Annotated in this window: 52 protein-coding genes and 1 pseudogene (2 of these 53 only partly in view); 29 read left to right on the top strand and 24 right to left on the bottom strand. The window is 62.0% G+C overall.

Features of this window, described 5'->3' with window-relative positions; genetic code table 11:
• Positions 1-56, top strand: partial view of a hypothetical protein gene (locus tag LJE98_RS06310; protein WP_229574264.1) — the 3' end only. The gene continues 823 nt to the left of window position 1, outside the view; 56 of the gene's 879 nt are visible here — the last part of the coding sequence; its start codon lies beyond the left edge, outside the window; its stop codon occupies positions 54-56.
• A 5-nt stretch (positions 57-61) separates the two neighbouring features.
• Here LJE98_RS06310 and xdhB read toward each other — a convergent pair whose 3' ends face one another.
• Genes xdhB through LJE98_RS06295 form a run of 3 tightly spaced genes read right to left on the bottom strand, consistent with a single transcriptional unit; the run spans position 62 to position 4,671 of the window.
• The gene (xdhB, locus tag LJE98_RS06305) at positions 62-2,398 is read right to left on the bottom strand and encodes a xanthine dehydrogenase molybdopterin binding subunit (RefSeq protein ID WP_229574262.1); all 2,337 of its coding nucleotides are present in this window, start codon (positions 2,396-2,398) and stop codon (positions 62-64) included.
• 2 nt (positions 2,399-2,400) lie between these two features.
• Positions 2,401-3,870: a xanthine dehydrogenase small subunit gene (gene xdhA, locus LJE98_RS06300; RefSeq protein ID WP_229574261.1), complete on the bottom strand. Its 1,470-nt coding sequence runs from the start codon at positions 3,868-3,870 to the stop codon at positions 2,401-2,403.
• Positions 3,871-3,897: 27 nt separating this feature from the next.
• Entirely contained in the window at positions 3,898-4,671 is a 774-nt protein-coding gene (locus LJE98_RS06295; RefSeq protein WP_229574260.1) for a 3-hydroxybutyrate dehydrogenase, read from the bottom strand.
• Between the two features lie 233 nt (positions 4,672-4,904).
• Between LJE98_RS06295 and LJE98_RS06290 the strand changes: the two genes are divergently transcribed.
• Together LJE98_RS06290 and map are read left to right on the top strand one after the other, a co-directional pair.
• A complete protein-coding gene (locus LJE98_RS06290) occupies positions 4,905-5,951 on the top strand; it encodes an LLM class flavin-dependent oxidoreductase (RefSeq protein ID WP_229574259.1) in 1,047 nt (348 codons plus the stop codon).
• A gap of 39 nt (positions 5,952-5,990) precedes the next feature.
• Positions 5,991-6,743: a type I methionyl aminopeptidase gene (gene map / locus LJE98_RS06285; RefSeq protein WP_229574258.1), complete on the top strand. Its 753-nt coding sequence runs from the start codon at positions 5,991-5,993 to the stop codon at positions 6,741-6,743.
• Positions 6,744-6,773: 30 nt separating this feature from the next.
• Here the strand turns inward: map and LJE98_RS06280 are convergent, their stop codons facing one another.
• Positions 6,774-7,010 carry a hypothetical protein gene (locus tag LJE98_RS06280; protein ID WP_229574257.1) on the bottom strand — a complete coding sequence of 79 codons (237 nt, stop codon included), beginning with the start codon at positions 7,008-7,010 and terminating at the stop codon, positions 6,774-6,776.
• 213 nt (positions 7,011-7,223) lie between these two features.
• Here LJE98_RS06280 and sbmA point away from each other — a divergent pair, with 213 nt between their 5' ends.
• Positions 7,224-8,504: a peptide antibiotic transporter SbmA gene (sbmA, locus tag LJE98_RS06275; protein ID WP_229574256.1), complete on the top strand. Its 1,281-nt coding sequence runs from the start codon at positions 7,224-7,226 to the stop codon at positions 8,502-8,504.
• A 203-nt stretch (positions 8,505-8,707) separates the two neighbouring features.
• Here sbmA and LJE98_RS06270 read toward each other — a convergent pair whose 3' ends face one another.
• Positions 8,708-9,724, bottom strand: coding sequence for a polysaccharide deacetylase (locus LJE98_RS06270; RefSeq protein ID WP_229574255.1), 1,017 nt, complete (start codon positions 9,722-9,724; stop codon positions 8,708-8,710).
• Between the two features lie 130 nt (positions 9,725-9,854).
• Between LJE98_RS06270 and LJE98_RS06265 the strand changes: the two genes are divergently transcribed.
• The 3 genes from LJE98_RS06265 to der all read left to right on the top strand — a co-directional run bounded on the left by LJE98_RS06265 (position 9,855) and on the right by der (position 12,681).
• Complete coding sequence (locus tag LJE98_RS06265; protein WP_229574254.1) at positions 9,855-10,433, top strand: NnrU family protein; 579 nt, start codon at positions 9,855-9,857, stop codon at positions 10,431-10,433.
• Between the two features lie 109 nt (positions 10,434-10,542).
• Complete coding sequence (locus tag LJE98_RS06260; RefSeq protein WP_229574253.1) at positions 10,543-11,214, top strand: tetratricopeptide repeat protein; 672 nt, start codon at positions 10,543-10,545, stop codon at positions 11,212-11,214.
• A gap of 39 nt (positions 11,215-11,253) precedes the next feature.
• Positions 11,254-12,681: a ribosome biogenesis GTPase Der gene (gene der / locus LJE98_RS06255; protein ID WP_229574252.1), complete on the top strand. Its 1,428-nt coding sequence runs from the start codon at positions 11,254-11,256 to the stop codon at positions 12,679-12,681.
• Between the two features lie 9 nt (positions 12,682-12,690).
• On the opposite strand, the gene LJE98_RS06250 is transcribed toward der, so the two are convergent.
• Complete coding sequence (locus LJE98_RS06250) at positions 12,691-13,785, bottom strand: glycosyltransferase family 4 protein (RefSeq protein ID WP_229574251.1); 1,095 nt, start codon at positions 13,783-13,785, stop codon at positions 12,691-12,693.
• Positions 13,786-13,975: 190 nt separating this feature from the next.
• On the opposite strand from LJE98_RS06250, the gene LJE98_RS06245 reads away from it, so the two are divergent.
• Together LJE98_RS06245 and aac(6') are read left to right on the top strand one after the other, a co-directional pair.
• A complete protein-coding gene (locus LJE98_RS06245; RefSeq protein WP_229574249.1) occupies positions 13,976-15,637 on the top strand; it encodes an alpha-glucosidase family protein in 1,662 nt (553 codons plus the stop codon).
• A gap of 11 nt (positions 15,638-15,648) precedes the next feature.
• Positions 15,649-16,086, top strand: coding sequence for an aminoglycoside 6'-N-acetyltransferase (aac(6'), locus tag LJE98_RS06240; RefSeq protein ID WP_420710119.1), 438 nt, complete (start codon positions 15,649-15,651; stop codon positions 16,084-16,086).
• A 4-nt stretch (positions 16,087-16,090) separates the two neighbouring features.
• On the opposite strand, the gene LJE98_RS06235 is transcribed toward aac(6'), so the two are convergent.
• Together LJE98_RS06235 and ade are read right to left on the bottom strand one after the other, a co-directional pair.
• Entirely contained in the window at positions 16,091-16,879 is a 789-nt protein-coding gene (locus LJE98_RS06235; protein ID WP_229574246.1) for a potassium channel family protein, read from the bottom strand.
• A gap of 194 nt (positions 16,880-17,073) precedes the next feature.
• A complete protein-coding gene (ade, locus tag LJE98_RS06225; RefSeq protein WP_229574244.1) occupies positions 17,074-18,768 on the bottom strand; it encodes an adenine deaminase in 1,695 nt (564 codons plus the stop codon).
• A 394-nt stretch (positions 18,769-19,162) separates the two neighbouring features.
• On the opposite strand from ade, the pseudogene LJE98_RS06220 reads away from it, so the two are divergent.
• Positions 19,163-19,789 (top strand): annotated as a pseudogene (locus tag LJE98_RS06220) (glutathione S-transferase family protein).
• Positions 19,790-19,815: 26 nt separating this feature from the next.
• On the opposite strand, the gene LJE98_RS06215 reads toward LJE98_RS06220, so the two are convergent.
• The 3 genes from LJE98_RS06215 to LJE98_RS06205 all read right to left on the bottom strand — a co-directional run bounded on the left by LJE98_RS06215 (position 19,816) and on the right by LJE98_RS06205 (position 21,809).
• The gene (locus LJE98_RS06215; RefSeq protein ID WP_229574243.1) at positions 19,816-20,685 is read right to left on the bottom strand and encodes an aldose 1-epimerase family protein; all 870 of its coding nucleotides are present in this window, start codon (positions 20,683-20,685) and stop codon (positions 19,816-19,818) included.
• Between the two features lie 166 nt (positions 20,686-20,851).
• Positions 20,852-21,217: a hypothetical protein gene (locus tag LJE98_RS06210; RefSeq protein WP_229574241.1), complete on the bottom strand. Its 366-nt coding sequence runs from the start codon at positions 21,215-21,217 to the stop codon at positions 20,852-20,854.
• Between the two features lie 190 nt (positions 21,218-21,407).
• Entirely contained in the window at positions 21,408-21,809 is a 402-nt protein-coding gene (locus LJE98_RS06205; RefSeq protein WP_229574239.1) for a rhodanese-like domain-containing protein, read from the bottom strand.
• 152 nt (positions 21,810-21,961) lie between these two features.
• Between LJE98_RS06205 and LJE98_RS06200 the strand changes: the two genes are divergently transcribed.
• Genes LJE98_RS06200 through LJE98_RS06190 form a run of 3 tightly spaced genes read left to right on the top strand, consistent with a single transcriptional unit; the run spans position 21,962 to position 22,964 of the window.
• Positions 21,962-22,285, top strand: a complete 324-nt coding sequence (locus tag LJE98_RS06200; protein WP_229574237.1) for an ArsR/SmtB family transcription factor — start codon at positions 21,962-21,964, stop codon at positions 22,283-22,285.
• The gene (locus tag LJE98_RS06195) at positions 22,282-22,692 is read left to right on the top strand and encodes an SRPBCC family protein (protein ID WP_229574236.1); all 411 of its coding nucleotides are present in this window, start codon (positions 22,282-22,284) and stop codon (positions 22,690-22,692) included. Before LJE98_RS06200 ends, LJE98_RS06195 begins: the two co-directional genes overlap by 4 nt.
• Positions 22,693-22,739: 47 nt before the next feature.
• Positions 22,740-22,964, top strand: coding sequence for a hypothetical protein (locus LJE98_RS06190; protein WP_229574235.1), 225 nt, complete (start codon positions 22,740-22,742; stop codon positions 22,962-22,964).
• A gap of 217 nt (positions 22,965-23,181) precedes the next feature.
• Here LJE98_RS06190 and LJE98_RS06185 read toward each other — a convergent pair whose 3' ends face one another.
• From LJE98_RS06185 to LJE98_RS06150, 8 genes are all read right to left on the bottom strand, one after another.
• Positions 23,182-24,288, bottom strand: a complete 1,107-nt coding sequence (locus LJE98_RS06185; RefSeq protein WP_229574234.1) for a branched-chain amino acid ABC transporter substrate-binding protein — start codon at positions 24,286-24,288, stop codon at positions 23,182-23,184.
• 178 nt (positions 24,289-24,466) lie between these two features.
• Positions 24,467-24,739: a hypothetical protein gene (locus LJE98_RS06180; protein WP_229574233.1), complete on the bottom strand. Its 273-nt coding sequence runs from the start codon at positions 24,737-24,739 to the stop codon at positions 24,467-24,469.
• Positions 24,740-24,996: 257 nt separating this feature from the next.
• Positions 24,997-26,325 (bottom strand): aspartate aminotransferase family protein, encoded by a 1,329-nt coding sequence (locus LJE98_RS06175; protein ID WP_229574232.1) that lies wholly within the window; start codon positions 26,323-26,325, stop codon positions 24,997-24,999.
• Between the two features lie 342 nt (positions 26,326-26,667).
• Entirely contained in the window at positions 26,668-26,985 is a 318-nt protein-coding gene (locus tag LJE98_RS06170) for an ArsR/SmtB family transcription factor (RefSeq protein ID WP_229574231.1), read from the bottom strand.
• A gap of 116 nt (positions 26,986-27,101) precedes the next feature.
• Entirely contained in the window at positions 27,102-27,848 is a 747-nt protein-coding gene (locus tag LJE98_RS06165; protein WP_229574230.1) for a HugZ family protein, read from the bottom strand.
• Positions 27,849-27,894: 46 nt separating this feature from the next.
• Positions 27,895-28,938 (bottom strand): choline ABC transporter ATP-binding protein, encoded by a 1,044-nt coding sequence (choV, locus tag LJE98_RS06160; RefSeq protein ID WP_229574229.1) that lies wholly within the window; start codon positions 28,936-28,938, stop codon positions 27,895-27,897.
• The gene (gene choW / locus LJE98_RS06155) at positions 28,935-29,804 is read right to left on the bottom strand and encodes a choline ABC transporter permease subunit (protein ID WP_229574227.1); all 870 of its coding nucleotides are present in this window, start codon (positions 29,802-29,804) and stop codon (positions 28,935-28,937) included. The genes choV and choW overlap by 4 nt, the downstream gene beginning before the upstream one ends.
• Positions 29,805-29,898: 94 nt before the next feature.
• Positions 29,899-30,789, bottom strand: a complete 891-nt coding sequence (locus tag LJE98_RS06150; protein WP_229574936.1) for a choline ABC transporter substrate-binding protein — start codon at positions 30,787-30,789, stop codon at positions 29,899-29,901.
• A gap of 318 nt (positions 30,790-31,107) precedes the next feature.
• Here LJE98_RS06150 and LJE98_RS06145 point away from each other — a divergent pair, with 318 nt between their 5' ends.
• The 8 genes from LJE98_RS06145 to LJE98_RS06110 all read left to right on the top strand — a co-directional run bounded on the left by LJE98_RS06145 (position 31,108) and on the right by LJE98_RS06110 (position 39,046).
• The gene (locus LJE98_RS06145; RefSeq protein WP_229574225.1) at positions 31,108-31,494 is read left to right on the top strand and encodes a c-type cytochrome; all 387 of its coding nucleotides are present in this window, start codon (positions 31,108-31,110) and stop codon (positions 31,492-31,494) included.
• Between the two features lie 200 nt (positions 31,495-31,694).
• Positions 31,695-32,783, top strand: a complete 1,089-nt coding sequence (locus tag LJE98_RS06140; protein ID WP_229574223.1) for a hypothetical protein — start codon at positions 31,695-31,697, stop codon at positions 32,781-32,783.
• 79 nt (positions 32,784-32,862) lie between these two features.
• A complete protein-coding gene (locus LJE98_RS06135) occupies positions 32,863-34,014 on the top strand; it encodes a hypothetical protein (protein WP_229574222.1) in 1,152 nt (383 codons plus the stop codon).
• 2 nt (positions 34,015-34,016) lie between these two features.
• Entirely contained in the window at positions 34,017-35,930 is a 1,914-nt protein-coding gene (locus LJE98_RS06130; protein WP_229574221.1) for an AAA family ATPase, read from the top strand.
• A 51-nt stretch (positions 35,931-35,981) separates the two neighbouring features.
• Complete coding sequence (locus LJE98_RS06125; protein ID WP_229574220.1) at positions 35,982-36,242, top strand: type II toxin-antitoxin system RelE family toxin; 261 nt, start codon at positions 35,982-35,984, stop codon at positions 36,240-36,242.
• Positions 36,242-36,652 (top strand): helix-turn-helix domain-containing protein, encoded by a 411-nt coding sequence (locus tag LJE98_RS06120; protein WP_229574219.1) that lies wholly within the window; start codon positions 36,242-36,244, stop codon positions 36,650-36,652. The genes LJE98_RS06125 and LJE98_RS06120 overlap by 1 nt, the downstream gene beginning before the upstream one ends.
• Complete coding sequence (locus LJE98_RS06115; protein WP_229574218.1) at positions 36,649-37,944, top strand: DUF6638 family protein; 1,296 nt, start codon at positions 36,649-36,651, stop codon at positions 37,942-37,944. Before LJE98_RS06120 ends, LJE98_RS06115 begins: the two co-directional genes overlap by 4 nt.
• A complete protein-coding gene (locus LJE98_RS06110; RefSeq protein WP_229574217.1) occupies positions 37,937-39,046 on the top strand; it encodes a DUF2333 family protein in 1,110 nt (369 codons plus the stop codon). Before LJE98_RS06115 ends, LJE98_RS06110 begins: the two co-directional genes overlap by 8 nt.
• A gap of 227 nt (positions 39,047-39,273) precedes the next feature.
• Here the strand turns inward: LJE98_RS06110 and LJE98_RS06105 are convergent, their stop codons facing one another.
• Positions 39,274-39,966, bottom strand: a complete 693-nt coding sequence (locus LJE98_RS06105; RefSeq protein ID WP_229574216.1) for a helix-turn-helix transcriptional regulator — start codon at positions 39,964-39,966, stop codon at positions 39,274-39,276.
• A gap of 178 nt (positions 39,967-40,144) precedes the next feature.
• Complete coding sequence (locus LJE98_RS06100; protein WP_229574215.1) at positions 40,145-40,609, bottom strand: Lrp/AsnC ligand binding domain-containing protein; 465 nt, start codon at positions 40,607-40,609, stop codon at positions 40,145-40,147.
• Positions 40,610-40,716: 107 nt separating this feature from the next.
• Between LJE98_RS06100 and putA the strand changes: the two genes are divergently transcribed.
• The 3 genes from putA (at position 40,717) to LJE98_RS06085 (ending at position 48,176) form a co-directional block, all read left to right on the top strand.
• Complete coding sequence (gene putA, locus LJE98_RS06095; RefSeq protein WP_229574214.1) at positions 40,717-43,836, top strand: bifunctional proline dehydrogenase/L-glutamate gamma-semialdehyde dehydrogenase PutA; 3,120 nt, start codon at positions 40,717-40,719, stop codon at positions 43,834-43,836.
• A gap of 185 nt (positions 43,837-44,021) precedes the next feature.
• A complete protein-coding gene (locus tag LJE98_RS06090) occupies positions 44,022-45,695 on the top strand; it encodes a formate--tetrahydrofolate ligase (RefSeq protein ID WP_229574213.1) in 1,674 nt (557 codons plus the stop codon).
• A gap of 234 nt (positions 45,696-45,929) precedes the next feature.
• Complete coding sequence (locus tag LJE98_RS06085) at positions 45,930-48,176, top strand: TonB-dependent hemoglobin/transferrin/lactoferrin family receptor (RefSeq protein WP_229574211.1); 2,247 nt, start codon at positions 45,930-45,932, stop codon at positions 48,174-48,176.
• Positions 48,177-48,234: 58 nt separating this feature from the next.
• Here the strand turns inward: LJE98_RS06085 and LJE98_RS06080 are convergent, their stop codons facing one another.
• Entirely contained in the window at positions 48,235-49,221 is a 987-nt protein-coding gene (locus LJE98_RS06080; RefSeq protein ID WP_229574209.1) for an extensin family protein, read from the bottom strand.
• 289 nt (positions 49,222-49,510) lie between these two features.
• Here LJE98_RS06080 and LJE98_RS06075 point away from each other — a divergent pair, with 289 nt between their 5' ends.
• The 3 genes from LJE98_RS06075 to queF all read left to right on the top strand — a co-directional run bounded on the left by LJE98_RS06075 (position 49,511) and on the right by queF (position 53,352).
• Positions 49,511-51,694 (top strand): anthranilate synthase, encoded by a 2,184-nt coding sequence (locus LJE98_RS06075; protein ID WP_229574207.1) that lies wholly within the window; start codon positions 49,511-49,513, stop codon positions 51,692-51,694.
• A 270-nt stretch (positions 51,695-51,964) separates the two neighbouring features.
• Positions 51,965-52,864: a cation diffusion facilitator family transporter gene (locus LJE98_RS06070; RefSeq protein WP_229574205.1), complete on the top strand. Its 900-nt coding sequence runs from the start codon at positions 51,965-51,967 to the stop codon at positions 52,862-52,864.
• A 23-nt stretch (positions 52,865-52,887) separates the two neighbouring features.
• Complete coding sequence (queF, locus tag LJE98_RS06065) at positions 52,888-53,352, top strand: preQ(1) synthase (RefSeq protein ID WP_229574203.1); 465 nt, start codon at positions 52,888-52,890, stop codon at positions 53,350-53,352.
• 78 nt (positions 53,353-53,430) lie between these two features.
• On the opposite strand, the gene LJE98_RS06060 is transcribed toward queF, so the two are convergent.
• Entirely contained in the window at positions 53,431-54,003 is a 573-nt protein-coding gene (locus LJE98_RS06060; protein WP_229574201.1) for a HupE/UreJ family protein, read from the bottom strand.
• Positions 54,004-54,229: 226 nt separating this feature from the next.
• The gene (locus LJE98_RS06055; protein ID WP_229574199.1) at positions 54,230-54,733 is read right to left on the bottom strand and encodes a hypothetical protein; all 504 of its coding nucleotides are present in this window, start codon (positions 54,731-54,733) and stop codon (positions 54,230-54,232) included.
• Positions 54,734-54,937: 204 nt separating this feature from the next.
• On the opposite strand from LJE98_RS06055, the gene LJE98_RS06050 reads away from it, so the two are divergent.
• Both LJE98_RS06050 and LJE98_RS06045 read left to right on the top strand, forming a co-directional pair.
• Positions 54,938-56,296: a chloride channel protein gene (locus LJE98_RS06050; protein ID WP_229574197.1), complete on the top strand. Its 1,359-nt coding sequence runs from the start codon at positions 54,938-54,940 to the stop codon at positions 56,294-56,296.
• A gap of 111 nt (positions 56,297-56,407) precedes the next feature.
• Positions 56,408-56,531 carry the 5' portion of a protein adenylyltransferase SelO gene (locus LJE98_RS06045; RefSeq protein ID WP_229574195.1) on the top strand. 1,340 nt of this gene lie beyond the right edge of the window, so only the first 124 of its 1,464 coding nucleotides appear in the window; it begins with the start codon at positions 56,408-56,410; its stop codon lies off the right edge, out of view.

Raw genomic sequence — 56,531 nt, 5'->3', positions numbered from 1 at the left:
TACCGGCCCTGATCCTTGCAGCCTTCCTCTACGTGCTGAGAGCGGCCATGCGCTGAGCCCATCAAGCCCGTTTCAACCTCTCCACCGCCATCAGCACGCGCTCCGGCGTGGCGGGAGCGTCCAGCTTCGGGCAAACGCGGTAATCCGCGACCGAGGCCACAGCCATCGAGAGCGCTTCGAGCACCGAGATCGCCAGCATGAAGGGCGGTTCGCCAACGGCCTTGGAGCGACCAATGGTCGGTTCGGCATTTTCCGACCACGGCACCAGCTTCGTGTTGAAAATTTTCGGCCGGTCGGAGGCGAGCGGGATCTTGTAGGTGGAGGGCGCGTGGGTGCGAAGCCTGCCCTTGCCGTCCCACCAGAGTTCTTCGGTCGTCAGCCAGCCCATGCCCTGAACGAAGCCGCCCTCGATCTGGCCGATATCGATGGCCGGGTTCAGCGACTTGCCGACATCGTGGAGAATGTCGGTGCGATCCATCAGATATTCGCCGGTGAGCGTATCGATCGAGACTTCCGAGCAGGCCGCACCATAGGCGTAGTAGTAGAAGGGCGTGCCGCGACCGGCGGCGCGATCCCAATGGATCTTCGGTGTCTTGTAGAAACCCGCTGCCGAGAGCTGGACGCGGCCAAAATAGGCCTGTTTGACGAAGTCGCCGAAGGAGAAGATATGCTCGCCAACGCGCACGCGGTTGGGCAGAAACTCGACGTCGGCGGACGGGACACCGTATTTCTCGCAGGCAAACGCGACCAGCCGTTCCTTGATCTGGCGGGCGGCGTCGAAGGCGGCCATGCCGTTCAGGTCGGAGCCGGAGGAGGCGGCGGTGGCCGAGGTGTTCGGCACCTTGGCGGTCGTGGTGGCGGTGATCTTCACCGTGTCGACATCCACCTGGAAACAGTCGGCGACGACCTGGGCGACCTTGGTGTAGAGGCCCTGGCCCATTTCGGTGCCGCCATGGTTCAGATGGATCGAGCCGTCCTGATAGATATGGACGAGTGCGCCGGCCTGGTTGAAAGCGGTCATGGTGAAGGAGATGCCGAACTTTACCGGCGTGAGCGCGATGCCCTTCTTTATGACCGGGCTTGTCCTGTTGAAGTCTATGATCGCCTGACGACGCGTCTGATAATCGACCGAGGTTTCGAGTTCCTCGACGACCTTCAGGATGATGTTGTCTTCCACCTGCTGGTGGTAGGGCGTCACGTCGCGGCCCGAGCCCTTCTCGCCATAGAAATTGGCCTTGCGTACCTCCAGCGGATCCTTGCCCAGTGCATAGGCAATCTCCTCGATCACGCGCTCGCCGCCGAGCATGCCCTGCGGCCCTCCGAAACCGCGATAGGCGGTGTTGGAGACAGTATGCGTCTTCAGCGGTTGCGAGGTCAGCGTCACATGCGGGTAGAAATAGCTGGAATCGGCATGGAAGAGGGCGCGATCGGTGACCGGGCCGGACAGATCCGAGGAATACCCGCAGCGGGCGGCGAAGTTCGCCTCGATCGCGTGGATCTTGCCGTCGCCATCAAAGGCGACGTCGAAGTCCATCTTGAAATCGTGGCGCTTGCCAGTAACGCCCATGTCTTCGTCGCGGTCAGGGCGAAATTTCACGGCGCGGTTCAGCTTCTTGGCGGCCAGGGCCGCCAGTGCTGCGAACTGGTTTCCCTGGGTTTCCTTGCCGCCGAAACCGCCACCCATGCGTCGCGTATTCACGGTGACGGCATTGGAGGGAATGTCGAGAACATGGCCGACGATGTGCTGGATCTCGGAAGGGTGCTGGGTCGAGGACCAGACGGTGACGTCGTCGTCCTCGCCGGGGATGGCGAGCGCGATATGGCTTTCAAGATAGAAGTGCTCCTGGCCGCCGATGCGCATCGAGCCCTGGATGCGGTGGGCCGCCTTGTCGAGTTCCGTCTCCGGCGTGCCGCGCTTCAGCGTCATGCCCGGCGTCACCAGCGGCGCGTCGTTTTCAAGTGCGCCATCGATATCGGTCCAGAAGGGCAGGTCGCGGTAGTCGACTTTGGCGAGACGGGCCGCCTTCCGGGCTATGTCGCGGGTCTCGGCGATCACGGCGAAGATCGTCTGGCCGTGAAATTCAATCTTGTCCGTTGCGATCAACGGCTCGTCGTGCCGGCCGCCGGAGGAGACGTCGTTGACGCCGGCAATGTCGGCTGCCGTCAGTACGCAGACGACACCCGGATAGGATTTCACCGCCGAAAGGTCGATCGACAGGATCTCCGCATGGGCGCGGTCGGCCATGCCGAGCGCGCCGTGCAGCAGGCCTGCGGGTTCGGGAATGTCGTCGATATATTCGGCACTTCCGGCGACATGCTTGTGTGCTGAATCATGCCTGAGCGACTGGTGCATCGGCCCCTTGATGTATTTCGTCGTCTCGTAGGTCGCCTTGTCCATGATCAAGCCTCCTCCGTCGCGAAGCGCTGCAGTTCCTGCGGGGTGCCGGACACTTCGAGGAAAAACCGCGTCAGCAGGTTCTTCGCCGTCAGTTGACGGTAGTCGGCCGTGGCGCGCCAGTCGGTGAGGGGCTGGTAGTCGCGGTCGAAGGCGTCGCGCGCGGCATCGACAGTCGCCTGGGTAAACGGCTTTCCATAAAGTGCTGCCTCTACCGACCGTGCCCGCTTTGGCGTGCCTGCCATGCCGCCAAATGCGATGCGGATGTGGGTGACCACGCCATCAGCATCGGTCTCCAGATGGAAGGCGCCGCAAAGGGCCGAGATGTCCTCGTCGCGGCGCTTGGTGATCTTGTAGACGGCCACATGGCTTGTCGCCTTGGGACGCGGGACGAAGAGGCTTTCGACGAATTCGCCCGGCTGCCGGTCCTGCTTGCCGTAGTCGATGAAGAAGTCCTCGAGTGGCATGGTTCGTGTGCCTGAGGTGGAGCGCAGCGTGACGGTGGCCGACAGTGCGATCAGCGCCGGAGGGCTGTCGCCGATCGGCGAGCCGTTCGCGATATTGCCGCCGATCGTGCCCATGTTGCGCACCTGCTGGCCGCCGATGCGCTCGATCAGGCGGCCGAAGGCTGGAATTTCCCGGCGCAGGATCTCGAAAGCGCTGGAATAGCTGACGCCGGCGCCCAGCGTGATGCCCTCGGGCCTGACGGTGGTCCTTTGCAGGTCTTCCAGATGATTGATGAAGACCACAGGATCGAGAACGCGCATTTGTTTGGTAACCCAGAGGCCGACATCGGTCGCACCGGCGACGACGGTTGCCTTGGGATGGGCGGCGAGGGTGTTCGCCAGGGCTTCGACGCTGCCGGGCACCACCAGGGTGCGGCCATCGCAGCCATTCACCAGGATGGTCTCATGGCTGACCAGCTCTTCCAGCCGCGCGATGATTTCGGCGCGTTCGCGTTCCAGCGGGTCGAAGAGGGCGGATGGCCGGATGCGAGCCACCTGTTCGGCGGCCTTGACGATGGGCTCGTAGCCCGTGCAGCGACAGAGATTGCCTTGCAATGCCCGCTCGATTTCGGCACGGCTGGGGTTCTCCGAGGTGAGCCAAAGCCCGTAGAGCGACATGACGAATCCCGGGGTGCAGAAGCCGCATTGCGAGCCATGGCAATCGACCATGGCCTGCTGCACAGGATGCAGCGTGCCGTCCTTCGCCGCCAGATGCTCGACCGTCACAACATGGGTTGCGTTCAGCGAGCCGACGAAGCGGATGCAGGCATTGACCGTTTCATATACGAGCCGTCCCGAGACGAGGCGTCCGACCAGGACCGTGCAGGCGCCGCAATCGCCTTCCGCGCAACCTTCCTTGGAGCCCGTCAGCCGGCGCTTCAGGCGGAGGAAGTCGAGCAGCGTCTCGGTCGGGTCGAGGCTGGAAAGGGCGATGTCTTCGCCGTTCAGGATGAAACGAATGCTGGTCATGAACTGCCTTTGTGTGCGGATGCCGCGTTATTGCGCGGTCCAGCCGCCGTCGATCGAAATGGAGGTGCCGGTGATCTGCCTGGCTGCATCGCTGGCGAGGAAGATGGCGGTGGCCCCTACCTCCTCGATGGCGACGAATTCCTTCGTCGCCTGCAGACGCAGCATCACATCCGTCTTCACCTCTTCCTCGGAAATGCCGCGGGCCCTGGCCGTGTCGGGGATCTGCTTTTCCACGAGCGGCGTCAACACGTAACCGGGGCAGATGGCGTTGATGGTAATGCCGAATTCTGCCAGTTCCAAGGCAACGGACTTGGTCAGGCCCATGATCCCGTGCTTTGCGGCGACATAGGCCGATTTGTAGGGCGAGGCCACCAGCGCATGGGCGGAGGCGACATTGATGATGCGGCCCTTTTTCTTCGCCTTCATGCCGGGCACGCAGGCGCGGATCGTGTGGAAGGAGCTGGTCAGGTTGATTGCGATGATCTGGTCCCATTTGTCGATGGGAAAATCCTCGACCGGCGACACATGCTGGATTCCGGCATTGTTGACGAGCACGTCGATGCCGCCAAAAGTCGTCTCGGCGGTGGCGATCAGGTCGGCAATCTCTGCCGGTCTGGTCATGTCGGCGCCGTGATAGATCGCCTTGCCGCCATGGGCTTCGAGGGCCTTGCGGTTTGCCTCGATCTCCTCAGCCGGGCCAAAGCCGTTGATAACGAGGTTCGCGCCTTCGGCTGCAAAGGCTCTGGCGATGCCGAGCCCGATCCCACTGGTCGATCCGGTGACGACGACGGTTCTTGCCATGCCATTCTCCCTTTTTAGGCCTTTTGCGACGCAATACGTGTGCGAAGTTATGCTTAAAGGCGGAGCACTGGCAATCGCGATTTTGGCGGAGGGCTGCATTGCTTGAGGTCCGGCAAAGCGGATGCTGAGACCTGTTCGTTCGCCACTTCGAAACAGTCCGTCACCCCGCCGCGGTTTGCAGGACGTCGCACGACCATCTATCTCTGGCGCAACGATACAGCGAGAGAAAACCCATGGAACTCGGCCTATACACCTTCGCGGATGTCGATCCGAATGCCGCAAACAAGGGCGCGGAAGCCAAGCGCCGCGTCGATGAGCTTCTGGCCGAAATCCGGCTGGCGGACGAAGTCGGCCTCGATGTTTTCGGTCTCGGGGAGCATCACCGTCCCGATTACATGGTCTCGTCGCCGGCGACGATCCTCGCGGCCGCTGCCGTGCAGACAAAAAACATTCGGTTGACCAGCGCGGTTTCGGTTCTCTCTTCCGATGATCCGGTTCGCGTTTTCCAGCAATATGCCACCGTCGATCTCCTCTCCAATGGCCGGGTCGAGATGATGGCCGGCCGCGGTTCCTTCATCGAGAGCTTCCCGTTGTTCGGCTACGACCTCGAAGACTATGACCTGCTGTTTGCAGAGAAGCTGCAGCTGTTGATGGAAATCCGCGAAAACGAGATCGTCACGTGGGAGGGCCAGACCCGCAAGCCAGTTCACGGCCGTGGCGTTTATCCGCGGCCGCTGCAGGACCCGCTGCCGTTGTGGATCGCGATCGGCGGCACGCCGCAATCGGCCGCGCGGGCCGGCTATCTCGGCCTGCCGTTGGCGCTCGCCATCATCGGCGGCGAGCCGCATCGCTTTGCGCCCATGTTTGATCTCTACCGTCAGAGTGCGGCGAAAGCCGGCGTTGATCCGTCGACGCTGAAAACCAGTATCAATGTGCACGGTTTCATCCATGACACGACCCAGTCTGCCGCCGACATCTTCTATGCGCCCCAGGCGGTCGTAATGGACCGGATCGGCCGCGAGCGCGGCTGGGGTCCGACCAACCGGGCGCAGTTCGATGCCTCGCGAGGGCCTGGAGGTGCGCTCTTTGTCGGCGATCCCGAGGCCGTGGCCGAAAAGATCGTTGCCATGCACGGCATATTCAAGAATGACCGCTTCCTGATGCAGATGGCGATTGGCCCCATGCCGCATGTCGAGATCATGCGCGGGATCGAGCTCTATGGCACAAAAGTGGCGCCCCTGGTGCGCAAGGCGTTGACGGAGAAGGCGTCGGCTGCGTAAGCACGAAAGCCTCAGCCGAAGAAGCATCGAAGGACCAGCATGATCGTTGAAACCGAAGAGGACCTCGTCCATCTCAAAGACATCGGGCGCATCTGCGCGACGGCGGTCAAGGTGATGGCGTCGGCGCTGGAGCCTGGGATCACCACCCGCGAGCTGGATCTGATCGGCCGCAAGGTTCTGGAGGAAAACGGCGCACAGTCGGCGCCGGAGCTCTGCTACAAATTCCCCGGCGCCACCTGCATCTCTGTCAATGAAGAGATTGCCCACGGCATTCCGGGCGACCGGGTGATCAAGGCGGGTGATCTCGTCAACATCGATGTCTCGGCCGAAAAGCTCGGTTATTTCGGCGATACCGGTTCGTCCTTCATCGTTCCGCCGGGGACGTCAAAACAGGAACGGCTGCTGCGTGACGGCAAGCGTGCGCTGTGGGTCGGGCTGAACCAGGTGAAGACCGGGCGGCCGCTGGCCGATATCGGCAATTCGATCGGTGCCTTTGCCAGGAAGAACCGCTACACGCTGATCACCAATCTCGCGAGCCACGGTGTGGGCCGTTCGCTGCACGAGGAGCCGACCGAGCTGTCGACCTGGCCGGATCCGGACGAAACACGGATCATGGAGGAGGGGCTTGTCTTTACCGTCGAGCCGTTTCTCTCGCTCGGTGGCCAATGGGCCGAGGATGGCGAGAAGGACAACTGGACGCTATATAGCGAGCCGCGGGCGCCCACCGTGCAGTTCGAGCACACGATCGTGGTGACGAAAAACGGCCCGCTGGTGCTGACGCTCGCCGATTGAGGCGAGCGTTCGATCGCAAGGATTGCTGGCTTATTCCGACTTTGCAAAGCCCACCGCAACACCCTTCTTCTTGAAATAGGACTGCATGATCTTGCGGCCCTGACGGTTTGACTGGGCAAGCTTGCCTGGTTCGAACACTGCTTCCTTGACGCCTTCCCGGGACATTGCGGCCTTCAGGGCAGCAATGTGAAGGTCGATTTCTTCATTGTCGTTGTTGATCGAGGTGTAGATGTTGTCGATCGCCTGCTGCAGGCTGAGGTCGCTCATGGTGCACTCCTGAAAAAGCTTTGGGACTTCCCTAGCGATTTTTGGGCGGGAGGCAAGGGAAGCGTAAATCTCGAGGCTTTGCCTATTCTTACAAACCCGTAATTTTCGCGGGGGTAATTCCGCCACAATTTGGCGATGCCATTGCTGGACGGTACCTTCTGCCCTAGGTTCCGCCAGACTCTACAGGACTTCTCCTTCACGAAGGTTTCCCGCGTGTTTCATTCCTTCTTTCCCCGGCCCAGGCTGTTCTTCACCTCGGCGGCTGTGTGGACTCTCGTCTGCATCATCGTCTGGTACTCCGTCGGCCCGCAGATCGGTGCCGCGATCGGCCTGCCGCCGCTCGCCGAAGGGCAGCAGCCGCCGGTCGGGCTCGCCTTCTTCTTCACGCCCGACAATCTGTGGTTCTACCTCTACTTCACCATTTTCGTGGTGCTCTTCGGAGCCGTCTGGCAGGTGATCGCCAAGGATCATCCCTGGACCAACTGGTCGATCTGGGGCTCGGCCTTCATCATCTTTATCGCCTATTTCAGCGTGCAGATCTCGGTCGCGGTCAACAACTGGCGCGGTCCCTTCTTCGACCTCTTCCAGAAGGCGCTGAACGGGGACGGGACCGTCACCGCTGGCCAGCTTTATGAGCTGCAGCTGCGATTCCTCGAAATCGGCATGGTCGGCGTGACGCTCTCGGTGTTCACGGCCTTTTTCACCAACCACTATGTCTTCCGCTGGCGCAATGCGATGAACGACTTCTACATGTCGAAGTGGGACAAGCTGCGTCACATCGAAGGTGCTTCGCAGCGTGTTCAGGAAGACACGATGCGTTTCGCCAATATCCTCGAAGGTCTCGGCGTCGCCCTGATCAATTCGGTCATGACGCTGGTCGTCTTCTTGCCGATCCTGTTCCGCATGTCGGAAAATGTGAGCGAGTTGCCGATCATCGGTGCCGTTCCGCATGCCTTGTTCTGGCTTGCAATCCTGTGGTCGGCGTTCGGAACGATCTTGCTGATGGTCGCCGGTATCCGTCTGCCGGGCCTGCAGTTCCGCAACCAGCGCGTCGAGGCGGCCTTCCGCAAGGAACTCGTCTATGGCGAGGACGATGGGGATCGGGCCCAGCCGGTGACGGTGCGCGAACTCTTCTCCAATGTTCGCCGCAACTATTTCCGCATGTACTGGCACTACACCTATTTCAACGTCGCCCGGTATACGTATGGGCAGCTGGACGCGATTTTCCTGACCTTCATCCTGATCCCGACCATTGTTGCCGGCAAGATCACCATGGGCCTCTGGCAGCAGATCGCTACGGCCTTCGGTCAGGTCACGGACAGTTTCCAGTATCTCGTCAGCTACTGGTCGACGATCATCGAGCTTCTGTCGATCCACAAGCGTCTCGCGGCTTTCGAGGCTGCCATCGATGGTGACCCGCTTCCCGAGATCGATCAGCGTTATCTCGAGCGCGAGGCCGCCGAAGGCGAGATCGCTGCGGATCGTCCGTACTGACCTCGGGCCGGTATTTCCGGCACGTGAAAGGCCGCGCAGGGAAACCGGCGCGGCCTTTCACTTTCATCCGGTTCATGAAGAGCGCTCTTTCCCGATTGGGGAAGCGCAACAGGTCGATGGCCGCAGCCGATCTGCATGCCGTTCCTCAAGGTTGAGTGGCCGCTTGTCGGGCGCGACGGCGGGCAAGCAGACGTGTCACGCGATCACATGGCGCCGGGCGCGGTCGTGGAGCTATCCCGGTCTTCCAGCATGGCAAGCGCTTGGGCATAGGTGACGCAGGCGACGTCGGGCAGGGGGCAGACTTCGGCCACCAGCCGTTCCATCGCCGCCCAATAGGCGCCGCCGTTCATCTCGACGAAGTGCAGGCCGATCTGCAGGGGAATTCGATCTCCCCGATATTGACGATCGAAGGCGGCACGGAAGGCTTCGTAGCTGCGCCCGGCGAATTCGTCGCCCTTCGACGGATGGTCAATGCCGGCCGAATGGCGGATGAAGAGATTGTAGTCCATGGCGATGATGCGCCGCTCTTTCGGCCCCTCCGGGATCAGCGGCAGGCCGAATCCGGCAAGGCCGCCCTTTGTCACCGGCAGGGCCGGGTCATGGGTCACCACGCTCGCATCATAGCGGAAGCCGTGCTCGCGCTCGGCCTGGAACAGGCTGTCAGGGGCGGAAAGATGGGGCGCGCGAAATCCGGTGATGTCGTTCTTCACGAAGTCCGCCCATTCCTTCGGCTCACGGTCGGCGAGGCCATTGTCCTTCCACGCGTTGAGAAGAACCCTGTCGAAGGTCTTGAATTCCGTCAGCCACTCGGCCGTCGTCCAGCCCTTGCCGTCGATGTGGCCACAGGTGTGGCTGGCGATCTCGTGGCCTTCCGTTTTGGCATTCCAGATGTGGTCGAGCCTGATGGCGACCTCCTCGACATCGGTTGCAAAGCCGATATTCGAGCGTCCGGCCTTCATGCCCGGAGCCTTGTAGTCGCCGGCGCGGGCGCGCGGGATAAGTGTGGTGCAGGAAAGGAAATAGGTGAAATGCGCGTTGGCACGCTTTGCAATCTCGCGGCTTCGCGCCCAGAGCCGGTTGTCATGCGCGCCATCGAAAGAGACGAGCAGGATCTGCTTCGGCCTGTTCTCGCCAGCGCCATTTGACGCAGGGGCCGGGGCTCCGGCAAGCGCCGTCGTGGCGGTCAAGGCAAGGGAAAAGGCCATCAAGTATCGCAACATCGCAAAAACACCCGGCAATCAACAAGGCGTGCTGCGTCCCATCCAAATGCGGCGAAGCTTTGAACGCTCTGGAAATTCGAACGCCAGACCAGTAAGGCTTTGGTCAACGCGACCTGAAAGGTTCTGATCCATGACGCTTCTCATTCTCGGCATCATCCTGTTTCTCGCCACCCATCTGATCCGCGTCGTCGCGCCCGGTTTTCGGCTGTCGATGATCGAGCGCTTCGGCGAGACCGGCTGGCGGGTGATCAATTCGGTGATGAGCCTCCTGTCGCTGATCATCCTGATCTGGGGCTATGCGACAGCGCCTTTCATCAATCTCTGGTTCCCGCCTGCCGGCATGAACCATCTGACGACAACGCTGATGCTGTTTGCCATGATCTGTCTGGTCGCCGGTTTCCTGCCGGCCGGACATATCGCCACCAGGACCAAGCATCCGATCGTGCTGTCGATCAAGATCTGGGCCGCCGCCCATCTGCTCGCCAATGGCGATCTGGCCTCGGTTCTCCTGTTTGTCGCGCTCCTTGCCTGGGGCGTTGTTCTCAGGATCAACTACAAATGGCGGGTTCGAGCCGGTGATCTGGTGCTCAAGCCCTTCGTTTCGGCGCGCTGGGATGCGATTGCCGTGGTCGGCGGTATCGTGGTTTGGGCTGTCATCACCATGTGGCTGCACAAATTGTTGATCGGTGTTGCACCACTCGCCATGTGACGGCTTAAGCCTGTTGGCGGTTTTCCCCTTACAAGCGGGCAAAAATCGGCTAGAAGGCCGCTCACGCATGAGACTGTATCGAAAGGCCGGCATTTGTCCGGGGGTATGAATGGTTGATCAGAACGACAGCTTTATCCGCGAAGTGAACGAGGAGCTCCGCTCCGACCAGGTGCGCAATGCCTGGAAGCGCTACAGCCGCCTGATCATCGGTGCTGCCGTGGTGATCGTTCTCGGCACGGCCGGCCATCGGCTCTGGACTCACTGGGACTCGACCCAGGCATCGGATGCCGGCGACAAGTTCCTCGCGGCACTGACGCTGGCCGACCAGGGCAAGCGGGATGAGGCGGAAGCCGCATTGCAGGCGCTGGAACAGGACGGTTACGGTGCTTATGGAATCCTGGCCCGTTTTCGCGCCGCTTCGGTCCTGGCCGAAAAGGGAGAGCCCGCCGGCGCCATCGCGTCCTTCAAGTCGATCGGCGACGATGCCGCGATCCCGGATGCCGTGCGCAACACGGCGAAGGTTCGGGCAGCCTGGCTGCTCGTCGATACCGGTTCCTACGAAGACGTCTCTGCCATGGTTGAAGCCATGGCGACGCCGACCAATGCCATGCGTCATGCCGCCCGCGAAGCGCTGGGGCTTGCCGCCTACAAGGCCGGTGACATGACCCGCGCCCGCGAGTGGTTCGAACAAATCATCGAAGACGCGGAAGCCCCGCGCAATGTCGCCAACCGGGCCCAGATGATGCTCGACAACATCAAGGCCTCCGGCAAGGCGCCGTAACAACAACAAGGCCTTGAAGGCCGGAAAGCTAGCGTTCCCATGAGTTTCACAGTCGCCATCGTCGGTCGCCCGAATGTCGGCAAGTCCACGCTCTTCAACCGCCTCGTCGGGAAGAAGCTGGCGTTGGTCGACGATACCCCCGGCGTCACCCGTGACCGCCGTCCGGGCGAGGCCAAGCTCGTGGACCTGCGTTTCACCATCATCGATACGGCCGGTCTCGAAGAGGCCGGGCCTGAGACGCTGCAGGGCCGCATGCGCGCCCAGACGGAGATGGCCATCGACGAGGCCGATCTGACGCTGTTTGTCGTCGATGCCAAGTACGGCCTGACGCCTGTCGATCAGGCGCTTGCCGAAATGCTGCGCCGTCGCGGACGGCCCGTTGTGCTGGTGGCCAACAAGTCGGAGGCGCGCGGCTCGGATGCGGGCTTCTACGACGCCTATACTCTGGGGCTCGGGGAACCGGTGCCGATCTCAGCCGAACACGGCCAGGGCATGATCGACCTGCGCGACGCGATCGTCGAAGCGATCGGCGAGGAACGCGCCTTTCCCGAGGACGAGGATGTCGCCGAGACGAATGTCCTTCTTCCGCAGGACGACGACCTCGACGGCGAAGAAGACGAGGTTGAACCCGAATATGACGAAACCAAGCCGCTGCGCGTTGCGATCGTCGGCCGCCCGAATGCCGGAAAATCGACACTGATCAACCGCTTCCTCGGTGAGGACCGGCTGCTGACGGGCCCCGAGGCAGGCATCACCCGCGATTCGATCTCGGTTGAATGGGACTGGCGCGGCCGGACCATCAGGATGTTCGACACCGCCGGCATGCGTCGCAAGGCGCGCGTGCAGGAAAAGCTCGAAAAGCTGTCCGTCGCCGATGCGCTACGCGCCATCCGCTTTGCCGAAACTGTCGTCATCGTCTTCGATGCGACCATCCCGTTCGAAAAGCAGGACCTGCAGATCGTCGACCTATGCCTGCGTGAGGGCCGCGCTGCTGTGCTCGCCTTCAACAAGTGGGATCTGATCGACGATCCACAGGCGTTGTTGACCGAACTGCGCGAGAAGACCGAGCGGCTTCTGCCGCAGGCGCGCGGCATCCGCGCCGTCCCGATGTCCGGCCAGACCGGTTACGGGCTCGAGAAGCTGATGCAGGATATCATCGACACCGACAAGGTGTGGAACAAGCGCATCTCGACCGCCAAGCTCAATCGCTGGCTCGACGCTGTCACGACCCAGCATCCGCCACCGGCGGTCTCCGGCCGTCGCTTGAAGCTGAAATACATGACCCAGGTCAAGGCCCGCCCGCCGGCCTTCATGATCTCCTGCACGCGTCCCGATGCGCTTCCGGAAAGCTATGTGCGTTACCTGACCAATGGTCTGCGCGCCGATTTCGACATGCCGGGCGTGCCGATCCGCATCCACTTCAAGGCGGGCGAAAACCCGTTCGAAGGGCGCAAGAGGCGCCGCTGATCCGGGCTGTCACTCGGTGGCGGGATGTCCGTGGGCGTCCAGCTCTGCCGGGCGGGCTCCAAAACGCTGCCGCAGGCCCCGCTTGCGGCGCTGCTCCTTGGCTTCCACGACATTGTCGAAGAATTGTTCGGTGGCCGCTTGCCAGGAATAGGTCTCGGCCAGCCCGCGGGCCGAAGCAGGCGACGCCTTCAGGGCTGCCATGCAGGCGGTTGCGAGGTCGTGATCGAGTGCGCCCGCGTTTGAACCTGCCGGGATGATGTCGATGGGGCCGGTCACCGGGTAGCCAGCCACGGGCACGCCCGAAGCGAGCGCCTCCAGAATCGTGTTGCCAAAGGTGTCGGTTTTCGACGGGAAGACGAAGACATCGGCCTGCGAATAGGCGCGGGCGAGATCCTCTCCATGCTTTACCCCGGTGAACAGCACATCTGGATAGCGTGCCTGCAAGTCGGCGCGGGCCGGACCATCACCCACGACCACTTTCGAACCGGGCAAGTCGAGATCGAGGAAGGCCGGGAGGTTCTTCTCCACTGCGACGCGGCCGACCGTCATGAAGATCGGGCGGGCAAGGCCGAAGGGCTTTTCGGCCTTTTCGCGCGGGCGGAAGTGAGCGGTGTCGATGCCGCGGCTCCAGAGGCAGAGATTATTGATGCCCCGAGCGGCCAGTTCCCGCCGCAGGCTCTCGGTGGCCACCATGCAGGCGCCGCCGCGATTGTGAAACCAGCGTACAAAGGCATAGAGCCAGGACAGCGGTACCGGCAGGCGGGCTGCGACATATTCCGGAAACCGGGTGTGGTAGGTGGTGGAGAAGGGGCGCTTGTTGCGCAGGCACCAGTGCCGCGCCATGAGCCCCAGCGGGCCTTCGGTGGCGATATGCACATAATCCGGCTGCTGCGCCTCGATCATGCGGCCGATTCGGCCGGGAAGCGCGAGCGACAGCCGGATTTCCGGATAGGTCGGCATCGGAATGCTGCGGAACTGCTCCGGAGTGATCATCGACACCTCAATGCCCATCTTGTGCAGCTCCCGGTTGGTGGTCTCTATGGAGCGGACGACACCGTTCACCTGCGGGTGCCAGGCATCGGTGACGATGGTCAGTCTCGGCATGGCGTGTCCGCCCTCATCCGATCGGCCGCCCAAGCGGCGATTCTGCTTCACAAGCTCTTCCCGCCTTATGGGAGAGGAAGATTACAGCTTCATGTCAGTGCGCGCAGAGGGGCGTTTGACTTTGGCGACACAAGTCGGTTGCCTAGAGTTCGACGCCGTTCGAGATCGATTCCCGCCGAAGGACACGCCCATGACCAAGTCTCACTCCAAGGCCGCCCGTTCCAAGACTGCCGACTGGTGGCGGGGTGCCGTCATCTATCAGGTCTATCCGCGCTCCTTCCAGGATACGGATGGCGACGGTATCGGTGATATCAAGGGCATCATCGAGCGGCTGCCCTATATTGCCTCCCTCGGGGTCGATGCCATCTGGCTCTCGCCCTTCTTCACTTCGCCGCAGGCGGACATGGGCTACGACGTGTCGGACTATTGCGACGTCGATCCGATGTTCGGGACGCTTGATGATTTCGACCAGATGATGACGGAGGCAAAGCGGCTCGGGCTGAAGGTGATCATCGACCAGGTGATCTCGCACACGTCCGACCAGCATCCCTGGTTCAAGGAAAGCCGCACCAGCCGCGACAATGCGAAAGCCGACTGGTTCGTCTGGGCGGCCGCCAAACCCGACGGTACCGCGCCCAACAACTGGCTGTCGGTCTTCGGTGGTCCCGCCTGGGAATGGGACGGGGTGCGCAAGCAATATTACATGCACAACTTCCTTGCCTCGCAGCCCGACCTCAACTTCCACAATCGCGAGGTTCAGGACGCGGTTCTGGATGCGGTGAAGTTCTGGCTCGACCGGGGCATTGACGGTTTCCGGCTCGATACGGTCAATTACTATTTCCACGACAAGGAACTGAGGGACAATCCGCCCCACGTGCCCGACAGTGAAGAGGCCGGGCTCGATGCGCCCGATGTGAACCCTTACGGCATGCAGAGCCATCTCTACGACAAGACCCAACCGGAGAATATCGAGTTCCTCAAACGCTTCCGGGCGCTGCTCGACCAGTATCCGCATCGCACCACGGTCGGCGAGGTCGGCGACGGGGCACGCTCCCTGAAGACGGTGGCGGCCTATACGTCCGGCGGCGACAAGCTGCACATGTGCTACACCTTCGACCTGCTCGGGCCCGACTTCACCCCGAGCCATATCCGCCACTGCGTCGAAAGCTTCCAGAAGCAGGTGAAGGACGGCTGGGTCTGCTGGGCCTTTTCCAATCATGATGTGACACGGCATGTCAGCCGCTTCGTCCAGGAAGCCGGCGAGCGGGTGGCGGTGGCCAAGCTTGCGGCCTCCGTGCTTGCGGCCCTGCGCGGTTCGATCTGCCTCTATCAGGGCGAGGAACTGGGCTTGCCGGAGGCGGATCTGACCTTCGAGGATCTGCGCGATCCCTATGGCATCCGCTTCTGGCCGGCCTTCAAGGGGCGCGATGGATGCCGCACGCCGATGGTCTGGGAAAAGGGCAAGGCTCATGCCGGCTTTTCCAGCGCGAAGCCCTGGTTGCCGGTGCCGGTCGAGCACCAGTCACTCGCTGTCGATGCCCAGGAGAAGGATGCAGGCTCGGTGCTTGCGCATTACCGTGCCACGCTTTCCTTTCGCAAGCAGCACGAGGCACTGCTCGACGGCGACATGCATTTCGTCGCGACCAATGAAGACGTACTTGCCTTTGTCCGGACGCACGGTCCCGAACGTCTTCTCTTCGTCTTCAATCTGCGGCGCGGACCGCAGATCTTGACGGTCCCCAACGGAGATACCGTGCAAGAAGTCCTCTCCATGCCCGGCCTGAAGGGCACGGTGGTTGATGGCGAGATCAGGCTCGGACCGCTCGACGGCATCTGCGCGAGGGTGTCGTGACGGGGCATTTCGTGCGCATAGCCGGGCCTCGGGATCTTGATGCCTGGACCGATCTGCGCCATGCGCTCTGGCCGCACCTCGCGCTCGACGGTCATCGGGGGGAAATCGCCGAGGCGCTGGAGAAGCCGGAGCGGCTCGTCGCCTTCCTCTGTTTCGATCCTGACGGACGGGCCATCGGGCTTGCCGAGGCCAGTATCCGCTTCGACTATGTCAACGGCTGCCAGACATCGCCTGTCGCCTTCCTTGAAGGCATCATCGTTCTGCCATCTGCACGCCGGACCGGAGTTGCGCGATTGCTTGTGTCGGCCGTCAGCGATTGGGCGCGGTCGAAGGGCCTGAGCGAACTCGGCTCCGATGCCAGTCTCGACAATACGACGTCCCATGCCATGCATGCGGCGCTCGGTTTCGACGAAACGCAACGTGTCGTCTATTTCCGCAAGGCACTTTGAACGATCACAGCCCGTCGTCGGGGATGTTCAGTGTGTGGCCGCAGGCCTTGCAGTGGACCGCGTCCGCATCGTGCCGCTGCAATCCGCATTCGGGGCAGGGGAATGTCACCTTGTAGGGGCGGACAATCGACTGGGCCAGCCGAACGAACAGGGAGATGCCGATGATCATGGTCACGATCGACGTCAGCTTGCCGAAAGGTCCGGGCAGGGTGATGTCACCGAAGCCGGTCGTCGTCACCGTTGCCACGGTGAAGTAGAGCGCATCGATGAAGCCGGTACCGGCATCTTCAGCATAGAAGAAGAAGGTGTAGACGAAGCCCGTCACCAGGAAGAGGAAGACGAAGAGGTTGATGAAGGACGTGACCACATCCGTCTGTTCCTTCATGCCCAGCCTGCGCAGCATCAGCGTGAAGATCGGCCGCTGGGCGACGGCCCAGATGCGGGCAACGCGCAGGAAGGCGAAGTTGAACAGCCATTGCGGAAAGAGCAGCGTGCCGAGCACGAAGATGTCGACCCAGGTCATCGGCCGCATCAGGAAGCCGCGGGTCGTGCGCGAGGCCGCCAGCTGGGCAAGGATCTCGACCGCGATCCAGGCCGCGATGGCATAATCCAGGATGAGGTAGCTCGGACGATCACGCAGATAGGGGCCGGCAAGGAAGAAGCCGATGATGGCGAGATCGATCACCATCAGTGCGAACTGGAAGCGGATGGCGCCGGTGGAGCGCCCGTAATACAGGCGCGTCAGGCGCTGGCGCAGGGGAATTGTCTGATGGTTCTCGGTGTCGGATACCATGGAGCCTCGTCAGAAGTGGGAACAGAATTGCATGACGACAAGCGTCTGGTCTTCACCTGCGCCGACAACGGCGTAGACTTTCCTATGTTCCTGCGTGATGCGGCAGGACCATGGGCCTTTTACCACGTTGTGATCAACGAGAGACCAGTTTGTCATGGTCGACAAGGGAGCGGATCCAGACCCAGATCCCATCCTCACCCGATCAGCCTGAACTGGTCGACATCGACCATGCCCTTGTCGGAAATCTTCAAATGCGGAATGACCGGTAGTGGCAGGAAAGCGACCTGGAGGAATGGTTCTTCGAGAGTCGTTCCAAGGGCATAGGCCGATTTTCTCAAGTCGTGCAACGTGTCGCGCACGCTCTCATAGGGTTCGAGACTCATCAGGCCGGCGACGGGGAGCGGGATTTCGCCGGTCACCTTGCCATCCTCCACCACGACGAAGCCGCCCTTGATTTCGCCCAGCCTGTTTGCCGCGAGCGCCATGTCTTCCTCGGAGACGCCGACGACGCAGATATTGTGGCTGTCATGGCCGACGGTCGAGGCGATCGCGCCCTTCTTCAGGCCAAAACCCTGAACGAAGCCGTTGGCATGGTTGCCATTCTTGCCATGACGCTCGATGACGGCGACCTTGATCACATCGTTTTCGAGATCGACGGCGGTCTGGTTGCCCGAGGTCGGCAGGCGGTAACGGCGGTGTTCGGTGATGATCTTGCCGGGCATCACGCCAATGACGGGCGTCTCGCCTTCCGCGACCGGCACGCCGAAATCGGCGGCCTTGACGATACGCGCCTTGACGCTGTCGAGGCCGACCGGAGCCACGTCCTTGCGTGTGGCGAAGAGGGCGTCTGTCACCCGGCGGCCGGCGGAAAATACCATCTCGGCCTTGCAGTTCTCCAGTGAGTCGATGACGACGAGATCGGCGCGCCAGCCTGGCGCCACGAGGCCACGGTCGCGCAGACCGAAGGCGCGGGCGGCCGAGATCGACGCGGCACGATAGACGGCGAGCGGCTCGACGCCATGTCTGATCGCCTCGCGGATCATGTAGTCGAGATGCCCCTGTTCGGCGATGTCGAGCGGATTGCGGTCATCGGTGCAGAGCGCCAGGAATGGCGACAGCCGCTCGGTCAGGATCGGCATCAGCGCGTGCAGGTCCTTGGATACGGAGCCTTCGCGCACCAGGATATGCATGCCCTTGCGGATCTTTTCCATGGCTTCGGCCGCCGTCGTGCATTCATGATCGGTGCGGATGCGGGCGGAGAGATAGCCGTTCAGGTCCCGACCCGAGAGCAGCGGCGAATGGCCGTCGATATGGCCTTCCTGAAAGGCCTCGAGCTTGGCCATACAGATCGGATCCTTGTGGATCACGCCCGGAAAATTCATGAATTCGGCAAGTCCGATCACCTTCGGATGGTCGCGGAAAGGCAGAAGACGTTCGATCGGCAGATCCGCGCCCGAGGTTTCCAGGTGCGTCGCCGGCACGCAGGAGGAGAGCTGGACGCGAATGTCCATGATCGTCTGTTCGGATGAATCGAGGAAGAACTGAATGCCTTCCGTGCCCAGCACATTGGCGATCTCATGCGGATCGCAGATGACGGTCGTCACGCCATAGGGCAGGACGCAGCGGTCGAATTCATGCGGGGTGACCAGCGAACTCTCGATGTGCAGATGGGTGTCGATGAAGCCGGGCACGACGATCTTGTCCGTGATGTCGATGACTTCGCGACCTTCATAATCCTCGATGGTCCCGATGATTGTCTCGCCTGATATCGCGATATCGGAGGTGACGAGCTCGCCCGTGACCAGATCGAAGAAGCGCCCGCCCTTCAGCACGATATCCGCCGGCTCGCGGCCGGTGCCCTGGTCGATGCGGCGTGTGAGGTCGGTCATGCATGCGTCTCCGATTCCATCTGTGAGGTACCAGTCTAGTGGCAAGGCTCGTCAAACGAAACTCCGGTTTAGCACCTGCTCGGGTTACGCGAATGCCGATCGTTATGCTGCGCCGAAGAGCACTGGGGTCAGCGGCGAATATCTGGAGGTATTTCCACCTGAAAAGCTGGTGTCTACCCATGCCTGGGAACTGCCCGATGGTCGAGGATCACCGGAGACAGTTGTGACCGTGGATCTGGTCGAATAGGATGGCGGCACGCTGATGAAGGTTCGCCAGGCACTCTCTAGTAGTCTGGCCGGGCGCGACGGTTGAAAGAGGCTCGGCTGGGGCGTTCGAACGGCTGGCCGAGATCCTATCGGATACGGATAGAGGGGGTGAGTTCCGATGACCGCCATGAAGCTATTCTATTGCGAGACGCTCAACTCACGAAAAGCCTGCGCTGCAGCGCGCTATCTCAATGCGGATCTCGAATTTGTGCGCGTCGACTTGGCGAATGGCGAGTAGCGAACGCCGGAGTTCCTGGCGCTCAATCCCAATGGGAAAGTCCCGGTTCTGCAATATGGCGAAGGACAAAGCCTGTGGGAGGCGAATGCAATCATGTGTTTCTTGTCGGACATGACGGGCGCGGATTTCTGGCCGAAGGACGACCGACAACCCGATGTGATGCGCTGGCTCAGCTGGGACGCGAGTCATTTCACGTTGCATGCGGCGACACTGTGGTTCGAAAACGAAGTCAGGCCGCTGTTCGGGCAAGCTCCTGATCCTGCTGTCGTCGAGCAAGCCGAACTCCAGCTCCGGCAGTTTGCTCAGGTGCTGGACAGCCATCTCGCACATAGGATCTTCGTCGTCGCCGATCGCCTGTCCGTTGCGGATTTCGCACTGGCCGCGGCTTTACCCTATTGGAGGTCAGCGCGATTGCCGCTTGACGACTTCGAGCATATCAAGCGCTGGCATGATCAGCTCAACACGATCCCCGCCTGGCGGGAGCCGTTCCCCGCGAGGCCAAGCGCCGGCGGGTGATGACGGCGCATCACCGCGACATGCATTCAGCGACCGATCTCGACTGAAAACCCGAACCGCATCGCATCTCCCGCCGCCAGCGCCAGCGTGTAGGGCCGCTCGACCAGTTCCGCCGTGCCGCCGGCATGCGCCGCCATGCCATGCCAGGGCTCGATGCAGAGGAAGGGCGCGCCGGGCTTTTGCCAGAGCGCAATATTGGGCAGGTTCTGGAAGGTGAAGAAGAGCGAGGGGCCGCCCTCGGCGCCGTAGGTGAGGGCGGTTCCCGCGCCTTCCGGAAAGATGAGCGCATCGTTGTCGAACAGCGAATGCGAAAGTTCGAGCCGGCCGGCCTTGAAGGGAGAGGTCGGCAGCGTTTTTCCTATCAGCCCGTCTTCGAGCTGCACCACGCCGGGCTCGGCGCCATTGTCGAGTGTCACCGCATGAGGTTTGTTCTCCGCGCCCGGGAGCGGCCAGAGAAAGGCGGGGTGAAAGCCGATGCCGAAGGGGAGGGGCGTGCCGCCCGTGTTCTCGACAGTGGCAGTCACCGACAGTTTGCGGCCGTCGAGGCGGTGCTCCAGTGTCAGGCGGAAATCGAAGGGGTAGACTGCGCGGGTCTCGGATGTGGATGCGAGTTCGTGGCAGCAGGCGTTCGTGTTCTGCTCGACGAGCGTGAACTCGCGGCGCCGTGCGATGCCGTGCTGGGCCATGGGATAGGTCGTGCCATTGACCGCCAGCAAATCCCCCGGCGCCTTGCCGACGATCGGAAAGAGGATCGGCGAGCGCCCGGTCCACCAGGCCGCGTCGCCGTTCCACAGCCAGTTTCGGCCGTCGGCCGTCTTCAGGGACTGCATCTCCGCGCCGAGCGTGGATACCTCGACGATGAGGTCTGCGTTTTCGATGCGAATCGTATGGGGCATGGCGGTCCTCGTCTGTTTGGCGGCATCCTAGAGGGATTGCCGGCAAAGTGCGACGCGGATGTGTCGGGGCCGGATGGTCGCAGGTGAATGTGCCTATGCGGCTCAGCCGTTTGTCGGCTCAGTCGATATCGACCTCACGGCGCAAGCGATGGGAGGCGGCACGCTGTCAGACGATCACGACGCGGTTGCCGAAGGGCGTGTCCTCGTCGAAGTTCTGGGTGCCGATGCGCTCGCTCTCTCCGGAAAGGCGCGGTTCATCATTGCCATCTGCGAGCGGATCGGGCGTCTCCGAGGGATCAGGCCATTGGCGCGGCGATAGCGCGTGTCGGGTCTCACCATCGTCACTTGGCGAGCCGTTGCGCGCCCGCTCTTCTTCGGCCTGCCGATGCCGTTCCTCGATGTCATGATTGATCTTCGACTGACGGGAGGCGACCCAGGCGCTCATGGGATCGGAATCGAGGTTCAGAGTTGACCCTGCTTCCGTTTGGCTGGAGGCTTCACTGCTGGACGTGCGGCTTATGCGTTCGACCATGATTGTCTCCTGACGAGACGTGCCCTTGGTCCCCGGCCTTTGACATGATGTCATCGACACGACAGCGGCGGGCGGCGGCGCTTGATCGACCAGGCCTGATGCAGTCATTCGCAAGGGGCTGCGGTCGTGCGGCTTTCATGCTCCAAGATAGGGCAATTGCTGCCGGCGTTCAACCGGCGGCCGGCAGCGCTCATGTCTTCACCTTCGCCGCCACGGGCTCCACCGGCAGTCCGGCGTTTCGCCAGGCGGTCAGGCCGCCTTCGAGATGGCAAACCGTTTCCAGCCCCATCTCCATTGCCGTCTTTGTGGCGAGCGCCGAGCGCCAGCCGCTGGCGCAGAAAAACAGGAACAGCTTGTCTTCGGCAAAGACAGGCTTGTGGTAGGGGCTTTCGGGATCGATCCAGAATTCCAGCATGCCGCGCGGGCAGGAAAAGGCATTCGCAATCGTTCCCTCTCTTTCGCGCTCGCGGGGGTCGCGCAGGTCGACGAAAACGACATTGCTCGCGCCAAGGAGCCTGCCGGCTTCGCTCGGCGAAACAGCCTCGACCAAATCCTCTGCTTCCGCCAACAAGGTTTTGTATCCCTTTTTCATCTCAACTCCTCGGCCCGCCATCGGGACGAAGTCTAACATAGCCGTGAACCCTGTCACCGGCGTTGATCGCGTAGGTGGTCGCCGCGCCGGATTGACAATCAAATAACTCTACGGTTATAAGAAATCCATAGCCGAAGAGTTATGGATCTTGCATGGATATCTCGACCGACAGTCTCTTTTCCGCGCTCGGCGACCCGACCCGACGAGGGCTATTCGAACGACTTTGCCGCGATGGCGCGCAGACCGTCGGTGCGCTGACCGCTGGTGCTGGCGTTTCGCAGCCTGCCGTTTCCAAGCACCTCGCCGTTTTGAAGCGCGCGGGTCTGGTGGAGGACCGGGTCAGCGGCCGCCAGAGCCACTACAGTGTGCGCAGTGAGGGTCTCGATCCGCTTGTCGCGTGGGCGCGACAGATGGAAGGCTTCTGGGAGGCTCGTTTCAATGCGCTCGATGATCTCCTAGACAGGATGGACCAATGACCGACCGCAGCACAGAAAGTCTCTCCGTCGTAGTCGAGCGGGAGTTTCGCCATGCGCCAGAAAAGATCTGGCGCGCGCTCACCCAGCCCGAACTCATCGCCGAGTGGCTGATGCAGAACGCATTTGCCCCGGAGGTCGGCCATCGCTTCACGCTCTGCGCCGACTGGGGCTCGGTCGATTGCGAGGTCCAGGTGGTCGAGCCTGCCAGGCGTCTCGCATATAGCTGGAACTCCGGAGCCTTGAAGAGTCTCGTGACCCGGACACTCACCCCGAGCGCTTCTGGAACGCTCCTTCGCATGGAGCAGACCGGCTTCCGACGTGACCAGCCGCAATTCTATGGCGGCGCCAGAATGGGCTGGCCGCGCTATTTCGACGGCCTCGAAGCCGTCCTCGGCCGGGTCGCGTAGACGCGGCCCCATGACTATCACCGTCGTTCTTTCACGAAAGGATTGCCATGTCCGCAAGTCACCGTATTCGCCAATGGCACCGATGGCTCTCGCTGGCCTTCACGATAGCCGTCGTCGCCAATATCGTCGCCATGATGATCCCGGGTTCACCGCAATGGATCGGATTTTTGGCGCTCGTGCCGCTTCTGCCGTTGCTCGCGACGGGCATCTATCTCTTTCTTCTGCCCTATCGGCGCAAAGCGGCAGGACAGAAGAACGCCTTGTCCCTCTGATGCAGCCGTGGTCCGGGCCTGCGTACCGTCTCATGGACGCACATCCCGCAGCCGATGCCCCGATCATCCTGTTCGACGCCGAATGCATCCTGTGCTCGGCCAATGCGCAATTGGTGCTCCGCCGCGATTGGCTGCGGCAATGACAAGGCCCCAGATTCCCAGACCAAAAAAGGCGGCCCTTCCGGACCGCCTTTTCTGTGTCTGATCATCTGCAGGCTTACTCGGCGGCGACCGCCTGGCCACCGTCCCACTTGTAGAGCGAAAAGCTCTGCGAGGTGAGGTCGCCGGTTTCGCCATAGGTGAGCTTGCCGATGGCGGTCGGAATTTCCGTACCGTCCTTGAGGGCTGCCGCAACTGCTTCAGCGTCGTCTGCGCTGCCGGCTTTTGTGATGCCGGCGGCAATGACTTCGACGGCAGCATAGGCGTTGAGCGTGAACGCTTCGGCCGGGATGTTCTTGGCGGCAAGGGCAGCAGACGCTGCCTTGCTGTCTTCGTTCTTCAGCGCATCGGCCGCATTGGTGAAGATGACGCCATTGGCAGCTTCGCCGCCGATGGTGGCAAATTCGGTGCTCGACAGGCCGTCACCGCCGATCAGGGTCGCGGCTACGCCGATGTCCTGCAGCTGGCGCGAAAGGAGGCCGGCTTCCGGATAATAGCCGCCGAAATAGATCACTTCGACGCCTTCCGCCTTGAGACGGGTGGTCAGCGCGCTGAAGTCCTTTTCGCCCGGGGTGAGGGCGTCGTTGAAGACTTCCTCGATGCCGGCAGCATTCAGCGTTGCCTTGAAGGCGTCGGCGAGACCCTTGCCGTACTGACCCTTGTCATTAAGGATCGCGACCTTCTTGTCCTTGAAGTTGGCCACGACGTAGGCTGCGGCCACTTCCGCCTGCTGGTCGTCACGGCCGCAGGTGCGCAGGACCGTCGACAGGCCACGGGCGGTGAGATCGGGTGCGGTTGCGGTCGGGGTTACCATCAGGGCGCCGTTTTCGGCGAAGACATCGGAGGCTGGAACGGCGACGCCCGAGGTCACCGGACCGACGACGAACATCACGCCGTCACCGACCAGCTGGTTGGCAGCCGATACGCCCTGCTTCGGCTCTCCGGCATCGTCGGCGACCTTGAGCGAAACCTGTTCGCCGTTGATGCCGCCCTTCTTGTTGATTTCCTCGACCGCGGTCTCGGCGCCGTTCTTCACCTGGGCGCCGACGGCGGCCAGTGGGCCCGTCAGTGGCGCCATGAGCCCGAGAACGATGTCGGCACGGGCGGCGGGGGCTGCAGCGATCAACGCGGCCAGAGCCGCGCTGGCGAGAAAATGGATTTTCATGTCCTGCTCCTTGGGTTGGCGCGAGCGATCTATGTCGGTTTTCGCGCCATTCGGGTTCTTTTGTTGCTCCCCACGGTTGGTTTAGACAAAAACCGGCTGCGACAAAAGACCTGATGCTGCGGCGTGTGATCACGCCACAGCTTTGTCAGGGCAGGATAAACTCGCGCCTGGACGTCTGTCAGAGGCTGAGGACGCGACCGCCGAGACCCTGGCCTTCCGACTCGAATCCAGCCTTTTCCGCGGCTGCATCCTGTTCGCGACGCAGCGCCAGTTCGGCCATGGCGATCTGCTGCAATTCGAAGAGATCATTGCTGATCTGCGCCCGGCGCGCCGCAAGGCGGGCCTCGTCGGCGCGGGCCGCCGAAATCGCCTCCGGCTCCGGGGCAATCGCAGTTCGAGGTATGGAAGGGGACACGTCTTTACCGAACATGCGCTTGAAGAGGTCGACCACGGAAATCCTCCCGGGACCTGATCCGGTTGCGGCATTCGCGACCTGATGTCGGAGATATCGCTTCCGGATGGGCTTTCAGTCGTCGGTCGAGCCTTTCGCGGTCATCTGCGCCAGGATCGAACGTGCGAGTCCGCGGAAGATACGGGATGGCGGATCAGAGGACAAGCATGGCGCGCGCCGCATGGTCAGCCTCGCGCAAGCCCCGACAAAAAAAGCGGCCCCGAAGGGCCGCTTTGGGAGTGCCTGCAAGGCAGGGTTCAGATGTTGTTCATCAGCACCTTGCGCAGCTTGTCGAACAGTTCGTCGATCTGCTCATGGGTGATGATCAGCGGTGGCGACAGCGCGATGATGTCGCCCGTCGTGCGGATCAGGAGGCCGTCATTGTAGGCCTCGAGGAAGGCGTTAAAGGCGCGCTTTGTCGGTTCGCCGTCGATCGGTTTCAATTCGATCGCGCCGATCAGGCCGAGATTTCTGATGTCGATGACATTCGGGCAATCGCGCAGCGAATGCAGCTTCTCTTCCCAATAGGGCGCGATGTCGGCCGCACGGGTAAGCAGGTTCTCGTCGCGATAGGTGTCGAGGGTGCCCAGGGCTGCGGCCGAGGCGATCGGATTGCCGGAATAGGTGTAGCCGTGGAAGAACTCGATCATGTGATCGGGGCCGGTCATGAAGGCGTCGTGGATCTCGGCCGTCACGAAGACCGCACCCATCGGGATGACGCCATTGGTCAGGCCCTTGGCGGTGATCATGATGTCGGGTTTCACGTCGAAATACTGCGACGCAAACGGGGCGCCGAGGCGGCCGAAACCGGTGATGACTTCGTCGAAGATCAGCAGGATGCCGTGTTTGCTGCAGATCTCGCGCAGGCGCTGCAGGTAGCCCTTCGGCGGGATCAACACGCCGGTGGAGCCGGCAACCGGCTCGACGATGACAGCGGCAATCGTCGATGCGTCGTGCAAGGTCACGATGCGCTCCAGCTCGTCGGCGAGATCGCCGCCGTGCTCCGGTATGCCCTTGGTGAAGGCGTTCTTGGCAAGCTGGTGGGTATGCGGCATGTGATCGACGCCGGTCAGAAGTGTGCCGAACATCTTGCGGTTGGAGACGATGCCGCCGACGGAGATGCCACCGAAATTGACACCGTGATAGCCGCGTTCGCGGCCGATCAGCCTGGTGCGGGAGCCTTGTCCCTTCACGCGCTGATAGGCGAGCGCCACCTTGAGCGCCGTCTCCACCGATTCAGAACCGGAATTGGTGTAGAGAACATGCGCCATGTTGTCGGGGGCAATGTCGATCAGGCGGTTGGCCAGTTCGAAGGCCTTGGGATGGCCGAGCTGGAAGGCCGGCGCATAATCGAGCTCGCCGGCCTGCTCGCGAATCGCTTCCGTGATCAGCGGGCGGCAGTGACCGGCATTGACGCACCAGAGGCCGGCGGTGCCATCAAGCACCTGGCGGCCGTCATGGGTGGTGTAGTGCATGTCCTTGGCGCCGACGAAAAGGCGTGGCTCCTTCTTGTACTGGCGGTTCGCGGTGAACGGCATCCAGAAGGCGCGCAGGTCGTTCGGCGTGGAATTCAGGCGGTTAGACATCGTGTTCTCCATGGCCCTTTGGTCGCGGGCGGCCACTCTCCCGGCTGTCAGCCGCTAAGGCCGAAATCCGTTGATTGCGCCGCCACGTTAGCAGGGCGCAAGGCATGGTCAACCCACCGGCAAGGGTGCATCAACAATGGTCATGGATCGCTGAATTCGGGTGATGGAAGGACGCTGCCGGTGGTCTGCTGCCGGCGCCGGGCTTGGGCAAAAATGCAAGAAGCCCCGTGGGCGTTCGCCGAACGGGGCTTCTCGATTTCTCAAGTCGCAAGAGATCAGGCTCGCCAGCGCGCCGGGACGGGTTCTCCGTTCCGGATCGTCACGCCTTTGGGAGCGCTGTCATCAAGCGGCGGACTTGCTCGCTACCGGAGGGCAATAGATGCTTTCCAGGGTGGAAAGGATCTTGATCACCGACTCGGAAGTCGAGGAATAATAGATGGTCTGCGCGTCGCGCCGGGTCTTCACGAGCTTCTGTGCTCGAAGCTTCGACAGGTGCTGCGACAGAGCCGACTGGCTCAGGCCCACCTGGGTCGCCAGAACGCCGACAGGAACCTCACCCTCAACGAGGCTGCAGAGGATCATGAGTCGCTTCGGGTTTGCCATGGCGGAGAGCAAGCCAGCCGCGACGGTCGACTGTTCGGACAGTGCTTTTGTTTTCATCTCAGTTCAACTTTCCTTGGTCGATTGACCTGGGGGGGAATGGCAGTCGTTGAAAATACATCACTTAACTAGAGGCCAAACTCTACCAGCGCCATCACAATTGTATATGCCTAAATTTAAGGTACTGCGTATACTGATTTAGGTAACTCTAATAGCATGTCCTGTGGATTTGTGACGGGCGTCACAAATTCGTGGCGGATCAGCAAGTCTTTGAAAACAAGATCGATTCCCTGCGAATCAATCGCCGATATGCGCCAATCACCCTCGGGTGCTGCATGAAAGACGGTGGCGAGACGCCCTGCCAGATCGGGATGCCTGCCCCCTAATTCTTGCAGTATAGCCTCTTCGTCAAATGCGACCTCCGGGTCCGTTTCCGGGATGAGAAAATCCTGTCTGCTCAAATGATAGGCACGCCCGAAGCCTCCGTTGAGGCTCGCCCGTTCCGGTCGCAGGCGAAAGAATCGAAAGTCGGGAAAATCGATGTAGAGCTGTGATTTGGGATGGCGGGCAAGGAATCGGCGTCGCAGCCTTGCATGGGCCTCGCTTTCGCGTTCGACCTTTTCTGCTGTGCATTGCAGCGTCAGACGTGGATGGGCCAGCGGGTCGCCCTTGGCCGGCTCGCCGGTGAGCAAGGATACGCGCGGATCGGCAAGTAGGGCGGTCGTGTGGGCAGAGAGGCTCGAGACCAGTATGACCGGCGCGCCATCACGGTCCATACCGAGCAGGACGCGGCTGACGGAGGGAAAGCCGGTTTCCGGGTCGATCACGCCGATCGCCGCAAAGCGGGCGCCCCTCAGCAAAATGCGCGCCTGGCGGCGCGCATTGTCGTCCGTGTCCCTGATCACCTGGGGCTTGTCATTCATGTCGTGGCTCCTGCATGCACCTTGGACGGGTTGCGTGCAGGCCTGCTCAGGCCTTGCGACGGTGCTTCGTCAATCCGCTCACCACATCCTGAGCATCGATCGTGCCGATCACGGCGCCGTTGTCAACGACCCCGATCGTGCCGGGTTGACGCGCGAGCGCATCCAGCACCTCGACCAGCGGCGTCAGCGGTGACGTCGTCCCCGTCACCTGGCTCTGTTGACCCCCGGTGCCGGGGCGCATCACGTCGGATGCGGTCAACATGTTGATCGGGTTCAGGTTCTGTACGAAATCGGCGACATACTGGTTGGTCGGGTTCTGGACGATCTCCTGCGGCGTGCCGCATTGGATGATGTGCCCACCTTCCATGATGGCGATGCGGTTGCCGATGCGGAAGGCCTCGTCGAGATCGTGGCTGACGAAGAGGATGGTCTTCTTCAGCCGGGCCTGGAATTCGAGCAGTTCATCCTGCAGGCGCGTGCGGATCAACGGGTCCAGCGCCGAGAAGGGTTCATCCATCAGGAGGATCGGGGCGCCTGTCGCAAAGGCACGGGCGAGGCCCACACGCTGCTGCATGCCGCCCGACAGCTCGTTCACCTTGCGGTCGGCCCAGGTCGACAGATTGACGAGTTCGAGCTCGGCAGCGACCCTTTCCCTGCGTTCCGCTTCCGGCACGCCGGCGAGTTCGAGACCGAAGCCGACATTGTCGGCAACCGTCCGCCATGGCAGGAGCCCGAACTGCTGGAAGACCATGGAGACCGTGTGCATGCGCAGGTCGCGCAGCACCTGGGCCGAGGCCTTGTAGGGATCGACATAGCCGTTCTCGGTTCGCACGCTGACATTGCCGCGAACCACGGGGGCGAGTGCGTTGACGGCGCGCAGCAACGTCGACTTGCCCGAGCCAGAGAGGCCCATCAGGACCAGGATTTCGCCTTCCTTGACGGTTAGCGAAGCATGGGCGACGCCGAGCACGAGGCCGGTTTCGGCGCCGATCTCGTCGCGGCTCTTGCCCTGATCAAGCATTTGCAGGGCATTCTGCGGATTGTTGCCAAAGACGATGTCGACATTGTCGAAGATCACTGCGTCGGTCATGCGTCTTCTCCAGGCATGCGGAAGATCCGGTCCAGGATGATGGCGAGGATCACGATGCAGAGGCCTGCTTCGAAGCCCCGGGCGATGTTCACGGTGTTCAGCGCGCGGACGACAGGCACGCCGAGACCGCTCGCGCCGACCAGCGCCGCGATGACGACCATCGACAGCGAGAGCATGATCGTCTGGGTGAGACCGGCCATGATCTGCGGCATGGCGAAGGGCAATTCGACCTTGCGCAGCACCTGCATCGGCGTGGCGCCGAAGGCAATCGCCGCTTCGACCAGCGAGGGCGGCGTCGAAATGATGCCGAGGCGGGTGAGGCGAATTGGGGCGGCGATGGCGAAGATCACGGTCGCGATCAGGCCGGGTACCATGCCGAGCCCGAAGAGGATGAGGGCCGGAATGAGGTAAACGAAGGTCGGGATCGTCTGCATCAGGTCAAGCACCGGACGGACGCCGGCATAGAGCCAGGGACGGCGGGCGCAGGCGATGCCGATCGGCAGGCCGATGACCATGCAGACACATGTCGCGGCCAGCACCAGCGCCAGCGTCTCCATCGTCTCCTTCCAGTAGCCCTGATTGTAGATCAGCAGAAGGCCGAGAAAGGTGAAAGCGACTACGCCAAGCGAACGGCGCATGAGCCAGGCGACCAGCGAAAACAGCAGGATCATGAAAAGCGGGTAGAAGCTTTCGACCGGGGTGTCATCGAGAAACGGTCCCTGGAGAACGAAGAGCATCGCATCGATCGACGCGCTCAGAATGTCCGCAATGAAGTCGAATACAAAATCGACGTTGTCGGTCAGCCAGTCGACGACATTCTTCGACCAGGGTCCGATGGGCAGTTTGTTGTCTGTCAGAAATTCCATGTTTGTCCCCGATTGGCCACAGGTTCAATGCCTGGGAGTCCGCGCGGCCGGATCCCCTTGCCAGCCGCGCGGTTCCACGATCGATGGACAGGGATCAGAGGCCCAGCGCCGCCTTCACAGCGCCGAGGCCGTCGCCGCCGTCCTTGGTGGTCACGCCGGCGAGCCAGGGCTCGATGGCGGCCGGATTGGCCTTCAGCCAGTCGCTTGCAGCCTCTTCGGCATCCTGACCGTCATTCAGGATCTTGCCCATGATCTCGTTTTCCATCTGGAGCGTGAACTTCAGATTGGTGACGAACTTGCCGACATTCGGGCATTCGGCCGTATAGCCGGCGCGGGTGTTGGTGAAAATGGTCGCGCCACCGAAATCAGGCCCGAAGACATCGTCGCCGCCGGACAGGTAGGTCAGCTTGAAATTGGCATTCATCGGATGCGGTTCCCAGCCGAGGAAGACAACCGGAACGTCATCCTTCTCGGAGCGGGCGACCTGGGCCAGCATGCCCTGTTCGGAGGATTCGACGACTTCGAAGTCACCGAGTTCGAACTTGTTGCCGTCGATCATGTCGAGGATCAGGCGGTTGCCGTCATTGCCGGGCTCGATGCCGTAGATCTTGCCATCCAGGGCATCCTTGTTCTTCGCAATGTCGGCGAAGTCCTTGATCCCGAGTTCAGCGCCCTTGGCGTTGGTGGCGAGCGTGTATTTCGCGCCTTCGAGGTTCGGCCCGAAAATCTCGACCGACTTGTCTTCGCGATAGGGGGCGATGTCGCCTTCCATGGTCGGCATCCAGTTGCCGAGGAAAACGTCGATGTCCTTGTTCTTCAGCGACGAATAGGTCACCGGAACGGAGAGGACCGTCGTGGTCGGCTCGTAACCCAGTGCCTTCAGGACAACGGAGGCCGTTGCGGTCGTCGCGGTGATGTCGGTCCAGCCGACATCCGAGAAGCGGACGCTGGAGCAGCTTGCGGCTTCCTGAGCCGAAAGCGGCATCGCCGAGACGGCGAAGAGTGAAACGGCGGCCACGAGTGTGCGGCGGTAGGTGGAGAGATGCGTCATTGAAAGACTCCCGTTTTTTTTTAATGTTCCCAAGTCAACATTCAATACCAGAGAATTGCAAGGATGCCCGTGCGTTTGCGCCGCGGCACCGGCCCTGTTTGCGACTTGAGCGCCTTTGCGGGCAGGGCGCTGCGGCACTGCAAAAAAAAGTTCGGGACTTGATGGGCGTCAAAGCGTCGCCTTGCATCTCATGCGAACAGGTGATGCGATGGGCGCGGCGCCTACGCGCCTTTTTGGGAGATAGGAGTTTCGATGAAGACGTCTTCACTGATCGTGCTGCTCGCACTGACGGCAACACCGTTGCCCGCTTTTGCCGACGGTGATCCGGTCGCCGGCGCCAAGGCGTTCAAGGCCTGTCAGGCCTGTCACGTCGCGACCGAGGCAAAGAACAAGGTCGGCCCGCACCTGCAAGGTGTCGTCGGCCGCCCGATCGCCTCGATCGCAAGCTACAAATATTCGCCGGCCATGACCGAATTCGGCCAGGGCAAGGTCTGGGACGAGGCGACACTGTCTCAATATCTCAAGGCGCCAAAGGCCGTCGTGAAAGGCACCAAGATGGCCTATGCCGGCGTGAAGAAGGACGAGGATCTCGTCAACATCATCGCCTATCTCAAGGATCCCGCTGCCGGCGGGCAGTGATCCAAGTCGAAGATCCCGATGCGGCAGCCGTTTCGCGGCTGTCGCATTTCTCTGCTAGCGCCTCTTGTGTGGCCGCTGCGGCCATCCATATCGGGTGAAGGCAACGGTCCCTGTGCGATGCGATACTTTCCTGCACGGGGAAACGCGCTATGGTAGCAACGAATCCGGCACGCTGCCGGAATGAGGGATGGGGAGACGACATGGCGACTTTGCAATCGTTCGACAGCGAGATCGAGAAGACGCGCAAGATCGTCTCGGAGATGCGCGGCAAGATCGAGCAGTCCGGGGTGGTGCTGGATACGCTCGCCAAGAGCGATTCCAAGCTGACGGGTCAGGATTTCGACATCGAGAATGCGCGGATTTCCGATGTCCTCAGCCAGCAGAAGGTGATGGAATCCAACATCGCCGACCTGATCATCGGGCTTGAAGACGCGACCAATGTCTTCGGTGCGGAGTTCGAAAGCATGAAGAGCTTTTCCGGCATGGAAAAGTTCATCGGGATCTTCTCCAAGCAGAAGGCGCAGCGCATGCGCACCGAGCGCGTCCGCAACATGTCGCTCGCCGGCAATCTGCAGGAACTGCTTGCCAAGTCCGACAGCATCGTCGGCATTCTCAAAGAGCAGAAAATGGTTCTCGAGGAGCGCTACAAGACATCCGAGGCGAGCCTCGTGCAGGTGATCGAACGGCGCAAGCAGACGATCGCCAATCTCGAAGAGACCCAGAATAAAATCGAGACGCTCAACCCGGCGCTGCTCGATATCGAGAACAAGATCGCCGCGTCCACCGACACGTCGGAACGCACGGCACTCGAGGCCGATCGTTCGAAGCTGGCGACCGATTACAATCAGGCGCAGGCGCGCGAACAGGAACTGCTGGCCGAAAGCCAGACGCTGGAACGCTATACCTCGATGTTCCAGACCTTCGTCGACAGCCTCAACAACCAGATCGCCGCGCAGAACACGCTGATCAACAAGCTGACCATCGACACAGAGCAGCGCATCGTTCTCTACAAGGCCCTCGAAGATTCGCTGAAGACTGCTGCCCAGCAGGATGTGGCACACCGGATCAACACGCTCGGAAGCCAGGTCGATACGGCCGCAGAAGAGACCATGGCCGGCATCGGGGCCGCCGCACAGCGGCATATCGGCGATCTCCTGGAGCTGCACGAGAAGAACATGCTCTCGACGCAGGACATCCAGCGCCGCAAGAAGCTCGCCGACGAGGCCTTTGCGCGCCGCTTCCAGTCCGTTCTCGACAAGCACAATGCGGCCAATTACGTGAAGCCTTGAGCGTGCCGTTGATGTGGACGCGGCCATCAGGCCGCGTGCCGCGCTCGCGGTGCGCGGTCGATTCGATGGGGGGAGGGGCATGAACGTCGTCGATCGTAACAGTGCCGTGTCGCACTATTTCGCCACCATGGCCTCGGCGCTGTCAGGGCTCGAGCAATTCTTCGGCCAGTCCGATCGCCGCTTCGGCGAGACGGGGCCGCCGACGCTCTATCTCCTGCCTTATCTCGACCGATTGAGGAACTCCTTCACCTCCTGGCAAAACCGCATCGGCTTCACCGGCCAGTTCAAGATCGCCCAGGCCGAAAGCGGCTTTCCGATCTTCCAGAACGTGCTGGAACTGGAGAACGATCGGGCGGGAGCGACGTCCAGGCTTTCCACGATCCCTGCCGTCGACAAGCTGCGCGCCGAAATGGTCGATTTCATTCTGCGGCAGAAGGATTTTCCCGCCGCCCTGCAGCAGCAGATCGCCGAACGGCTCTATCTGGAACAGGTCAGTGCGGGCGAGATCTTCTCGCCCTTCGTGCTGCCGACGACCGTTGCCGTGAGCGTCAATGCGCAATCGCGCCGGCCGTCCTATCTGGTCACCTGGGCCGCGTTCGACGGGGTGAACACGCTGCCCATGATCTATCTCGCGACGATCGAGGATTCCTCCGAGAACGTCACGAAGATCCTGGTTTCAGACGACGGCAGGCTGAACGATACCGTCGAGATCCCGCTGCCCGTCGGCGGCCTGCTCAATCCCGAACTCGCCCGCATATTCGACGATTTCTGTGCGAAGAACTCGGCCTACTCCCTGACCCCGGCCACGATCGCCACCAATATGGACCGGGACTTTCCCAACCTTCATCCGAAGTCCGTCCGGCGCGTGGTGCTCGGGCCGCTCTATTCGACGGGTTTGACCCAGAATTCCGGCCGCGTGACCGAAATTCTCGACCGGGTGCGCAGACCTGAGAATGCCTGGGTGATGACCTGGACGGTGCAGGAGGTGTTTTCCAAGCGCGAGCAGCCGGCGGTGAAGGGCTTCTTCTCCTCGACGCCGGCCTCACAGGAATTCCACATCGAGACGCATGATCTGGAGGCCGCGCGCATGGGGGTCTCGACCTATGAGAAGCACGCGCTGGTGCCGCACGACGCCTATCAGGCACTGTATGCAGCCGGCGAGATCAAGCCGATCTTCGGCAATTTCAAGGTGCACGTGATTTCCGGCAACCAGGTCGTGAGCGAGGTCTGAGCATGAGTGAACTGACGGCAGGGCTGACCACGCTACGGGAAGACGATATCGCCAAGCATCTCGCGGTCGCTCAGGGGCTCGTGACGCGGTTCGTGGTGCTCGATCAGGGCGAGGCTACCTCCGGTGCGCCGATCGCCGGGACTGGGCGGCGTTTCGTCTCGACGGTCTCGACCGGGTCCGTGCGGCGCACCCGTGAGATCGAGCTTGCCAAGACCATCCAGGCGAGCGGCACCGCCGATCCGCTGCTGACGCCTGCCCAGCATACCGTGCTCTACCGCGTGCGCCGCGGCGTGCAGGTGGCGCTTGCGATATCGGAGGTTTTTGCCCGGCAGAGCGAGCTGGAGCCTCTGCAGGCCCGCAATATCAGTGCGCCCCTGCAGGGCGAGGAAGCCGCCCGTTTCAAGGCGCTTCTCACCTCCCAGGCCTATGTCGCAGCCTTTGCCTTCGCCGCTTACCTGAAGTCCACAGTGGCTGGCGAGGGCGAGCAGCTCGATGGCATCCGTGCGCCGGATTTCCTGTTCGACACGGCGCAGGATGCGCTTAAAAGCATGATCGCCGGCATCGATACGGCCGTGCAGGGTGCCGGTGACGACGCGACGTTGATCGGCCGGGTGCGTGGTGTCGCAGATCTCGCGCTGGACGGGCTTCTGACGCGCAAGGCGCGCTTCGAGCATCTCGGCGTCTTCGAAAACGCCCATATCCGAGTCGATCAGGACGATTTCACCCTCAGTGGTTTCGACGCTGTGCCGGGGGCAAAGTCGAAGCCGCTGACGATGAGCTTCAAGAAGCCGGAAGAGATCGTCGGCAACCACATCGCCAAATATCAGGCGCTCAAGCTCGCCAAGATGCTGATGGCCTATGATTTCGACCGGCAGATGAACCCCTTCGTCGATCTCGGCGGTTTTCTGTTCACCTTCATCGGCGACGGCATGCCGGGCACGGGCAAGACGATCCTGATCCAGATGCTGGCGGGTCTCTTGAACGACTACTGCCAGATGGCCGGCTACGCCTTTCACTACGAGAATTTCGGCGTCGACCAGATCTCGTCCTATCAGGGCAAGTCGGGCCAGAATGCCAAGAGCTTCGTCAACGCCGTGCTCAACCCGCGCGTCATCGGCTTCGGCACGATCGACGACGTCGACCAGGTGACGGCCAAGCGCTCGGACGACCGGGCGTCCGCCGGCCAGCACGAGGTGACGGCCGTGCTGATGGAGAGCTTTGCCGGCGCCTCGACCGTGGTGCGCGGCAATGCCACTTTCGGGATGTTCTCCAACTATCCTGAAAACGTCGACGATGCGCTGCGCCAGCGCGCCGGTGCCCGCTGGCTGGTCGACGGGCCGCAGACACGCGAGGACTATATCGACATCTTCTCGCTGCTGGTCGGCAAGAACCATTCCATCCCGCTTGGCGAACACCAGTTGTTCGCCGGTCAGGAGATCCAGAAGGCCGTCAGCCGCTCCTATGGCGAGCACGACCGCCCCAGGGAAGACGGCCTGGTTGCCGTCTGGGAACGCTACGAGACGTCCGAGGGCAAAATCGAGACCCTGGCCGATGTCGGCGCCTATCTGCATGCGATCAAGCTCGCCGAACCGCGCTTCACCGGCCGTGCGATCAAGAACATCACCGATGCGATCAAGATGCGGGCCATGGATGTCGAACTGCCCGATGCCTGGTTCGAAAGCCCGCAAGCCTTCGTCCACAAGAGCTACGACGAGAAGAAGGCGATGATCTCCGAGCTGCGCGGGCCTGTGACGATGGAAATGATCCTGCAGGAGATCAACCGATACGCCGACAGTGAATTCCGCTACGCCGACAAGTCGGACGATGCAGCCGTGTCCGAGATCATTCGCCGGGAGCGGCAGCGCGAGCGGGCGATTGCCGAGATCGAGCGCATGAAGGGGGAGGGGATGTGGTGAAATTCGCTATTTGCGAATTTGGTTGTCGGGGCCGGGGTTGAGGGGTAGGATGTGCGTGACGTTGTTTACAGCAAGGATGCCATTCGTAGCTTGAACCGGATCCCGGCAAGCGAGGCGCGACGTATCCGGTCGAAGGTTGCTCAGTATGCCACCGACCCGGCTTCACTCGCCAACAATGTCAAGAAGTTACGTGACAGCCGTTACCATCGCCTGCGGATCGGGGACTGGCGCGTGATCTTTCGTGAAGACGGAACCGTCGTCGACGTGGTGCGTGTCGCAGCACGTGGTGAAGCCTATGAGGGAGAGCTCTGATGACGATCGCATCATCGTTTACGACGCCAAATGGCGAAGAGATGATCGTACTCAGCCGCAAGGACTACGAAGCGCTCATCGCGCGCATCGAGGATTTGGAAGACAGTCTGGCTGTCGCCGATTTCGAGAGGAAACTTGCTGCGAGCGAGGAGGAGCTGATCCCTGCCGACTACGTCAACCGGATGGGTGAAGGTGAAAGCCCGATCCGCGTCTGGCGCGATTTTCGTGGCATGGCGGCCAAGGACCTTGCTGCTGCTGCCGGAATCAGCACCGCTTATCTGTCCGAGATCGAAACCGGCAAGAAGGACGGCAGTGTCGCAACACTCAAAGCGATCGCCGATGTCTTGAAGCTCGACCTCGATGACCTCTACTGGCGGCACGAGGACAGGAAGGTCACAGATACCGCATGAACCGCCTCCTCGAAGCCGAACTCATCTATGGCCGCCTGCTTCCCATACGCGAGCCGCATCTCGTCGCGCGCTACAACAAGGCGCTCGTCGACTTCGGTCTGCCTGAGACCAAACTCGTCGAATTCGACATCGACATCACCGGCTTCTCGCCGCAGGTGGCAGCCGAGCTTGGCGATCCCGACTATCTGGATCCGCTCAAGGTCAACAGGCGCTTCATCATCCTCACACCGGAGCAGGACAGCCTGCCGGTCGTGCATACGAGCTTTTCCAACACGGCCGGCCTGATGCACGAATTCTTCGCCGCCAATGCCCGTGCCATCCATGCCATCACGCTTCGGGACACGCTCTACGGCGAAATCGAGGACAGTGTGTCCGAGGTGAAGACGCTGGAAGACCTGTTGTCGATCAATGAGGTCAAGTTCAAGGTCCTCTCGGCGGAAGACCTGCTCGGCAAGGCCGGGCAGTTGCGGCAGCTCTGCGACGCGTTGGTGTCGAGCCCGGATGCCTGGCGCGATGACGACATGCTGAACCACATGGTGGCGCTGGCGAAGGAGACCGGCGACATCCGCCAGAACACGCTGGTGCCGGACAAGCTTGTCTTCCGCCATGACGCCTTCTGGGCCGACCATTTCGGCGGCGTCTTCGTCTTCGTCGACGAGAAGATCACCACCGTGATTTGTGATCCCGAGGCGCCGGGCTTCCGTCGGTCACGGCCCTGGCAGGTCAGCTATATCTCGATCCATGATGCAGGCCTGGTCGGCGATTTTCTCGCGCGCACCGGCCGGCTCGAACTGCCGCGGGCGAGCTGGGTGGAAAGTTCTGGGCTCTTTGCCCATCGGCTGGAAATGGCACTGCTTTCGGTCGCCGCCTCTCTCGATCCGGTGCCGGATCTGAGCCGCACCGATGCCGTCTGGATGCAGACATTCCTGCATCGCAATGCAAAAGCGATCAACGAGCGCGGGGTCTATCCCATGCTCCAGGAGGCGTTGCGCACGCTTGGCCGCACCGGCAATCTGCGGATGGCCGACATCGATCCCAAACTGCGGCTCTGGCTCGTGCGTGCCGAGCCCAACCATCCCGACCAGTGGCTGACCAACCGGCTGATCGCGCATCTGACGGCAGAGGATTTCGTCTCCCGCTTCGTCTTCGACAAGCAGGGTTTCTACCGCGCCTATGAACGCTATCCTGAAGCTTATCGCGATTATGTTGTATCCCGCCTGTCCGACACTTATCTGAAGGAGAAGGCTGCGTTCCGCAAACGCCTCTATGGACTAGGAGATGACCATGCTTGACCCGATCATCGCGTTCTTCCAGCGCATCTTTGCCGCGATCGGTCGTGGTATCGGCATGGTGGTCGCTTGGTTTCTCTGGCCCTTCCTCGCGGCCCATGGCTGGTATCGCGATCGCAGCTGGATCATCAAGGGGCCGATCCTGGTGGTTCTCGTGCTGCTGCTGGTCGTCTATGGCCACTTCATCTATCGCACGCAGATCTGGCACGGCTTCGATCCTGCCTTCGTGCAGAGCTACAAGTTCGAGGAGCGGACGGTCCCGGCAGGCTCGCCGCTTCCGGGGGAGACCAATCGTTGCCAGGATTCAGCGGTTGTCATCATGAATGCCGCCCTGACCGATCAGAACGTCAACCAGAACAGCTGGATCTCCTCGACGCTGCTTTACAAGCTGGGCCTGTTCGGTCTCGACTGGGACAATACGCCCTTTATGGACAACAAGGCGTCGTTCCAGCGCGGGGTGAACCAGGTCGTGCGCCGTACGGCAATCGAACTCGCCGACAATCTCGGCCGCGTTCGCGGCACTTCCGGGATCAATAACGATCTGCAGGATGCCCGCGGCAATATCCAGTTCGATGAGAGCACCTGGTATTTCGGCACCGACCCCTTCGGCTTCAAGACGCCGACGCCGAGCTACTACCGGGCCGCTGTCGAAAGCTGGAACCGTTTCAATACCTCGCTTGGCACCTGCGATGCCGTCTTCGATACGCGCTCGGACAATCTGCTGAAGCTTCTGGATGGCATGGCGAGCGATCTCGGCAACACGTCCGACATCCTGCGCCGCCGCTCGGAGGAGTTCAATGCCGGCTGGTTCGACACGCGCGCCGATGATCGCTTCTGGTTCTCCTATGGCCAGCTCTATGCGCAATACGCCCTGTTACAGGCGACGCGCGCCGATTTCAGCGGCGTTATTCGTGATCGCAATCTGACGGCGATCTGGACCGAGATGGAACGCCAGATGCAATCGGCCCTGCGTATTCAGCCAGCGATCATTTCCAATGGCAGCGAGGACGGCTGGATCATGCCGACCCATCTCGCCACCATGGGGTTCTACATCCTGCGGGTGCGCTCCAACATGGTCGAGATCCAGTCCATTCTCGATCGCTGATCGCTGACACCGACCACTGTGCCCGCGTCCCTTGCCGGCCGTTCCGGCGGGGGGGCGTGTGCGCCTCGGGCCGCGCTGATCCGCACGAGCGAAAGTCCGTCACCCTGTCGGGCCAGATGCGGGGGTGCCGGCCTGCCGGAGCGACGGCGGGCGTTTCCGATCGGGGGACTGTGGACGTGGTCTTCCTGCCGGGCGCCATGGCGTTCCGGCGCTCGCTGATCGTCGGCTCAGCTGATGATCTTCATACGGATGGCCTTGGCGACCAGCTGGGTGCGGTTGACGCAATCCAGCTTGCGGATTGCATTGGTCATGTAGGCATTGACCGTATGGTCGGAGAGCGACAGGATCTGGCCGATCTCGAGCGAGGTCTTGCCCTGGGCGGTCCAGCGCACGACCTCGAGCTCGCGAGCCGAAAGGACGTTGGTATTGCCCGCCGTGCGGCGCAGACGGTCGAACACGTCGAAAGCCTGGGTGCTCAGCATGGAGAGTTCGTTGATCTCGGGCTGGGCCAACGAGGACCGCTTGCCATCGTAGCGCACAACGTAGCGATGGCCGTCGACGGAGGTGAGTGAGAAGATGATGCCCATCAACAGGTCGAAGCGGCGCATCAGGTCGCTGAATTCTGGCGGGCAGTCGAAATCGGGCGATTTGCCATCGTTTCCGAGCGACCAGGTGTTGTGCATGATCGAGCGGGCGATATGTGGTATGGTCGGGCAGTGGCGCAGGAATTCGAGGCGATCGAATTCGCGATAGAATTCCGTCGGCAGTGTCGTTTCGCGCACCAGGGGACCGATGTGACGGTCTTGCGCCGTCGGTGCCGCTGACAGCGTGACGTGATCGAGACCGTATTCGCGCGCCGCGTTTCGCCAGCCTTCCATAAGCTCGCTGCGGCTCTGACTGCTCCCGATATCCTTGCTCAAGAGCGTCTGTCGTTCTGACAACATTTTATCAATTTCGAAAGTTGACTACGAAGGCTAGGTTTATGTTCAATATATCAGCCCGGGCGAAAAGCTAGCAGTTTTTCGGGGTTGTCGCCATTAATATGACTAATTTATCACCGGTGCCAGTCAAAATGGCAATGGCCCGTTATCGCGATCTTCACACGGGGAGGGCGGACACGGCCTTGACCTCTTCCATGACGGCGTAAGTGTGCGTTTCGCGCACACCGGGCAGGGGCAGGATCACTTCCGAGAGGAACTGTCGATAGGCCTCCATGCCGGCTACGCGGGCCTTGACGAGGTAGTCGAAACCACCTGCCACCATGTGACATTCCATGACATCGTCTGACCGCTTCACGGCGGCTGCGAAGGTGTCGAAGACGTCGGCCGTGGTGCGGTCCAGCTTCACCTCTATGAAGACGAGCAGGTTTCGGCCGAGTTTCTGGGGGGACAGCATGGCCATATAGCCGGTGATGTAGCCTTCACGCGTCAAACGGCGCACCCGCTCGGCGGTTGCCGTCGGAGACAGGTTCACCCGCTCGGCAAGCTCGATATTGGTCAGTCGCCCCTCGGCCTGGAGTGCGCGAAGGATCTTGCGGTCGAGGCGGTCGATTTCCTTGATCATTCTCTACCAATCTCCGTTCTGACAGTGATTAAAGCAGATATGTGCCGAAAGAATAGCGGGAAATGCGTCATATCAGGAGATATGTTGCGAATACCACGGAGGTGACAATGATCAAGCCAGCCACGACCGATTTCCCGCGCTTCGAAGCCCCCTATGCCGGCGACGACGACCAGCTCATTCGCAGCTTTGCCGCACGGCTTTCCCTGTCCGAAAGCCAGAATGCCGCGATCGACCGCCGCGCCACGACCTATATCGAAGCGATCCGGGACAATTCCGGTTCGATCGGCGGCGTCGAGGACTTCTTGCGCGAGTACGGCTTGTCGACGCGCGAAGGTCTGGCCTTGATGGTTCTGGCCGAAGCATTGTTGCGCGTGCCCGACGCGCTCACCCAGGACCGTCTGATCGAGGACAAGCTGAAGGAGGGCGGCTGGAGCGAACATGAGGCGCATGGCGACAGCTGGTTCGTCTCGGCCTCGGCCTGGGCGCTCGGCATGTCTGCCCGCGTCATCCGTCCCGGCGAAACGCCCGAGGGTGTGATGCGCGGCCTGGTCAAGCGTCTCGGCCTGCCGACCGTGCGCTCCGCCACCAAGCAGGCGATGCGCTTCCTCGGTCATCATTTCGTGCTTGGCGAAACCATCAAGGATGCGCTGTCCCGTGCCGCCAAGAGCGAAGAGCGCGGCTATCGCCACTCCTTCGACATGCTGGGCGAGGGCGCCCGCACGGCCGAAGACGCCAAGCGCTATTTCCAGTCCTATGTCAGCGCCATCGAGGCGATCGGCCGGCATATGGCCAAACACGGCAAGAGCCAGCAGCTGCCGAACCGCATGGGCATTTCCGTCAAGCTCTCGGCGCTACATCCGCGTTATCTCGCCACGCATCGCGACCGCGTCATGCGCGAACTGGTGCCTGATCTCCTGAAGCTGGCGCAGATGGCGAAGGTCCATCAGCTCAACTTCACCGTCGATGCCGAGGAGGCCGACCGCCTCGAGCTCTCGCTCGATGTGATCGCCGCGGTCTTCGCAGATCCCTCGCTTGCCGGCTGGGACGGATTTGGCCTCGCCATCCAGGCCTATCAGAAGCGGTCGCCGCAGGTGATCGACTTCATCGACGGTCTCTGCCAGCAATATGGCCGCCGCATGATGGTGCGCCTCGTCAAGGGTGCTTATTGGGATACGGAAGTGAAGCGCGCCCAGGAGCGCGGCCTCGACGACTATCCGGTGTGGACGCGCAAGCCCGCGACCGATCTCGCCTATCTGCATTGTGCGGCCATGATGATGGAGAAGCGCGCGCGCATCTTCCCGCAGTTTGCGACCCACAATGCCCTGACCGTCTCGACGATCATCGAGCTTGCCGGTTCCGATCGCTCCGGTTTCGAGTTCCAGCGGCTGCATGGGATGGGCGAGGCGCTCTACGATACGCTGCTGTCAGGCAATGACAGCATCGCCTGCCGCATCTATGCGCCCGTCGGCGGCTATCGCGACCTGCTCGCCTATCTCGTCCGTCGTCTCCTGGAAAACGGGGCAAACTCCTCCTTCGTCGCTGTCGCCGGCGACAAGAATATCCCTGTGACTGCACTCCTGGAGCGGCCGAGCGAGAAGCTTGGCGTCAGCAATGGCCAGAGCGCCCGCCACAGCCAGATCCCCATGCCGCTTGGCATCTACGGTGATCGCCGGAACAGCGCCGGCTTCGAATTCGGCCATCGCGACAATCTGGAAAGCCTGATGGCAAGCATCGGCCAGCCGCTTGCCGAGATCGCGGCGCGTCCCTTGGTCCCGGGTGCGACCGGTGCGACGAGCGAGGAGGCCGTGCTTGCGCCCGCCGATCGCTCCCGCAAGGTCGGGACCGTGCGCAACGCCACGCCCGCCGATGTCGATCGCGCCTTTGCCGCCGGTCGCCCGGGTTTCGCCCGCTGGTCACGGCGTCCCGTCGCGGAGCGTGCCGCAACGCTCGACAAGATGGCCGATCTGATGGAGGCTGATCGCGACCGTCTCCTGTCGCTGCTGGCCCTCGAAGCTGGCAAGACGCTGGACGACGGTGTCGCCGAAATCCGCGAGGCGGTCGATTTCTGCCGCTATTATGCGTCCGAAGCGCGTCGTCAGTTCGGCGAGGCCGAGGTCATGCCGGGGCCGACGGGGGAACTCAACCGGCTCTCCTGGCGGGGCCGCGGCGTGTTTGCCTGCATCTCGCCGTGGAATTTCCCGCTCGCCATCTTCCTCGGCCAGGTCTCGGCAGCGCTGGTCGCCGGCAATGCGGTCGTTGCGAAACCGGCGCCGCAGACGCCGCTGATCGCGTTTGAGGCCGTGAAACTCTTCCACAAGGCCGGCGTGCCCGAAGATGTGCTGATGCTGCTGCCCGGAGCCGGCGATGTCGGCGCCGCGATCGCCGCCCATCCCAAACTTGCCGGCATTGCCTTCACCGGGTCGACGGCGACCGCCCAGGCAATCAACCGGACGCTTGCCGCCAAGGACGGCCCGATCGTGCCGCTGATTGCCGAAACCGGCGGTCTGAATGCGATGATCGTCGATGCGACGGCGCTTGCCGAACAGGTCGCTGACGATGTGGTGCTCTCTGCCTTCCGCTCGGCCGGCCAGCGCTGCTCGGCACTGCGCATCCTCTATCTGCAGGAAGACATTGCCGACGGCATGCTGGAGATGATCGAAGGTGCGGCACGCGAGCTCAACCTCGGCAATCCACTGGACATTACCACCGACATCGGTCCCGTCATCGACGAAAAGCAGAAGGCGATGCTGGAAAGCCATATCGCCGAGATGAAGCGCAGCCAAAAGGTCCGCTATGCCGGGAAGGTGCCCGCGAAGGGTAATTTCTTCGCCCCGCATATCGTCGAGCTTGATCGACCCGAAGCGCTGACGCGGGAGATCTTCGGTCCCGTGCTGCATGTCTTGCGCTGGAAGGCGAAGGCGCTGGATCAGGTGATCGCCTCGATCGACGCCACCGGCTACGGATTGACCCTCGGCGTGCACAGCCGCATCGAGTCCACCATCCGTACCGTGACCGAGGCACTCGACACCGGCAATATCTACGTCAACCGCAACATGATCGGCGCCGTTGTCGGCACCCAGCCCTTCGGCGGTTCGGGCATGTCCGGTACCGGCTTCAAGGCCGGCGGCCCCGCCTATCTCAGCCGCTTTGCGGTCGAGCAGGTGATCTCGGTCAACACGGCGGCTGCCGGCGGCAATGCGAGCCTGATCGCGATCGGCGAGGGTTAGGGCAGTCGATACCCACTTCCGATCGGGACAGGCTTCCGATCGGCGCTCCGGGCGGTAACCTTTTGAGGGTGCCGCCCTTTTTCTTGTGCCCCTTCGGCACTGCGGCACAAGATTCAGGCGTTTGCGACTTGCCAAGAGGCCGTGCCGGGGTCGATCTTCGGCGAAAATCACGCCGAGGGGACACCATGACCGTAGCATCCGACATCGATATCGCCCGCGCGGCGTCCAAACAGCCGATACAGGCGATCGGCGCCCGGCTCGGCATTCCTACCGAAAGCCTAATCCCCTATGGCCATGACAAGGCGAAGATCTCCGCCGATTTCATCAAGGGCCTGTCGCAGCGTCCGGACGGCAAGCTGATCCTGGTGACGGCAATCAACCCGACGCCGGCCGGCGAGGGCAAGACGACGACGACGGTCGGGCTCGGCGACGGCCTGAACCGGATCGGAAAGAAAGCGATCATCTGCATTCGCGAACCATCGCTTGGCCCCTGTTTCGGGGTGAAGGGCGGGGCGGCCGGCGGTGGTTATGCCCAGGTCGTGCCGATGGAGGACATCAACCTCCATTTCACCGGTGATTTCCATGCCATCACTTCGGCCCATAATCTGCTTTCGGCGCTGATCGACAACCATATCTACTGGGGCAACGAGCTGAATATCGACACGCGCCGGATCACCTGGCGGCGTGTGCTGGACATGAACGACCGGGCGCTGCGCCAGGTTGTCACCTCGCTTGGCGGTGCCTCGAACGGATATCCGCGCGAAGCCGGCTTCGACATCACGGTCGCCTCGGAGGTCATGGCAATCTTGTGCCTCGCCACCGACCTGGAAGACCTGGAGCGGCGGCTGGGCGCAATCATCATCGGCTATCGGCGTGACAAGACGCCTGTCTTCGCGCGCGATCTGAAGGCCGACGGTGCCATGGCGGTGCTGCTGAAAGAAGCGATGCAGCCCAATCTCGTCCAGACGCTGGAAAACAACCCGGCCCTCGTGCATGGCGGTCCCTTCGCCAATATCGCCCATGGCTGCAATTCGGTCGTCGCGACCAAGACGGCGCTGAAGCTTGGCGATTATGTCGTCACCGAAGCCGGTTTCGGAGCGGATCTGGGCGCGGAAAAGTTCTTCGACATCAAATGCCGCAAGGCGGGTCTTTCCCCGTCCGCCGTGGTCATTGTCGCAACGATCAGGGCGTTGAAGATGAATGGCGGCGTGGCCAAGGAGGATCTTGGACGCGAGGATGTCGCAGCCGTCGAACGGGGTGCGATCAATCTTGCGCGGCATCTCGAAAACCTTGCCAAGTTCGGCGTACCGGCCGTTGTCGCGATCAACCATTTCACCAGCGACACCGAGGCCGAAGTCGCTGCCGTCAAGGCAGTCGCGACCGGGTTCGGCGCCGAAGCGGTGCTGTGTCGGCATTGGGCGGACGGCTCTGCCGGGATCACCGCGCTTGCCGAAGCCGTGGTCCGGATTGCCGAAACGCCCTCGCAATTTCGGCCGCTCTATCCGGATGCCATGCCGCTCTTCTCCAAGATCGAGCGGATCGCGACCGAAATCTACCGGGCAGGGGAGGTGACGGCCGAAAAGGCGGTGCGTGACCAGCTCGTCGATTGGGAGCGTCAGGGCTATGGCAATCTGCCGGTCTGCATGGCGAAGACGCAATATTCCTTCTCTACCGACCCGAGCCTGCGCGGCGCGCCGGAGGGGCATGCCGTGCATGTCCGGGAAGTCAGGCTCTCCGCCGGCGCCGGCTTCGTCGTCGCAATCACCGGCGAAATCATGACCATGCCCGGGCTTCCACGCGTGCCATCGTCGGAAAAGATCCGCCTCGACGGCAACGGCGCGATCGAGGGGCTGTTCTAGCCGCCGCGGCCTTCATCGCTCGAGCGTGATATTTTCATCACGGTGATGGCGATCACAAATCATGATAAAATGAATCATGATTTATATGTTGACTCATCCTATCATGTTTTATACGGCGTGATTGCGGCGAAAATTCATCGCCGCCCCGGTTTTGACGCAATCACGTTCGGCCAGCCTGCACCCAGTTTCGGGGTGCGGGATTGTTGGTTCCTGGCCTTTTGAAAGGATATTCGCATGGGCTCCCGGCCTCTCCGCCCCCTCCTGCTCGCTTGCACAGCGCTCGTGGCAGTCTCCGCCATTCTCCCCGCACATGCCCAGGACGCCACGACGGCAAGCCAGGACGAGACGCAGTTGGAGACGATCGTGGTCAAGGGCAAACGCGTTCCGGCCGGATCGGTGGCGGATACGCCGCTGGCGACCCAGACGACGGCCGAGGAGATCCGGAAAAAGGAAATCAAGGACCTGAGCGACCTCGGCAATACGACCGAAGCCGGTATCGATTTCATCAAGGCAAAGCCTGGCAGGACCGGTGGCCTTTTCATCCGCGGCCTGACCGGTGCCCGTGTTGCCGTTCTGGTCGATGAAATCCCGGTTCCATTCTTGCAGACCATCGCCCGTAATGGCTCAAGTTCGCCGACAACAGGGATAAACGGCCAGCCTGACAGCTTCGATGTTGACTCGCTCGGCGGGCTTGATGTCCTGCGCGGGGCCGATTCCAGCAAGGTCGGCTCGGGTGCTCTCGGTGGCGCGCTCGCGGCCCGCACGCTGGAGCCGGAAGACCTGATCGGCGAGGGCCGCGATTGGGGTGGCGTCGCCAAGACCGGCTATGACAGCGAAGACAAGAGCTTCAGCAACTCCGTGGCTGTGGCCAAGCAGGTGGAAAACACCTCGGTGCTCTTTCAGGGCTCCTATACGCGCGGCCACGAGACCGACAATCAAGGTAACGCGGATATCTATGGTACCTCGCGCACCGAGCCCAATCCGATGGACTTCGTCCGCAATAACCTGCTCTTCAAGTTTCGGCACAAGCTTGAGGGAGGTCATACCGTCGGCATGACGGCGGAGCGTTACGACTACACCAGCGAGAGCAATCTGAAGACACTGCAGTCCTCGGCCTTCACGGCCGGCACCGCCGCGACGACTTTCCGCCCCGATGCCTATTTTGGCTGGGATGACGTCCGCCGCGAGCGCGTGTCCCTCGACTACTTCTACGACGCGCCATCGAGCGATACGCTTGTCCAGGCCGCCAGCCTCCGCCTTTACTGGCAGCAACTGAGCAAAGATGCCGGCTCTTCCGGTCTGCGAAACAGCGGCGCGCAATATCTGCGTGCCAACGAGGCGCAGGAAGACGACTTTGGCGTGATCGGTTCGATGGTTTCGGAGTTCGATACGGGCACTCTGCGCCATCAGTTGCGTCTGCGCGGCAATGCCACGATGTTTGAAACGCACCAGTTCATCGCGGCCTTTCCGGCTTCAGCTACGGTCGTTTCGCAATCCGATGCGCCTGATGTCGATGGAGTTACGCTCGGCTTCTCGATCGAGGATCAGATCACCCTCGGCGACAGCGGCTTCTCTATCACGCCGGGCATACGCTTCGATTTCCACGACTATGAGCCGCAGGACTCGGCTGCCTATCGTGGCAATACTGGCTACAACGCCTTCGGGCTTCCGGAATCCTTCAGCGACAGCAAATTTTCGCCTAAACTTTTGGCCGAGTACCAGCTGAATGAAAGCGTGGGTGTCTTCGCTCAGTGGGCGATGGCCTATCGTGCGCCGACCGTGGACGAGCTCTATGGTAACTTCACTAATACGCTGGGCGGCTATGCCAGCATCGGCAATCCCAATCTCGAGGCCGAAACCGGGAACGGCTTTGAAGTGGGGGCGAAGTGGAACACGGGTGATTTCAACGGCAGCGTGACCCTCTTCCACAATATGTACGACAACTTCATCAACAATGTGACTCGCGTCGGCGTGTCGCCGCAGCCGACCAGCCTCTTCACCTATGAGAACGTGCAAGACGCACGCATCTCGGGGGCCGAGATCAAAGCGCGCAAGGATTTTGCCAACGGCTTCTTCGCTGAGGGATCTCTGGCGGTGGCTTACGGCGAATATGGCGACAACAATACCCGCATTCGAAGCGTGGCTCCGCTCAAGGCCATTCTCGGCCTTGGCTATGAGCAGGAAACCTGGGGTACGCAGCTGACAGGCATCTTCTCAGCCGCCATGCCTGACGATAGTGTTGCCAACACTTACGACGCGCCTGGCTACGGCATTTTCAACGTAACTGGCTGGTGGGAACCCGAAGCCGTCAAGGGTCTGCGCATCCAGGCCGGTGTCAACAATATCTTTGACAAGACGTACTGGAATGCCGTGGGTGTGGCATCCGTCAATCCGAATTCTGCGAGCTCAGGTAACCAGCCGGTGGCCTTCTACTCGGAAGCCGGAACGACCTTCAAAATCTCGCTCACCCAGAAGTTCTGATCAAAGCAGTATCGACCTCAAGGCGGCGCAACCATGCGCCGCCTTTTTTGCATCCCGGTCATCGGCAATACCGGAACCCGCTCTTCCTCTCGATCACGTCCAGATGCATGTGATCCTGATGCGTCGCGTCGCTGCCCGGCGAAAGCACGGTGGTAAAATACAGGCAGGCAATGGCGTTGAAGGCGCGCTGGAAGGCGGCCTCCGCCGTGCCGTCGTCCTGGCGCGCGATCAGGACAGGCATTTCCTCGTCGCCGAAGCGCAAGGCCGCGATGTCAATTGCATTTCCATAGGCATGTTCGGAGACCTTGCCTGTCTCTGCGCCGTTGCGGTTGCGGCAGACATAGCCCGAAGCGTGGCGGATGCCGGTGAGGGCCTTTCTGTCGGGAAAGGCGGCTTCTGCTGCGGGTTTCAGCATGTCCCGGGTCATGCGTGCGAGCTGCAGGGCGGTCTCGCAGCGGAGGGTGGCCTCCGGCTCGAGGAGGACGTCGGGCAGAAGCGTCTTCAGGGTGATGGGGGCGGCCATGCCGCAACCGGTGTCGCCGTCGATGGCGGGTTCCGTCTCGAAGCTTGCGCCGATGGCGCGCAGATCGGCAAGGCAGGCAGCCAGCGCCTCCGGTTCCTCAGCCGGCGGCGGCGGGTCGGCAGGCACGGTCTGCTTTGCCGGTTCCGCGTCGGTTGCCTTGCCATCACCCGGTGCGTCATCCTTGGCCACACCCCCGGTTTCAAGCGGGGCCTCCTGGTGCTGCGGGTCTGCGGTGGACCCGGTATCCTTCGCCTCGGCTGCGCTGGAAGACGCCTCAGGCTCTTCCCCAGCGATGCCTTGCTTCGCCACAGGCGGTGTCGGCTTGTTCTGCGGGATGGCAATACCCGCCGCGTCCCTGCCTGCGGTGCCTTGCGAAGACATGACGGTGTTTGTCTCTGGGGCCGGCGCCGCAATTTCCGGGCGTGATTTCGGCAATGGCCCGCGCAGGGGAAGCGTCAGCCCTGTCGCAATCGGCCAGGCGAGAAGCAGGCCGATGGCCATCGGCAATTTCATCTTCTTCATCTCGCCTCCATCTCTCCCGTCCCCCCGATCGATAAGCCGCGAACGGCCGAAAAGTTCATGGTGCGTGCCGGGCAAAACGCCCTTGCTAAGGCGCGGCCTGCGCGTTATGCATTTCGCCATGAAGATCGCATCGAAGAACATTGCTTGGTGGTGGGCACGCTGACGCGGCCTTGACCAGTCATGTCTTTTTGACGATTGACCCCAAAGCCGCCCGGAAACACTCCTGAGGCGGCTTTTTTGTATTCAAGGCGCCCCGGAGACGGGCCTTGAAGAATGGAGAAGGACAGACATGTCGACGATTTTGCAGGAAGACGGCTCGGAAGCCTATCAGACGCGCGGTGGTGTGACCGTCACGCGCAGGCGCCGGCCGACATCCTATGCCGACGCGATCTCCAGCTATGTCGACAAGCTCGACGAGCGGCGCGGCGCGGTCTTCTCGTCCAATTATGAATATCCCGGCCGCTATACCCGCTGGGACACGGCGATCGTCGATCCGCCGCTCGGCATTTCCTCCTTCGGTCGCAAGGTCTGGATCGAGGCCTATAACGGCCGCGGCGAGGCACTGCTCACCATGATCGCCGAGGCCTTGGCCTCCGTCGAGGACCTTGCGCTGGGCGAACAGACCGCCACGCGTCTCGATCTCGACGTCAAGCTTCCCTCGCGCGTTTTCACCGAAGAAGAACGCTCGAAGATGCCGACGGTCTTCACGGTGCTGCGCGCCGTCACAGCACTGTTCCATTCGGAAGAAGATGCCGCCATCGGCCTGTTCGGCGCCTTCGGCTATGATCTCGCCTTCCAGTTCGACGCCATCGATCTGAAGCTTGCCCGTCCCGACGACCAGCGCGACATGGTCCTCTTCCTGCCCGACGAGATCCTCGTCGTCGATCATTACTCGGCCAAGGCCTGGATCGACCGTTACGACTTTACCAAGGGCGAGGTGACCACGGTCGGTCAATCGGAAGAGATCCAGGCTGAGCCCTTCCGGCATACCGACACAATCCCGCCGCGCGGCGATCATCGGCCCGGCGAATATGCCGATCTGGTCACCAAGGCCAAGGAGAGCTTCCGCAAGGGCGACCTGTTCGAAGTGGTTCCCGGCCAGAAGTTCATGGAGCGCTGTGACTCGAAGCCGTCGCAGATCTCCAAGCGGCTGAAGGAAATCAATCCGTCGCCCTATTCCTTCTTCATCAATCTCGGTCACCAGGAATATCTCGTCGGCGCCTCGCCGGAGATGTTCGTGCGCGTGAACGGCCGCCGCATCGAGACCTGCCCGATCTCGGGCACGATCAAGCGCGGGGCCGACCCGATCGAGGATTCGGCGCAGATCCTGAAGCTCTTGAACTCCAAGAAGGACGAGAGCGAACTCACCATGTGCTCCGACGTCGACCGCAACGACAAGTCCCGCGTCTGCGAGCCGGGTTCGGTCAAGGTCATCGGCCGCCGCCAGATCGAAATGTATTCGCGTCTTATCCATACGGTGGATCACATCGAAGGACGGCTGCGGGACGGCATGGACGCCTTTGACGGTTTCCTCAGCCATGCCTGGGCGGTCACGGTCACCGGTGCGCCCAAGCTCTGGGCCATGCGTTTCATCGAAAAACACGAGAAGAGCCCGCGCGCCTGGTATGGCGGGGCAATCGGCATGGTCGGCTTCAACGGCGACATGAACACGGGCCTGACACTCAGAACCGTGCGCATCAAGGACGGTATCGCCGAAGTGCGCGCCGGAGCCACGCTTTTGAACGACAGCGACCCTCACGAGGAAGAAGCCGAAACCGAACTGAAGGCCTCCGCCATGATTGCTGCCATCCGCGACGCCACGTCCGACCAAAAATCCAAGCGCGGTGTTGCGAGCGTCGGCCAGGGCGTCAACATCCTGCTCGTTGATCACGAGGACAGCTTCGTCCACACGCTCGCCAACTATTTCCGCCAGACAGGCGCCACGGTGAACACCGTGCGAACGCCGGTGCCGGAGGAGATCTTCGACCGGCTCAATCCGGATCTCGTGGTGCTGTCGCCCGGTCCCGGTTCACCGGCAGATTTCGACTGCAAGGCAACGATCAAGAAGGCCCGCGCCCGCGAGCTTCCGATCTTCGGCGTCTGCCTCGGCCTTCAGGCGCTGGCGGAAGCCTATGGCGGGGAGTTGCGCCAGCTCGCCGTTCCCATGCACGGCAAGCCGTCGCGCATCCGCGTGCTCGAAGCAGGCCTCGTCTTCGAGGGCTTGGGCAAGGAAGTGACCGTCGGCCGTTACCACTCGATCTTCGCCGATCCTTCGACCTTGCCGCGTGATTTCATCATCACGGCGGAAAGCGAGGACGGGACGGTCATGGGCATCGAACACGCGAAGGAACCGGTCGCCGCCGTCCAGTTCCACCCGGAATCGATCATGACACTTGGCGGCGACGCCGGCATGCGGATGATCGAAAACGTCGTGGAGAAGCTGGCGAAGCGGAAGAAGGTCAAGGCGGCCTGAGGGTCAAGAATACGGACGTGGCTGGTCGGCGCAGGTAACGTCAGGACCGTGGACGGCACGGATCTGCATGGCTGACTGCGATCCGACCGGGACTTCCCGGGATCTGACGGGCATGCGCACCTGTGCACACACCCATATCCCGCCTTGACCTCGCCTCATCCCTTCGCCATTACACTGCCGACATCCAACCGAACCGCCCGCCTTGCCGGGCGGTTTTGTCGTTTCTGGAATTGCGTCTGCAATTCACTCGCATCTGCAGGGAAGAAGGCCATGGCTGACGAGAACAATCTGGTTCGGCGGATTGCCTTCTGGGGCATCCCGCTCGCCTTCGGTGTCATGGGGCTCAAGCTTCTCGCCTGGTGGGTGACCGGATCGGTGGCGCTGCTCTCGGACGGCCTGGAATCGACCGTCAACGTCATCGCTGCCTTCATCGCCTATTTCGTCATCCGCTATGCGCAAAAGCCGGCTGACGACGACCATCCCTACGGCCACCACAAGGCGGAGTATCTGTCGGCCGTGCTCGAGGGCGTGCTGATCGTGATCGCGGCACTTCTGATCATCCGCGAGGCGGTGCCGGCGCTGCAGAACCCCTCGCTGCCGGAAGCACCGGTCCTGGGGCTTGCGATCAACACGTTTGCAGCGGTCCTCAATGCGGCCTGGGCGACGCTCTTGATCCGGGTGGGGCGCAGCCATCGCTCGCCGGCGCTGTCGGCTGATGGCCAGCACATCATGTCCGATGTGGTCACCTCGATCGGCGTGATCATCGGACTTCTGCTGGCCCTGGCGACGGGCTATGCCATCCTCGATCCGGTTCTCGCCATCCTGGTTGCCCTCAACATTATCTGGCAGGGCTGGAAGGTCATCGCGCAGTCGGTGGCCGGGCTGATGGATGTGGCTGTGTCGCCGCAGGAGGCGGAAGCAATTCGCCAGGCGATCAAGGAGAATTCGCAAGGCTCGCTCGGCGTCCACTATTTGCGCTCGCGCCGCGCCGGGGCTGCTACCTTCGTTGCCTTCGACCTCGTCGTGCCGGAAGGCATGACGGTGCGCGACGCTCATGTGATCTGCGATCGGCTGGAATTGGCCCTGCACAGGGCCTTGCCCGGCACGCGCGTCACCATTCACGTCGAGCCGGAGAACGAGATGGCGCATGGCGCCGGCGTCGAACTCTGAGACAAGATGAAAGGACAAAATTCATGAGCAAGACCGATACGTCCGGGCTGACTCAGCTCGGCCAGTCCATAGATGCCCCCACCAGCCCCGAAACCGCCGTTCTGGAGCGGGTGCCGAATGGCAATGCCGGCACCGATTATGTCGTGCGCTTTACGGCGCCTGAATTCACCTCGCTCTGTCCGATGACCGGCCAGCCGGATTTCGCCCATATCGTCATCGACTACATTCCCGGTGACTGGCTGGTGGAATCGAAGTCGCTGAAACTCTTCCTCTTTGCCTTCCGCAATCACGGCGCCTTCCACGAGGACTGCTCGGTCTATATCGCCAAGCGCATCGTCGAATTGCTTAATCCGAAGTGGCTTCGCATCGGCGCCTACTGGTATCCGCGCGGCGGGATCCCGATCGACGTCTTCTGGCAGACGGGCGAGGCGCCCAAGGGTGTGTGGCTGCCGGAGCAGGGTGTGGCGACCTATCGCGGCCGCGGCTGAGACCGGATCCCCGAGACGATGCGCACAGAAAAACGGCGGCCCGAGAGCCGCCGTTTGCAAGATCGAATGGAGGCTGGATCAGCCGAAGGCGATTGCGGCGCCGCCGACGACGGTGGCAAGGCCAAGTACGCGGGCAACCGTCGGGCCAAGCCGGGTGACGCCGAGGCCGAGGGCCACGCCAGCACCGTGCAGGGCGGCGGTTGCGACGAGGAAGCCGAGGCCGAAGGACAGCGCACCCGCGGAGCCGAGCTCGCCACCATGGGCATGGCCATGGAAGAGGGCGAACATGCCGACAACGGCAGCAGAGGCTGCGACCGGCAGACGGACGGCGGCAGCCACCAGCAGACCGAGACCGATCACGGAGGCGAGGATTGCCGGCTCGACGAAGGGCAGGGATACGCCGGCGACAGATAGGCCAAAGCCGACGGCCATCATCGAGACGAAGGCTGCTGGCACGGCCCAGAACGCGCGACCGCCGATCTGGCTTGCCCAGATACCCACGGCGACCATGGCCAGGATGTGATCGGCGCCGAAGATCGGATGCGAAATGCCGGCCATCAGCGAGCCGTGGGCTGCCGGATCAAGATGGGCAAAGGCTGGGCTTGCTGCCATCGTCATCAGGGCAGCGGTGAATGAAAGGCGCTTCAACATGTCTTATTCGTCCCTCTATTTGGTCAACTCAAGGCGGCCGGAATTCGGTCCCGCCAATCGTCCCCTTAAACCATTGCTCAGCCTAACGTAACCCGTCCGCGGATGTCCACGGGAAAGCTTGGGATCAGCCTATGCCGAATGCCCTGAATGGGTGATGGTGTCAGCGGCAGGCCATGACGCGGAAAGGACAGGGCACAGGAGAGTGGCGCCCGTCACTTTTCTTCGCTCATTGTTTCTCCACACCGAGAACTTCCGCGCAGCGGGACAGGCTCAAGCCGTTGCCGGTGGTGTCGTTGCTGGCGCGGATCGTGGAAATCACCCCGCCCTTGTCCGTGTTGATCTGCAATTCGCAGAACAGCTGTTCGTAGCGTCCGGGCGTGATCAGTTCCGGCTCCCAGAAGGGGTCGCGGGTAATCACGCGGGTCTGGGTGACGGTCTGGCCCGAGCCGTCCTGGCGGGTTTCGGTGCGCACGATGGTGCGGGCAGGTTCGTATCGGGTGTAGACGGGTGGGATGTATCGCGTCTTGTCGCCGCCGCGCCAGATGTAGATCTTGCCCGACGAGAGCGGGTACTCATCGATCGGCGGGCCATAGGCTGCAAAGAAGCGCTCGACGGGCTCGCCGATCCAGCGGGACTGCAGCGCTCGGTTGGCGTCTCCGGTCGTCGTGCACCCTGAAACGACGCTCGCGCCCAGGATCAGGACTGCGGCAAGAGCGCTTTGAATTCGCATGGACTTCCTCGAGGGGTTCGATTGCGCCGATCCTAGCCTGCAGCCCCGCTGCGCCGCAAGTGACCCGGACCAATGACCCGGGCCGAATCGCCACAGGTGGCACGCGCCGTGTTCTTTCCTTTCCTGCAAAATGCGGTCTGCGCTTGCGTCTCGCGGTCAGGGGGTCGATAAGCGGCCTCGATCGGATTGGCACCGGTGGAGAAGATGCAGAAATCCTACAGCAAGTCGAAGCTCGTCCGGCGGTCGAGGGTGTTTCGCGGGTCGCTCGGACTCTGGCGGCCGCGTCTGGTGTTCTGGACAGGTGCTATCGCCATCGGCGTCACCAGCGTGGGCTTTGCCTGGATCGCGGATTTTGCTCAGGAAACCTTCCAGCATATGACCGTGGCAGGCGAGTGGAATTTCCTGCTGCCGCTTCTGGTCACTCCGCTCGGCTTCATCGCGTGCTCCTGGCTTGCCATCACCTATTTCCCCAACTCCCAGGGCAGCGGCATTCCGCAGGCGATCGCCGCCCGGCATCTGAACGAGGACGAGGACCGTACGCGTCTCCTGTCTCTCAAGATTGCCGTCGGCAAGATCGCTCTGACGACGCTTGGCCTCTTCACCGGGGCTTCGATCGGGCGCGAGGGGCCGACCGTGCAGGTCGGCGCTTCCTTCATGCTGGCGGCTGCCCGTTTCGGGGGCATGGCCCAGGCGCGGGGGCTGATCCTTGCTGGATCCGCCGCCGGGATCGCTGCAGCCTTCAACACGCCGCTTGCCGGCATCGTCTTTGCCATCGAGGAGATGAGCCGTGCCTATGAGAACCGGGCCAACGGCGTCGTGCTGACGGCTGTCATCCTGTCAGGCCTTGCAGCGCTCGGCCTTGCCGGCAGCTATCATTATTTCGGCTCGACCTCGGCCGTGCCCGTCTCGGTGCGTGACTGGGCGCTCGTGCCGATCTGCGGCATTGGCGGCGGTGCGCTGGGCGCCGTCTTCAGCGGGCTGGCGCTCCATCTGGGCTTGCGGATCCGCCGCTGGGCGCAGCCGGCGCCTGTCAAACGCATGGTGCTGTTTGCCGGTGCCTGCGGGCTCGGGGTGGCGCTGATCGGGGTGATCTCGGGTGGCACCACCTTCGGCACCAGCTATGAGCAGGCGCGCGGCGCACTGGCCGGGGAACCGACGTCGCTGATCTTCTTCATCGAGAAGTTTGCAGCCAGCTTCCTCTCCATGATCTCCGGCATTCCCGGCGGGATTTTCGCCCCGTCATTGTCGATCGGCGCCGGCTTCGGCAGCACGATCGGGCAAATCATGGGAACGAGTGTCGCACTCGGTGCGGTGCTCGGCATGGCCGGCTACTTTGCCGGTGTCGTGCAGGCGCCGATGACCGCCTTCGTGATCATCCTGGAAATGACGGGCAACAACCACGCCGTCCTGCCGATCATGGCGGTGTCGATGATCGGTTACGTCACCTCGCGCCTGTTGTCACCGGAGCCGCTCTACCACGGCCTGTCGCGCAATTTCGTTGCCGCCGCCATCCGCGCGCGCCGGGCGGATCATCGCCATGGCGAAGAGGCGCTACCGCGCTGACACTCCCAAGGCTTGGCTGGAGACAAACTTGTCCCCTGCGCAGCGCCTCCCCATATTGGAGTGACAGATCGAAACACATGTCCGGCGTCATGCCGCACAGGGAGTGTCTACTTGTTTTCCTTCGACAACAGCTATGCCCGCCTGCCGCAGACCTTCCACCGGCCGGCCAGACCCGCCGCCGCCCGTGCACCGAAACTGATCCGTTTCAATCAGGCGCTGGCCGAGGAGCTCGGGC

It is taken from the genome of Rhizobium sp. 'Codium 1' (assembly GCF_020889605.1).
Lineage (GTDB): Bacteria > Pseudomonadota > Alphaproteobacteria > Rhizobiales > Rhizobiaceae > Allorhizobium > Allorhizobium algae.
This window is presented reverse-complemented; position numbering and strand designations above follow the sequence as displayed.

What these genes read in the sequence shown, in the direction of transcription:
- LJE98_RS06100 (WP_229574215.1), bottom strand. Translation starts at nt 40,609, where the DNA reads ATGATCAAGGAAATCGACCGCCTCGACCGCAAGATCCTTCGCGCACTC.
- LJE98_RS06050 (WP_229574197.1), top strand. Translation starts at nt 54,938, where the DNA reads ATGCAGAAATCCTACAGCAAGTCGAAGCTCGTCCGGCGGTCGAGGGTG.
- LJE98_RS06130 (WP_229574221.1), top strand. Translation starts at nt 34,017, where the DNA reads ATGAGTGAACTGACGGCAGGGCTGACCACGCTACGGGAAGACGATATC.
- queF (WP_229574203.1), top strand. Translation starts at nt 52,888, where the DNA reads ATGAGCAAGACCGATACGTCCGGGCTGACTCAGCTCGGCCAGTCCATA.
- LJE98_RS06175 (WP_229574232.1), bottom strand. Translation starts at nt 26,325, where the DNA reads ATGTCTAACCGCCTGAATTCCACGCCGAACGACCTGCGCGCCTTCTGG.
- LJE98_RS06120 (WP_229574219.1), top strand. Translation starts at nt 36,242, where the DNA reads ATGACGATCGCATCATCGTTTACGACGCCAAATGGCGAAGAGATGATC.
- LJE98_RS06265 (WP_229574254.1), top strand. Translation starts at nt 9,855, where the DNA reads ATGACGCTTCTCATTCTCGGCATCATCCTGTTTCTCGCCACCCATCTG.
- LJE98_RS06235 (WP_229574246.1), bottom strand. Translation starts at nt 16,879, where the DNA reads ATGGTATCCGACACCGAGAACCATCAGACAATTCCCCTGCGCCAGCGC.
- LJE98_RS06185 (WP_229574234.1), bottom strand. Translation starts at nt 24,288, where the DNA reads ATGAAAATCCATTTTCTCGCCAGCGCGGCTCTGGCCGCGTTGATCGCT.
- xdhA (WP_229574261.1), bottom strand. Translation starts at nt 3,870, where the DNA reads ATGACCAGCATTCGTTTCATCCTGAACGGCGAAGACATCGCCCTTTCC.
- LJE98_RS06195 (WP_229574236.1), top strand. Translation starts at nt 22,282, where the DNA reads ATGACCGACCGCAGCACAGAAAGTCTCTCCGTCGTAGTCGAGCGGGAG.
- xdhB (WP_229574262.1), bottom strand. Translation starts at nt 2,398, where the DNA reads ATGGACAAGGCGACCTACGAGACGACGAAATACATCAAGGGGCCGATG.
- LJE98_RS06135 (WP_229574222.1), top strand. Translation starts at nt 32,863, where the DNA reads ATGAACGTCGTCGATCGTAACAGTGCCGTGTCGCACTATTTCGCCACC.
- choW (WP_229574227.1), bottom strand. Translation starts at nt 29,804, where the DNA reads ATGGAATTTCTGACAGACAACAAACTGCCCATCGGACCCTGGTCGAAG.
- map (WP_229574258.1), top strand. Translation starts at nt 5,991, where the DNA reads ATGATCGTTGAAACCGAAGAGGACCTCGTCCATCTCAAAGACATCGGG.
- LJE98_RS06290 (WP_229574259.1), top strand. Translation starts at nt 4,905, where the DNA reads ATGGAACTCGGCCTATACACCTTCGCGGATGTCGATCCGAATGCCGCA.
- LJE98_RS06060 (WP_229574201.1), bottom strand. Translation starts at nt 54,003, where the DNA reads ATGTTGAAGCGCCTTTCATTCACCGCTGCCCTGATGACGATGGCAGCA.
- LJE98_RS06250 (WP_229574251.1), bottom strand. Translation starts at nt 13,785, where the DNA reads ATGCCGAGACTGACCATCGTCACCGATGCCTGGCACCCGCAGGTGAAC.
- LJE98_RS06110 (WP_229574217.1), top strand. Translation starts at nt 37,937, where the DNA reads ATGCTTGACCCGATCATCGCGTTCTTCCAGCGCATCTTTGCCGCGATC.
- LJE98_RS06115 (WP_229574218.1), top strand. Translation starts at nt 36,649, where the DNA reads ATGAACCGCCTCCTCGAAGCCGAACTCATCTATGGCCGCCTGCTTCCC.
- LJE98_RS06090 (WP_229574213.1), top strand. Translation starts at nt 44,022, where the DNA reads ATGACCGTAGCATCCGACATCGATATCGCCCGCGCGGCGTCCAAACAG.
- LJE98_RS06210 (WP_229574241.1), bottom strand. Translation starts at nt 21,217, where the DNA reads ATGGTCGAACGCATAAGCCGCACGTCCAGCAGTGAAGCCTCCAGCCAA.
- LJE98_RS06085 (WP_229574211.1), top strand. Translation starts at nt 45,930, where the DNA reads ATGGGCTCCCGGCCTCTCCGCCCCCTCCTGCTCGCTTGCACAGCGCTC.
- putA (WP_229574214.1), top strand. Translation starts at nt 40,717, where the DNA reads ATGATCAAGCCAGCCACGACCGATTTCCCGCGCTTCGAAGCCCCCTAT.
- LJE98_RS06070 (WP_229574205.1), top strand. Translation starts at nt 51,965, where the DNA reads ATGGCTGACGAGAACAATCTGGTTCGGCGGATTGCCTTCTGGGGCATC.
- LJE98_RS06215 (WP_229574243.1), bottom strand. Translation starts at nt 20,685, where the DNA reads ATGCCCCATACGATTCGCATCGAAAACGCAGACCTCATCGTCGAGGTA.
- LJE98_RS06080 (WP_229574209.1), bottom strand. Translation starts at nt 49,221, where the DNA reads ATGAAGAAGATGAAATTGCCGATGGCCATCGGCCTGCTTCTCGCCTGG.
- LJE98_RS06145 (WP_229574225.1), top strand. Translation starts at nt 31,108, where the DNA reads ATGAAGACGTCTTCACTGATCGTGCTGCTCGCACTGACGGCAACACCG.
- LJE98_RS06270 (WP_229574255.1), bottom strand. Translation starts at nt 9,724, where the DNA reads ATGTTGCGATACTTGATGGCCTTTTCCCTTGCCTTGACCGCCACGACG.
- LJE98_RS06260 (WP_229574253.1), top strand. Translation starts at nt 10,543, where the DNA reads ATGGTTGATCAGAACGACAGCTTTATCCGCGAAGTGAACGAGGAGCTC.
- LJE98_RS06280 (WP_229574257.1), bottom strand. Translation starts at nt 7,010, where the DNA reads ATGAGCGACCTCAGCCTGCAGCAGGCGATCGACAACATCTACACCTCG.
- LJE98_RS06295 (WP_229574260.1), bottom strand. Translation starts at nt 4,671, where the DNA reads ATGGCAAGAACCGTCGTCGTCACCGGATCGACCAGTGGGATCGGGCTC.
- LJE98_RS06150 (WP_229574936.1), bottom strand. Translation starts at nt 30,789, where the DNA reads ATGCCGCTTTCGGCTCAGGAAGCCGCAAGCTGCTCCAGCGTCCGCTTC.
- LJE98_RS06205 (WP_229574239.1), bottom strand. Translation starts at nt 21,809, where the DNA reads ATGAAAAAGGGATACAAAACCTTGTTGGCGGAAGCAGAGGATTTGGTC.
- LJE98_RS06055 (WP_229574199.1), bottom strand. Translation starts at nt 54,733, where the DNA reads ATGCGAATTCAAAGCGCTCTTGCCGCAGTCCTGATCCTGGGCGCGAGC.
- ade (WP_229574244.1), bottom strand. Translation starts at nt 18,768, where the DNA reads ATGACCGACCTCACACGCCGCATCGACCAGGGCACCGGCCGCGAGCCG.
- LJE98_RS06165 (WP_229574230.1), bottom strand. Translation starts at nt 27,848, where the DNA reads ATGAATGACAAGCCCCAGGTGATCAGGGACACGGACGACAATGCGCGC.
- LJE98_RS06245 (WP_229574249.1), top strand. Translation starts at nt 13,976, where the DNA reads ATGACCAAGTCTCACTCCAAGGCCGCCCGTTCCAAGACTGCCGACTGG.
- der (WP_229574252.1), top strand. Translation starts at nt 11,254, where the DNA reads ATGAGTTTCACAGTCGCCATCGTCGGTCGCCCGAATGTCGGCAAGTCC.
- LJE98_RS06170 (WP_229574231.1), bottom strand. Translation starts at nt 26,985, where the DNA reads ATGAAAACAAAAGCACTGTCCGAACAGTCGACCGTCGCGGCTGGCTTG.
- LJE98_RS06190 (WP_229574235.1), top strand. Translation starts at nt 22,740, where the DNA reads ATGTCCGCAAGTCACCGTATTCGCCAATGGCACCGATGGCTCTCGCTG.
- choV (WP_229574229.1), bottom strand. Translation starts at nt 28,938, where the DNA reads ATGACCGACGCAGTGATCTTCGACAATGTCGACATCGTCTTTGGCAAC.
- LJE98_RS06075 (WP_229574207.1), top strand. Translation starts at nt 49,511, where the DNA reads ATGTCGACGATTTTGCAGGAAGACGGCTCGGAAGCCTATCAGACGCGC.
- LJE98_RS06140 (WP_229574223.1), top strand. Translation starts at nt 31,695, where the DNA reads ATGGCGACTTTGCAATCGTTCGACAGCGAGATCGAGAAGACGCGCAAG.
- LJE98_RS06200 (WP_229574237.1), top strand. Translation starts at nt 21,962, where the DNA reads ATGGATATCTCGACCGACAGTCTCTTTTCCGCGCTCGGCGACCCGACC.